This is a genomic window from Streptomyces sp. NPDC058751, from assembly GCF_042746485.1.
Taxonomy (GTDB): domain Bacteria; phylum Actinomycetota; class Actinomycetes; order Streptomycetales; family Streptomycetaceae; genus Streptomyces.
In genome coordinates this window covers 1-42,715 of record NZ_JBHYPZ010000067.1, presented here as the reverse complement: position 1 = coordinate 42,715, position 42,715 = coordinate 1, and the positions used below count along the sequence as shown (strand labels likewise).

Annotated in this window: 31 protein-coding genes; 17 read left to right on the top strand and 14 right to left on the bottom strand. The window is 72.0% G+C overall.

Annotated elements, in window-relative coordinates:
• Positions 1–91: 91 nt before the first annotated feature.
• Genes ACFW6B_RS38800 through ACFW6B_RS38790 form a run of 3 tightly spaced genes read right to left on the bottom strand, consistent with a single transcriptional unit; the run spans position 92 to position 4,121 of the window.
• Complete coding sequence (locus tag ACFW6B_RS38800) at positions 92–1,360, bottom strand: acyltransferase (protein ID WP_386604179.1); 1,269 nt, start codon at positions 1,358–1,360, stop codon at positions 92–94.
• A complete protein-coding gene (locus tag ACFW6B_RS38795; protein ID WP_386604177.1) occupies positions 1,357–3,531 on the bottom strand; it encodes a bifunctional polysaccharide deacetylase/glycosyltransferase family 2 protein in 2,175 nt (724 codons plus the stop codon). Before ACFW6B_RS38795 ends, ACFW6B_RS38800 begins: the two co-directional genes overlap by 4 nt.
• 26 nt (positions 3,532–3,557) lie before the next feature.
• Positions 3,558–4,121 carry a hypothetical protein gene (locus ACFW6B_RS38790; protein WP_386604174.1) on the bottom strand — a complete coding sequence of 188 codons (564 nt, stop codon included), beginning with the start codon at positions 4,119–4,121 and terminating at the stop codon, positions 3,558–3,560.
• 218 nt (positions 4,122–4,339) lie between these two features.
• Between ACFW6B_RS38790 and ACFW6B_RS38785 the strand changes: the two genes are divergently transcribed.
• Together ACFW6B_RS38785 and ACFW6B_RS38780 are read left to right on the top strand one after the other, a co-directional pair.
• On the top strand, positions 4,340–5,332 hold the full coding sequence (locus ACFW6B_RS38785; RefSeq protein WP_386604172.1) for a glycoside hydrolase family 26 protein: 993 nt from the start codon (positions 4,340–4,342) through the stop codon (positions 5,330–5,332).
• A 108-nt stretch (positions 5,333–5,440) separates the two neighbouring features.
• Complete coding sequence (locus ACFW6B_RS38780; protein ID WP_386604170.1) at positions 5,441–7,288, top strand: PQQ-binding-like beta-propeller repeat protein; 1,848 nt, start codon at positions 5,441–5,443, stop codon at positions 7,286–7,288.
• Between the two features lie 99 nt (positions 7,289–7,387).
• Here the strand turns inward: ACFW6B_RS38780 and ACFW6B_RS38775 are convergent, their stop codons facing one another.
• The 3 genes from ACFW6B_RS38775 to ACFW6B_RS38765 form a co-directional block, all read right to left on the bottom strand.
• Positions 7,388–7,687 (bottom strand): hypothetical protein, encoded by a 300-nt coding sequence (locus ACFW6B_RS38775; RefSeq protein ID WP_386604168.1) that lies wholly within the window; start codon positions 7,685–7,687, stop codon positions 7,388–7,390.
• Between the two features lie 235 nt (positions 7,688–7,922).
• Complete coding sequence (locus tag ACFW6B_RS38770; RefSeq protein ID WP_386604166.1) at positions 7,923–8,798, bottom strand: calcium-binding protein; 876 nt, start codon at positions 8,796–8,798, stop codon at positions 7,923–7,925.
• Positions 8,799–8,939: 141 nt separating this feature from the next.
• Entirely contained in the window at positions 8,940–10,172 is a 1,233-nt protein-coding gene (locus tag ACFW6B_RS38765) for an MFS transporter (RefSeq protein ID WP_386604163.1), read from the bottom strand.
• Positions 10,173–10,310: 138 nt separating this feature from the next.
• Between ACFW6B_RS38765 and ACFW6B_RS38760 the strand changes: the two genes are divergently transcribed.
• The 3 genes from ACFW6B_RS38760 to ACFW6B_RS38750 all read left to right on the top strand — a co-directional run bounded on the left by ACFW6B_RS38760 (position 10,311) and on the right by ACFW6B_RS38750 (position 13,015).
• Positions 10,311–11,288, top strand: coding sequence for a transcriptional regulator (locus ACFW6B_RS38760; protein ID WP_386604161.1), 978 nt, complete (start codon positions 10,311–10,313; stop codon positions 11,286–11,288).
• A 78-nt stretch (positions 11,289–11,366) separates the two neighbouring features.
• A complete protein-coding gene (locus tag ACFW6B_RS38755) occupies positions 11,367–11,873 on the top strand; it encodes a glutathione peroxidase (protein WP_386604159.1) in 507 nt (168 codons plus the stop codon).
• Positions 11,874–12,145: 272 nt separating this feature from the next.
• Positions 12,146–13,015, top strand: a complete 870-nt coding sequence (locus tag ACFW6B_RS38750; protein ID WP_386604157.1) for an alpha/beta fold hydrolase — start codon at positions 12,146–12,148, stop codon at positions 13,013–13,015.
• Between the two features lie 62 nt (positions 13,016–13,077).
• On the opposite strand, the gene ACFW6B_RS38745 is transcribed toward ACFW6B_RS38750, so the two are convergent.
• Together ACFW6B_RS38745 and ACFW6B_RS38740 are read right to left on the bottom strand one after the other, a co-directional pair.
• Entirely contained in the window at positions 13,078–15,105 is a 2,028-nt protein-coding gene (locus tag ACFW6B_RS38745; protein WP_386604155.1) for an MFS transporter, read from the bottom strand.
• 203 nt (positions 15,106–15,308) lie between these two features.
• Positions 15,309–17,897, bottom strand: coding sequence for a serine hydrolase (locus tag ACFW6B_RS38740; protein WP_386604153.1), 2,589 nt, complete (start codon positions 17,895–17,897; stop codon positions 15,309–15,311).
• A 393-nt stretch (positions 17,898–18,290) separates the two neighbouring features.
• Here ACFW6B_RS38740 and ACFW6B_RS38735 point away from each other — a divergent pair, with 393 nt between their 5' ends.
• From ACFW6B_RS38735 to ACFW6B_RS38725, 3 genes are all read left to right on the top strand, one after another.
• On the top strand, positions 18,291–19,046 hold the full coding sequence (locus tag ACFW6B_RS38735) for a GPP34 family phosphoprotein (protein WP_386604150.1): 756 nt from the start codon (positions 18,291–18,293) through the stop codon (positions 19,044–19,046).
• 408 nt (positions 19,047–19,454) lie between these two features.
• Positions 19,455–20,312 (top strand): helix-turn-helix domain-containing protein, encoded by an 858-nt coding sequence (locus ACFW6B_RS38730; protein WP_386604148.1) that lies wholly within the window; start codon positions 19,455–19,457, stop codon positions 20,310–20,312.
• A gap of 282 nt (positions 20,313–20,594) precedes the next feature.
• The gene (locus ACFW6B_RS38725; RefSeq protein ID WP_386604146.1) at positions 20,595–20,804 is read left to right on the top strand and encodes a DUF397 domain-containing protein; all 210 of its coding nucleotides are present in this window, start codon (positions 20,595–20,597) and stop codon (positions 20,802–20,804) included.
• 135 nt (positions 20,805–20,939) lie between these two features.
• Here the strand turns inward: ACFW6B_RS38725 and ACFW6B_RS38720 are convergent, their stop codons facing one another.
• Entirely contained in the window at positions 20,940–21,779 is an 840-nt protein-coding gene (locus ACFW6B_RS38720; protein WP_386604144.1) for a hypothetical protein, read from the bottom strand.
• Between the two features lie 160 nt (positions 21,780–21,939).
• On the opposite strand from ACFW6B_RS38720, the gene ACFW6B_RS38715 reads away from it, so the two are divergent.
• Positions 21,940–22,725, top strand: a complete 786-nt coding sequence (locus ACFW6B_RS38715; RefSeq protein WP_386604141.1) for an SDR family oxidoreductase — start codon at positions 21,940–21,942, stop codon at positions 22,723–22,725.
• Positions 22,726–23,060: 335 nt separating this feature from the next.
• Complete coding sequence (locus ACFW6B_RS38710) at positions 23,061–24,632, top strand: sodium:solute symporter family protein (RefSeq protein ID WP_386604139.1); 1,572 nt, start codon at positions 23,061–23,063, stop codon at positions 24,630–24,632.
• 22 nt (positions 24,633–24,654) lie between these two features.
• Here the strand turns inward: ACFW6B_RS38710 and ACFW6B_RS38705 are convergent, their stop codons facing one another.
• The 4 genes from ACFW6B_RS38705 to ACFW6B_RS38690 all read right to left on the bottom strand — a co-directional run bounded on the left by ACFW6B_RS38705 (position 24,655) and on the right by ACFW6B_RS38690 (position 34,285).
• The gene (locus tag ACFW6B_RS38705) at positions 24,655–25,770 is read right to left on the bottom strand and encodes an ADP-ribosylglycohydrolase family protein (RefSeq protein ID WP_386604136.1); all 1,116 of its coding nucleotides are present in this window, start codon (positions 25,768–25,770) and stop codon (positions 24,655–24,657) included.
• A gap of 121 nt (positions 25,771–25,891) precedes the next feature.
• On the bottom strand, positions 25,892–29,263 hold the full coding sequence (locus tag ACFW6B_RS38700) for a tetratricopeptide repeat protein (protein WP_386604135.1): 3,372 nt from the start codon (positions 29,261–29,263) through the stop codon (positions 25,892–25,894).
• A 155-nt stretch (positions 29,264–29,418) separates the two neighbouring features.
• Positions 29,419–31,020 carry a LamG domain-containing protein gene (locus tag ACFW6B_RS38695; RefSeq protein WP_386604181.1) on the bottom strand — a complete coding sequence of 534 codons (1,602 nt, stop codon included), beginning with the start codon at positions 31,018–31,020 and terminating at the stop codon, positions 29,419–29,421.
• Between the two features lie 670 nt (positions 31,021–31,690).
• Positions 31,691–34,285, bottom strand: a complete 2,595-nt coding sequence (locus ACFW6B_RS38690) for a bifunctional FO biosynthesis protein CofGH (protein ID WP_386604133.1) — start codon at positions 34,283–34,285, stop codon at positions 31,691–31,693.
• Between the two features lie 193 nt (positions 34,286–34,478).
• Between ACFW6B_RS38690 and ACFW6B_RS38685 the strand changes: the two genes are divergently transcribed.
• Complete coding sequence (locus ACFW6B_RS38685; RefSeq protein ID WP_386604131.1) at positions 34,479–35,993, top strand: CehA/McbA family metallohydrolase; 1,515 nt, start codon at positions 34,479–34,481, stop codon at positions 35,991–35,993.
• Between the two features lie 44 nt (positions 35,994–36,037).
• On the opposite strand, the gene ACFW6B_RS38680 is transcribed toward ACFW6B_RS38685, so the two are convergent.
• Positions 36,038–36,307: a hypothetical protein gene (locus tag ACFW6B_RS38680; RefSeq protein ID WP_386604129.1), complete on the bottom strand. Its 270-nt coding sequence runs from the start codon at positions 36,305–36,307 to the stop codon at positions 36,038–36,040.
• A gap of 508 nt (positions 36,308–36,815) precedes the next feature.
• Here ACFW6B_RS38680 and ACFW6B_RS38675 point away from each other — a divergent pair.
• The 6 genes from ACFW6B_RS38675 (at position 36,816) to ACFW6B_RS38650 (ending at position 42,591) form a co-directional block, all read left to right on the top strand.
• Positions 36,816–38,117, top strand: a complete 1,302-nt coding sequence (locus tag ACFW6B_RS38675; RefSeq protein ID WP_386604126.1) for an RNA-guided endonuclease InsQ/TnpB family protein — start codon at positions 36,816–36,818, stop codon at positions 38,115–38,117.
• A 135-nt stretch (positions 38,118–38,252) separates the two neighbouring features.
• Complete coding sequence (locus ACFW6B_RS38670) at positions 38,253–38,648, top strand: nitroreductase/quinone reductase family protein (protein ID WP_386604124.1); 396 nt, start codon at positions 38,253–38,255, stop codon at positions 38,646–38,648.
• A 335-nt stretch (positions 38,649–38,983) separates the two neighbouring features.
• Positions 38,984–39,826: a DUF4232 domain-containing protein gene (locus ACFW6B_RS38665; RefSeq protein ID WP_386604121.1), complete on the top strand. Its 843-nt coding sequence runs from the start codon at positions 38,984–38,986 to the stop codon at positions 39,824–39,826.
• A gap of 135 nt (positions 39,827–39,961) precedes the next feature.
• Positions 39,962–40,987, top strand: coding sequence for an AraC family transcriptional regulator (locus ACFW6B_RS38660; protein WP_386604119.1), 1,026 nt, complete (start codon positions 39,962–39,964; stop codon positions 40,985–40,987).
• A gap of 92 nt (positions 40,988–41,079) precedes the next feature.
• Entirely contained in the window at positions 41,080–41,478 is a 399-nt protein-coding gene (locus tag ACFW6B_RS38655) for a peptidase inhibitor family I36 protein (RefSeq protein WP_386604117.1), read from the top strand.
• A 51-nt stretch (positions 41,479–41,529) separates the two neighbouring features.
• Positions 41,530–42,591: a hypothetical protein gene (locus ACFW6B_RS38650; RefSeq protein ID WP_386604115.1), complete on the top strand. Its 1,062-nt coding sequence runs from the start codon at positions 41,530–41,532 to the stop codon at positions 42,589–42,591.
• Positions 42,592–42,715: the final 124 nt, after the last annotated feature.

Below are 42,715 nucleotides of genomic sequence, written 5' to 3'. Positions count from 1 at the left end.
CACCAGATATGACAAGACCGCCACCTCCTACGAGGCAGCGGTCAATCTCGCGTCATTCCTACTCTGGGCAAGATCCGTTTGAAGACGGACCCTAGTTGACGCGGCGGCGGCCCTTGGCGCGGCGGGGGTAGGGGAAGAGCCGTGGGCGGCGCTTGGCGGCCACGTCCTCGATCCAGCCGAAGAGCACGATCGCCAGGCAGATCAGCGGAACGGCGATCACCAGCTGGGTCCACCGGCTCCTCAGCAGCCACTGCGCGTGGTCGAAGAAGAAGTCGGTGTTCCACAGCACGTCCAGCAGCGGCTCCGTCAGCACCAGCGCGAAGCAGTGCCACAGGTAGACGGTGACCGCGCGGGAATTGAGCAGGCTGATCACGCCGTTGAACCGCTCCAGCGGCTTGGGCCACTGGTCCCAGGAGGGGCTCAGGTGGAGCAGCAGCATCACCGCGCCGAACGACCAGATCGCCTGGGCGACCGGTACCGCTTCCAGGTCGTGTCCGAGGCGCGGGTCGTCCACCGGCGACTGCATCAGCCACCAGTAGCCGAACATGAGGACCAGCGGCGCGACGGACGGCACGACGTACTGCGGGATCCTGCGGAGCAGTCCCTCGCCGTGGGCCATGCCGAGCAGCCAGCAGGCGCCGAAGGTGGTGAAGTCGGTGGTGGCCTCCATCAGCCGGCCGGACTGGTCCACCAGGCCGGAGTTGATGAGGAACGCGAGCGCCAGCGGCACCGTCAGGGTGACCCAGGGCAGCTTCCGCAGCGCCTTGAGCATGAGCGGCGACAGCAGCACGAACCAGAGGTAGGCGCGCAGGTACCACAACGGCACACAGATCTGTTCGGCCCAGGAGCTCTGCAGGTGCCCGCCGAAGGCGTCCAGCGGGTACCCGAACGGCGGCTGGCTGAGCGGCAGGATCCAGTAGGCCAGGTCGCCCCACCACCAGTTGGGGTGGCTGGGGTCGGGCCTCCAGCCCTCCAGGACCATCAGCGGCACCACGATCGCGCCGAACAGCCACATGGGGGGCAGCAGACGGCGCAGCCGGCCGCGGATCACGCTCAGCGCCGGCCGGTTGAGGGACCGCACCATCAGCGATCCCGCCAGCGCGAACATGACGCCCATGGAGGGGAAGACGATCGGCAGCCAGGTCCAGTTGAAGGTGTGGTACATCACCACGCGGACCAGGGCGAGCGCCCGCAGCAGGTCGAGGTAGCGGTCACGGCCGGGCTTCCGGGGGGACGCCGGGGCGGCCTCCTCGGGTTCCGGGGCGCGCTGCGCGGGAATCGCGGCGGGGTCCGTCACCCGCAGGGCGACGGTGTCGTGGGAGCCGTGGATGCCGAAGGCACCTCGTTCCGCGGTGTTCATGAAGAGATCGCCCCCGTCGTGACGTCGAGCCCCACCTCGCCGGTGCGCTTCAGCTTCTGCCAGCGCAGCCGTCCCCCGGTCAGAGCGGTGATGGCGGACTGCATCAGCACCATGTACATGAGCACCCGGTAGACCACCTGCTGGGCCGGCAGCGTGATCAGATGCCACGCCTTCTCCTTGTCCAGGTAGAAGGACCACCAGGCGCAGACGGCCTGGAGGGCCATCACCGCGAACCAGGCGGCCAGGGTCTTGTACGCGTCGACGAAGACCACGCCGTAGACCATGCCGATGTCGAAGGCGGGCGCGAGCAGCGGGGTGACCACCATGAACAGGGAGACGAACGGCAGGCCCACCCGGCCGAAGTGGCCGGCCGGTCCGCGCTCCAGCATCGCGTGCCGGTGCTTCCACATCGCCTGCATGGTGCCGTAGCTCCAGCGGTACCGCTGCGACCACAGCTGCTTCATGCTGACGGGCGCCTCGGTCCAGGCGCGGGCGTCCTCGGCGTAGACGACCTTCCAGCCGGCCCGGTGCAGGGCCATGGTCACGTCGGTGTCCTCGGCGAGCGTGTCGTCGCTCATGCCGCCCGCCTGCTGGAGCGCGGTGCGGCGGAAGGCTCCGATGGCGCCGGGGATGGTCGGCATGCAGTTGAGCACGTCGTACATCCGGCGGTCGAGGTTGAAGCCCATCACGTACTCGATGTGCTGCCAGGCGCCGATCAGCGTGTCGCGGTTGCCGACCTTGGCGTTGCCGGCCACCGCGCCGACGCGCTGGTTCGCGAAGGGCTGGACCAGCTCGCGGACGGTGGACGGTTCGAAGACCGTGTCGCCGTCCATCATGACGATCAGGTCGTACGAGGCGGCGGCCACACCGGTGTTGAGGGCGGTCGGCTTGCCGCTGTTCGGCTGCCGGATCAGCCGGACGTTCGGCAGGCCGAGTTCCTCCACGATGGCGGACGTGTCGTCGGTCGACCCGTCGTCGACCACGATCACCTCGATGGGGTGGTCGCTCGCGGCCAGGGAGAGCAGGGTGTTGGTGATGCACTCCTGCTCGTTGTACGCGGGGACCACCACCGTGACCGGTTCGGTGACGGGGTCGCCCCAGGAGAAGCCCTTCTTGCGGGTGCGCCGCACGTGGACGGCCGAGAGCAGCAGCATCAGCGCGAACCGGGCCATGACCAGCACGCCGACGACCGCGAGCAGGCCGACCAGCCACGGCATCAGCCCCACCGAGAAGGTGGCGCACCACACGAACGCCTTGCCGACCCACAGGTTGTAGCCGGTGACCTCGGTGTTGGCGGAGCCGGTGCCGAGCGCCTCGGCGGTGGTCCTGAAGGTGTAGCCCTGGTCCTTGAGCTTGTCGATGATGATCGGCAGCGCGGCCAGCGTCTGCGACCGGTTGCCGCCCGCGTCGTGCATCAGGACCATCTCGCCCTGGCCGGGGAGGTCGGGCATGGCGGCCTTGACGATGGAGTCGACGCCGGGGCGCTTCCAGTCGTCGGTGTCCTTGTCGATGAAGGCGGTCAGGTACCCCTCCTCCCCGGCCTGCTTGGTCACCGGCCACGACCAGTCGTCCAGCGCGTCCACGGTGGAGGAGTAGGGCGGGCGGAACAGGCTGGAGTGGATGCCCGCGACACCGGCCAGCGCGAGCTGGGTCTCGCCCAGTTCCCAGGTGAGCCGGGTGCCGGACTGCAGCGCGAGGTCGGGGTGGGTGAAGGTGTGCAGACCGATCTGATGGCCTTCGGCGACGATCCGACGGATGAGGGCCGGATTGCGGGTGACCATCGAGCCGGTGACGAAGAAGTCGGCGCGGACGTCCTTCTCCTTCAGCACCTCGAGGATCTTCGGCGTCCACTGGGGGGACGGCCCGTCGTCGAAGGAGAGGACGACGGTCTTGTCCGGGATCGTGTAGTTGACCGGCTTGTCGTTCTTGTCACCGCGTGCGTCGACGACCGGGCCGCCCTCCAGCACGCTGGTCGGGACGGTGACCTTGTCCACGGAGGTGGCGATCTTCTCGTCGTGGAAGACCTCGTTGTTCGCCATGCCCCGGAGCACCATCAGCGCCAGCAGGGTCGCCAGTACGGCCACCGGCAGGAAGAAGCGCAGGGGAGGCGCGGCGAGTCGGCGCGGGCGCGCGATGGACTGCCGGCGGCGTTGGTTGCGGGAGCGGGACATGGACTTCCTGGTCGATCGCGTCGGGTCTACTGCGCGATGCCGGTGGCGGAGCCCGACACCGCCGTACCGGTTGTCGTCGTCGTGACCGACGTGGTGGCCTCGGAGGTGGGCTCCTGCGCGGTGCCGGTACCGGTGCCCGTGCCCGTGCCCGTGCCGGTGCCGGTGTCGGCGCCCGTGCCGGTGTCAGTACCGGTTCCGCCGCCGGTGCCGGAAGCCGCGGTACCGGCCGCCGTCCCGGTGACCGGTGTGGTGGCGTCGGGCGCGGGCTCCTGCGCGGTGCCGGTCACGGGGTCCTGCGCCGTCGCACCGCCCGTCGCCGTCGCGGCGACGGGCACGGTGACGCTCTTTCCGGGAGCCGCGGGCAGGGGCGCGTTCAGGTACTGACTGGGCGGCGTGGTGTTCGCGGTGCCGGGGACGGTGAGCGCGGGCGCCTGCGACTGGGTTCCGATCAGGCCGGAGATCATCGCCACCACCGATGCCGCGCAGAGGATGCCCACCAACCAGCCGAACCCGCGCAGCCGTCGGCCGCGCACACCGGTCTGGTCCACGAAGACGGGAGCCGCCTCGACCTCCATGGAGGTACTGGTCATCGACAGCCCCGAGCCTTCCTTCGTCGTGTCGCTTCTGCTGGTTCGGCTCTGCCGCGAGCAGTGAGTGGTGCGGAAAAGTCATGCATGTGCAAGGAAAGGGAGATTATTCGACCGATCCTGATCACGTAACAAGATTAATATGAAGATTCGGTGAAGCTCACGAGGGTCTCGTAGAGTTCGGCGCGTCGCCCGCCCTCCATCTGATCGGACCTTCACCCATGGCCACAAACCGCAGCCGTCCGACGGTCGCCGCGGCCCTCGTGGCCGCCGTATCACTCCTGGTGGGCGCCTGCGGTGGCGCGGGAAGCGAGGGTGACGCCAAGACGGGCAAGGCCGCGCGCTTCGAGGTCTCCTCCATGCTCGAACCGTCCGGCCGCGCGCTGGGCGTCGTCGACGACAAGACCCCCTGGCAGTACGGCATCGTCGACACCTTCACCGAGGAGGCCGGGCGGACCCCCGACATTCGCGAGTACTACAGCTCCTGGGGCTACGATTTCGACCCGGAGGGCAACGCCTTCCTTTGGAAGCAAGGCCACCTGCCCATGATGGCGCTGGTACCCTCCGACACCTCGCTCGCCGACATCGCCAAGGGCGGGGAAGACGCGTTCATCCGCCGGCTGGCGGACCAGATCGCCTCCTACGACGGCCCCTTGGCCCTCTCCTTCGCGGGCGAGATGAACGGCCCGTGGAACTCCTGGGGCCCCGAGCACGCCAAGCCCGCCGACTTCGTCGCGGCGTGGAAGCGCGTGCACGACGTCTTCGCCGAACGGGACGTCACCAACGTGATCTGGGTGTGGACCCCGCATGTGGTCGACTCGGGCACGAAGGCCGAACTGCGCCCCTACTACCCGGGTGACGCCTACGTCGACTGGGTCGGGCTCATCGGCTACTACGGGCCGATCGACGGGGTCGCCTTCTCCAGCCTGTTCACCCCCACCATGCGTCGGATCTCGGACTTCTCCGACAAGCCGGTGCTGATCGCGGAGACCGGGGTGGCGCAGAGCGACCACAAGAGGGCGGACATCCAGGACCTGTTCCAGGGCGCCGCGAAAGCCGGTGTCATCGGGCTCGTCTGGTACGACCAGCGCAAGGACTGGCCGGGCGGCAAGCAGCTGATGGACTGGCGGGTCAACACCTCGATGGACGCGCTGGCCGCGTTCAAGGTGGAGTCGGCGCGGAACGGATTCGGGCATTCGTTCAAGAACGGCTGATCCAGGGACAGTGGGGAAGCCGGGCGCAAGCCCACAAGGAACGACCTTTATCGTGGCGCATCATCACGGCTGGCACATGCGGATGCCCGACCAGGGGAGATCACGGAGATGACGACGGAATCGTCGCCGGGCCAGGGGGCTCCGCGGGAGGACGACGGCTGGGCCTTCCAGCCCCGCAGGCCGGCCGCCGCCCCGCAGCGACACCGGGAACAGCAGGCGTACCAGCAGAAGGCGTTCCAGGGACAGCAGCCCCACCAGGGACAGCAGGCGCACCAGCAGCAGCCCCACCAGGAGCAGCAGGCGTTCCAGGAACGGCAGCCCCACCAGGAGCAGCAGGCGTTCCAGGAACGGCAGCCCCACCAGGAGCAGCAGGCGTTCCAGGAACGGCAGCCCCACCAGGGACAGCAGGCGTACCGGGAGCAGGAGCGGACGGCGCAGGCCGCGCCGTGGGACGACTGGCCGCCGGCCGAGTCGTACGGCGGCGGTTCCGCCGGTACGCGCTGGGACGCCACCATGCCGCTGCGGACCTCCGAGCCCGGTGCCGACGCCCATCGGGCCGTGCGTGATCAGGATCACCGGACACCCCCGCACGTCCGGCGCGGCGGCGAACCGGCGGACCTGGGGTCCGGGCACCCGTCTGCGGCGACCTCCGTCCTCGACCGGGCCGCCCTCCGCCGTCCCGAGCCCGCCGCCGCGCAGCCGGCGCACCGCACCGGCGCGGACGGCGGACAGGCGAAGAGGACCGGGCGGGCGGGCAGGATCGTGCTCACCCTCGCCGTCCTCGCCGCCGCCGTCGGGACCGCCGCCGTCGTGCTCAAGCAGGAGGAGGCCGCCGCCGTCGCCTCGGAGAACCTGACCCAGGCGTGGCAGACGCCGGTGTCCGCCGGCGACACGCTGATCGGCAGTTGGCTGACCGACAAGCTGCTCGTCCGGGCCGGCACCCGTGACGGCCTGCGGGCCTACGACCCCGCCGACGGCAGTCAGGTGTGGCGTGCCAAGCCCTCCGCCGCCGCGGCCGAGCGCGGCACCGTCCCCTGCGCGATGTCGCCGACGCTCAGCGCCCAGGGCATCGGCACGGTCGCCTTCGGCAAGGACGGCAGCACCTGCACCTGGCTGGCCGGGGTCAAGGCGTCCACCGGCAAGATCCTCTGGTCCGTGCCGCTGACCAGCAAGAAGCACCCCGCTTCGGCGACCGCCACGACCTATCTCCAGGGCGGTGTCGCCACCGTCGTCAGCGAGAACTTCCTCGGTGGTGTGGACGTCCGCACCGGCAGCCGCGTGTGGGGCTACAAGGCCCGCGGGCACTACTGCAACGCCTACGACTGGGGCACCGACGGCGTCGTGCTGGTGGCCGACTTCTGCCTCGACGAGAAGACCCGGTCCACGCTCACCGCGTACGACGGGAAGACGGGGAAGGTGATCTGGCGGAAGGCCGAGAAGGCCCACTCGGACGTGACGCACATCCTGTCCGGGTCTCCGCTGGTCGCCGCCGTCCACACGGCGCGCGAGGACGCCGTGCGGGTCTTCGACGCCGCGGGGAACGGCCGCAAACTGGCCGTCGGCAACGACGAGGTCACCCCCGGCAACGAGACCGGCGCCGACCGCTCCGCCCGGCTCTACGGCAAGGTCCTGGTCACCCCGGCCCTGGCCGCCGGCCACCCGGTGATCGACGGCTTCGACACCACGACCGGTGCCAAGCTCTGGACCTACCGCTCCGCCGCCCTCGCGATCCCCGCGTCCGGCACGGACGGCAAGGTGTACGCCGTCACCACGTCCGGCTCCCCGCAGCTCGTCGGCATCGACCCGCGCACCGGTCGCAGCACCCCGGTGGCGGGCCTGCCGGCGGGGACCGGCAAGGGGAACTTCACCGCCGGCACGGTGTACGTCACCGCGGACGGCGGCGTGCTGGAACTCGACGCCCTCGGGTCGAACGGCGGCATGCGGTTCTACCGCTAGGACCTCCCGCCGCGCGGTGCCGTTCCCGGTCAGGGGGCGGCACCGCGCCGCGTGTACCGCTCGGCGGCCTCCCGCGCGCGGGTGAGGGCGGTGCGGGTTCTACGCCGCGCCGCTGACGCCGGGGGCGATGTAGCGCCGGTGGAGCGGGCTGAAGGACGTGTCGGGTTCACCGGTCATGCCGGCCTTCTGGATCTCGGGCGCGAGGCGTTCGGTGAAGAAGGACTCGAAGGCCTCCTGGGACTCCCAGACATCGGTGACGTGCAGGCCGTCCGCGTCGAACCAGGCCACGTGCATCTGGCCGCCGGCCGCCGGGAGGTCCTCCCACCGGACCGCGTCCCGCACGGCGTCGTACTGCTCCGGTGTGGCTTCCGCCCAGTGCATCGACATCACGATTGCCATGTCCGGCCCCTTGCTGTTCGTAGTGGTGACGCCGTTCCCGGACCAGCAGACATCCCCTCGCCGCCGCTCACATCTCCACGGCGGCCGAACGCGTTCCCCTGCCGGTACCGGGCACCGGGATCGTTCCACCCGCGGGGCCGGGCCGGGCAGGGCGCGCGGAGGCGGACCGGGGTCCGCGGAAGGCTCCGTGCGCCCGGCCCGGACCCCTGGGGCGGGGTGCGGTCCCCGGGGCTCCTCAGTTCTGGGAGACCCGGTCGGTGCCCGGGCCTCCGGAGAGGGTGTCCGTGCCGGAGCCTCCGTGCAGGAGGTCGTTGCCGGAGTTGCCGTAGATCCTGTCCTTGCCGGAGTCGCCGTAGAGGCGGTCGTCGCCGCGGCCGCCCTGGATGAGGTCGTCGCCCGCGTTGCCGTGGATCGTGTCGTTGCCGTCGTCGCCGAACAGGCTGTTGTCGTGGTCGGGGTGGCTGTCGGCCTCGCTCACCCCGCCGCTCAGGACGTCGTTGCCCGTGCCGCCGTGGCAGGTGTGGTCGCAGGAGGTGAGGGTGTCGTCGCCCGCGCCGCCGAAGGAGCCCTCGCCGTAGACGCCGCCGCCCCCGGACAGACGGTCGTCGCCGTCCTGGCCGTAGAGGACGTCGCGGCCGTGACCGGTGACGGTGTCGTTGCCGGTCCCGCCGTAGATGCGGGAGTACCCGTTGTTGTCGGGGTCGACCGTCGCGGTGTCGTTGCCGTCCCCGAGGCTGACGATCAGGGTGTCGAGGTCGGAGCCCGAGGTGTTGGGCTCGGTGACCGTGCAGACCGCCTGGGTGGTGTCGCCCGAGGCGGGACGGACACAGCCGGCACCGAGGGAGATCTTCACGGTGTCGTCGAACGTGTAGATGAAGTCGACGAGTTGGGAGTCGGGATCGGTCGCGCCCAGCGCCCAGGAGATCTTCAGGTGGTTGGTCTGGCCGGCGGCCGCCGTGTAGAAGATCTTCTGGCCGGTGGAGGCCGCGGTGGCGCTCGCGGCGGGCGCGGCGCTCGCGGCCGGGGCCGCGACGACCGCCGCGGACACGGCGGCCGTCGCGACGGCCAGCGCCAGCGCTCTCGGCAGGACGGCGGTACGGCGACTGAACATGTTTCCCCCTCGGTGGGATCGTGCGGCCCGGCGGCTCGGCCGCGCCGGGACTCCGGATGCCCGGACCCACGCGTCCAGGCATCCCGTTCGACATCGGCGAAGGACGACGGGTTGCGATCACATCGCACAACTTTCTCCCGTTCAGGGAGAGTTCACCTCGGATTGTCGCCCTCTTGGCACGGAGGGCTCCGGGCGTTGGTCTTCCTCGGACGTGGCGCCGCGGCGCGGCAGGGCGGGGGCCAGGGCCAGGGTCACGGCGATCGAGGCGGCGGCCATCACCGTCATCGCCGTTGCGGGTGAGGCGAGTTGGGCGACGGCGCCCGCCAGTGCCGCGCCCAGTCCCTGCATCGTGAGCATGCCCGCCGCGTGGAGGCCGAGGGCGTGGCCGCCGAGTTCGCCGGGGACGAGCTCCACCAGCCGTTCCTGCTGGACCAGGCTCGCCCCGAAACCGATCGAGGCGAGGGCGACGAGGACGGCCGCCACGGCCACGCCCGGGCGCAGGACGAAGAAGAGGTACGGCGCCGCGAGGAGCAGCAGGAACGGGACGCCCAGACGGGCCCGGACGCGCGGCGGCAGCAGACGTCCGGTCGTCAGGTCCCCGGCGAACATGCCGAGGGCCGCGCAGGCGAACAGCGCGCCCGCCCGGCCCGGCGCGTACGACACGTACAGCGATTCGCAGCCGACGACCAGGCCGTTCGGCACCCAGAGCAGGAGGTAGAGGGTGCGGCGCTCCGGTGAGGAGAGGAGGCGGGCGTTGGCGTGCCGGGTCCGGGCGACGGACGGGCGGCCCTGGGCGCGCGGCGCCCGGGCCGTCAGGCCGAGCCGCGCGGTCAGGGCGGCGGCCAGGTACAGCCCGGCCGCCAGGAGGAGCGTGACGCGCGGGGACAGCAGGGCCACGAGGACGCCGCCGGTGGCGTATCCGGCGACCTGGGCGACCCCGCTCATCATGTTGAACGCCGAACGCCCCAGCAGATAGCCCTCCTTGGCGAGGATCTCGGCCAGCAGGCCCCACAGGACCCCGCCGCCGAGGGACTGGACCAGACCGAGGAGCAGGAGCAGGGCGAAGACCGTCCAAATCGGCAGACCGGGGATCGCCGTCGCCGCCGTGCCGAGCCCGAAGAGGAGCGCGATGCCCGTCACCGTCGCGCGCGGCGGCAGCCGGTCCGCGGCCGAGAGCAGGGTGACCGCGCCGATCACCTGGACGAGCGAGGGTCCGAACATGCTCAGCGCGGTGAGCAGCGGCGAGCCGGTGGCCCGGTGCACGAGGGTGCCGAGGGCCAGACCGCTCACCGTCGAGGCGGCGATCCGCAGACAGGAGGACAGGAAGAGCGGGGTGAACTCCCGCGTGCGGAAGAGCTCCGAGTAGCTGCGCATCCGCGGAGTCTGCGGGGTCGTACGGGCGGTCGATATTCTTTCGCGCGGGTGCGAAACGTCCGCCGTCGCGAAACACCGGGGCCGGAAGGGGCGGGTCGGAAGGAGCGGGTCGGAAGGAGCGGGTCGGAAGGAGCGGGGATGGGCTGGTGGCAGGTGAACGCCGACACCCTCGCCGGGAGCCGTTTCGTGCTGTCTCCGCTCGCCGAGACGTTCGCCTCCTTGAAACTGCTGCACGCGGCGACCGCCGCGCACCCCGGTGAACGCGCCTGGCTCGACGCCCGTCTGCCCGCGTACCGCGCCCGGCTGGCCGCCGACCCCGTCACCGCGCTGCTCGTGCGCTGCGGGCTCGGGCAGGCGTGGATCGCCGACTTCCTCACCCCGACCCCGTACGGCGACGAGACCTTCGAGACCGAGGTCGCCCGGGTGCGGGACGCGTCGCCCGCGGACGCCCGCGGACATCTGGTCCGCTCGGTGGGCGGTCCGCTGCCCGCCGCCCTCGCGGACCGTGACGACCTGCCCGAGCGGGCCGCCGCGCTGCTCACCGCCGTGTGGGAGGAGTCCGTACGGCCCGACTGGGACCGGCGGCGGCGCGTCCTGGAGGCCGACGTGGCGGCGCGGGCCGCGCGTCTCGGCCGGGGCGGCTGGGCGGCGGCGCTGGACGGGCTGCGGCCCGGGACGCGCTGGCTCGGCGACAACCGGCTCCAGGTCAACCTCCACGAGTACCCGCCGCGCGAGATCTCCGGAGCCCGGCTCGTCCTCGTCCCCGTCACGCCGAAGGCCGGCTGGGTGTCCTGGGAGGGCCACGAGCGCTACGCGCTGGTCTACCCGTGCGCGGGGGCCCTGGCCGACGCGGGCTCCGCGGTCGTGCCGGAGAGCCTGGGGGCGCTGCTCGGGACGGCCCGGGCCGGTGTCCTGGTCCGTCTCGACTCGCCCCTGTCCACCAGCCAGCTCGTCGCCGTGACCGGGCAGGGGCTGGGATCCGTCGGCCGCCATCTGCGGGTGCTGCTGGACGCGCGGCTCGTGCGGCGGCGGCGGGCGGGCCGGTCGGTGCTGTATTCGCGCACGGCCGCCGGTGAGGTGCTCGTCACGGCGCAGCGCCGGGACCGGGCCGGCTGACGGGAATCAGCGGGCGGGCCCCGGGAACGGGCCGGAGGGGCTGGAGGGACCGCCGGCTACCGGAGCTAGCATCCGCTTATGACTACTGACAACACCGGTACCTCCGTGCTCGACGTCGAGATCGGGGCCCTCCAGGGCGGCTCCGCCGACCTGTCCCAGTACGCGGGCAAGGCCGTCCTCATCGTGAACGTGGCCTCCAAGTGCGGCCTGACCCCGCAGTACGCCGGCCTGGAGCGGCTGCACGAGCGCTACGCCGGCCAGGGCTTCACCGTCCTCGGCGTGCCCTGCAACCAGTTCCTCGGCCAGGAGCCCGGCAGCTCCGAGGAGATCGCCGAGTTCTGCTCCGCGACCTACGGCGTGACCTTCCCGATGACCGAGAAGGTCGAGGTGAACGGTGACGCCCGGCACGGGCTGTACGAGCGTCTGGTGGGCACCGCCGACGCCGAGGGGCACTCCGGCGACGTCCGATGGAACTTCGAGAAGTTCCTGATCGGCCGGGACGGCACGGTCGTCGGCCGCTTCTCCCCGCAGACCGAGCCGGAATCCGCCGAACTGGTCTCCGCGGTCGAGAAGGCCGTCGGCTGAAACGGCCCGGCGCGAGGCACGGGCGTGGCGTGGCACGGCTGCCGCGCCACGCCCGCCTTCGTGCGGTGCGCCGCCCGCCTTCGTGCGGTGCGGCGCCCACTTCGCGCAGTGCAGCGCCCACCTTCGTGTGACATTGCGGGCACCGCGCCCGGGGGCCGTGTACGAGTGGGGAGTTTCGGTGGTCTCGTCCCTCCCGGGAGTTCGCTGTGCCTTCTGTCGCTTCATCGGTCCATGTCCCCGCCCCCGCACCGGGAGGCGGGGCGTCCGCAGAAGTGGCGGAGCACCGGCTCTCGTGGGAGGGCTACGGGTACACCGCCCGGATCGCCCGGTACGGCCCCCCCGTCACGGAACCGCTGCTCGTGCTCGGCGGGTCGGACCAGACGCGGTACTCGTGGACGCGGCACGAGCGCCGGCTCGGGGAACTCGGGACCGTCGTCACGGTGGACCTGCCCGGGTTCGGGGACGCGGACTTCCTGCCCGTGGAGCACGGGATCGACTTCCTGGCCGAGTGCGCGGGCCACATGCTGCGCGCGCTCGGGCTCGGCCCGGTGAACCTGTACGCGGGCTGCTACGGAGCGGCGGTCGGGCTCCGGCTCGCCCAGCGGTGTCCGGAGCTGCTGCGCCGGGTCGCCGTGCAGGGGATGTCGGACCACATCCCGGACTGGTTCACCGAGGCGCTCGGGGGATGGATCCGGCTCCTGGAGCAGGGACGCGTCGAGGAGACCGCCGAGGAGTTCGTCCGGTGCTTCGTGCCGCCGCCCGGCGAGCGCACCGTGCGCAAGCACGCCGCGCTGACCCGGCTGATGTACCGGCAGTTCGCGTCGCAGACCCCGCGCGACGTCGCCGTGACGGTGGAACGGAACCGGCGGCTGCTGGCCCACGAGTGGTACCGGCGGGCGCCCGTCCCCGCCGTCCCGTACCTCGTGTTCACCGGCGAGCACGACACGCTGACCACGCCCGACATGGCCCGCTCGGTGGCGGCGGACCTGCCGGGCGCGTGGTTCACCACGCTCACGGAGTGCGGCCATCTGGCCCATCTCCAGCGGCCCCAGGACTTCTGCGACCTGCTCGTACGGTTCTTCCGCGACGGACGGCCCGAGGAGGCGGGCCTGCCGTACTGCGGGCCGTTCGAGCGGCTCTAGTGCCGTGACCGGAAAGGTTCACCGGCTCGCGACGCCCGGCACGGCACCAGCCGCGCCGGGGCTCAGCGCAGTTCCTCCGGGCACGGCGTTCCCCGGGGGAGCTGGTACGGCGCCGCGAGCCGGTAGGTGCCCGGCTTCGGGGCGAGCAGCTGCGTCCACGTGTCGCCCGCGGCGGTCTCCTCCGTCGGCGTCAGACAGCCGTTGAGGTTCTCGTACGTCTTCGGGGCTCCGTCCGCGCGGCGCTTCGACTCCGCCGTCTCCTCGGGTGCCTCCAGGCTCCTGCCGTCCTCGTCGACGATGCTCAGCCACGGCGAGTACGGGATGCGGACGAGGATGCGGCCCGCCCGCTTCACCTCGATGGTCATCTCGCCCTGCTCGGCCAGGTCGACGACGGCGTGCGGCTCGGCGAGCGGGGTGGGGTCGGTGACGGTGAAGAGCTGCCAGTTGGCGTCGCCCCAGATCTGCCGCAGATAGGGCATGCCCCGCTGGACGAGCTCGCGCTCGCGCTGGCCGCCGTCGCCGTCCGGTTCGCCCTTGGGCAGCACGACGTAGTGGATGGCCCAGCGCTGGAGCCACTCGTGGTAGTTCGCGGAGTTGAGCGTGTCGTCGTAGAAGAGCGGGTTGCGCTCCATGTCCGCCTGGCGGTTCCAGCCGCGGGCGAGGTTCACGTACGGGGCGAGGGCGGAGGCCTCGCGGTGCGAGCGGGCGGGGACGACCTCGACGCGGCCCTTCTCGGCGTCCACGAGCTGGAGCTGGTGGACGAGCGGGGCCAGCTCGCGCGCCCAGGAGGCCGCCGGGGTCGTGTGGATGATGTCGTCGACCGTCTTGAAGCCGATCCATCCGGTGAACACGGCGAAGGAGACGACGACGGTGTACCACTTCCGTGACTTCGGCACGGTGAAGGGCAGCGCGGCGATCAGGACGACCCCCGCGAACAGCATGGCCAGGCGCGTGATGTTCGAGCCGATCTGGGAGCTGATCAGCCAGACGAGGAGCACCGCGAGGCCGTACACCGCCGCCGTGATCCGCACCGTCGTCCACTCCTTGGGCACCACGTACCAGACCGAGGCCGCGGACGCGAACGGCAGGATAACCGAGAAGAACGTCATCGGCTGGGTGCCCGAGAAGGGGAACAGCAGGGCCGAGAGCCCGACCACGACCGTCGGGGCGATGCCGAGGGCGTAGGCCCCGGGACGGCGCTTCTGGAGGAACATGGCCGCGGCCAGCAGGCCCACGAACAGTCCGGCGACCGGCGAGGCGGCCGTCGCGAGCGCGGCCAGCGGCGCCGCGCTCAGGGCCTTGGCCCAGCGCTTGTAGCGCCAGCGGTGGGGCCAGCAGAAGACGACGGCGACCGCGCCGAGCGCGAACGCCGTGCCGAGGCCGTACGTCACCCGGCCCGAGATCGCGTTGCACAGCAGCGCGAAGACGCCCGCGAACGACGTGGCGACCGGGTTGCGGACGACGCGGCTGCGGACGAGGACCAGCGTCAGCAGGCCGGCCGAGAGCGTTCCGGCGATCATCATCGTGGTCCGGACGCCGAGCACCGACATCAGGTACGGCGACACCACGCTGTAGGAGACCGGGTGCATTCCGCCGTACCAGGCGAGGTTGTACGCCGAGTCCGGGTGCCGTCCGACGAACTCCGCCCACGCGTCCTGCGCCGCGAGGTCGCCACCGCTGTTCGCGAACGTGAAGAACCACACGATGTGGAGCACGCCGGCGAAGGCGGTGAAGAGGAGGGCGGGGTAGCGGTGGAAGCAGCGGCGGAAGAGGTCGAGGGGCACCGCGAACGCGGAACCGGCCGACCCGGCCGACGCCGCTCCGGCGGGCTCTCCGGGTTCCGCGGGCTCCCGGTGCTTCCCGGCGGCGATGCCGTCGGCCGGTTGCGTGTCCGTGGCGGGGCGCGCTTCCGCGTCCGCGTCAGGGTTTGCGTCCGTGTCCGCTTCCGCGGCAGGGCCCGCGTCCGTTTCCGGGCCGCTGTCCGCGACTACGTCACGGACCGCCTCCCGGGTGACGGTGCGTGGTATTCGCGGGCCCGTTCCCCGGCCCGCCTCGGCGTCGTCGGCGTGTGTCGGCTCCACTGTCGCCACTGCAAGGTTCTCCCGCTGTCCCGTCGGTCCGTTCTGGGCCGGGACCCGCGGCTCGCGAGCAGCCCCGATTAGCGCGACGCTAGCACGCGCTCCGCCGGACGGTCCCCGGTCGGGGCACCGTCCGGCGGAGCGCGGTGCGGGGACCGCTCCCCGCCGTACGTCACCGGTGCGTGCGCGCGTACGTCACCGGCGCGCGGGTCCGCTCAGCCGACCCGGGTCACCTTCGCGCCGAAGCCGGGCTCGGCCAGGTCCGACTTGAGCGCGACGGGGATCCGCACGGCCTCGCTGGAACCGTCGCCGACCCTCAGCTCGCCGACGACCGTGCCGGCCGCGCCGGTGTGCGGGACGGCCTCCTCGCCCTCGGCGATGCTCAGCTCGGTCTTCAGGCCGGGCCAGCCGACCGCGGTCATGTTCTTGGTGGCGACGACCGGGGTCCGGCCGCCGAGCTGGTCGTCCACGTACCCGACGACCTGCCCCTTCTTCACCACCGTGGCGGTGATCAGGCTCTCCCGGACCTTTTCGATCAGCGTCCGGCTGTTGGCGATCGCCAGCTCGAGGCTGTCCCAGACCTTGCCGGTGCCGGCGTCCTGGTTCATGACCGCGCCGTAGATCGTCCGCGTCTTGCCGTCCACGACCTTGGTCGCGGCCCACACCAGGTTGCCGCCCGCGGGCGTCGACGAACCGGTCTTCAGGCCGATCACGCCGATACGCTTCACCAGCAGAGCGTTGTTGTTGTAGATCGTGCCGGGCAGCCCCGGGATGTCCGCCTTGCCCATGCCGACGACGCTGCGGAACACGTCGTTCTTCATGACCTCCTTGGCCAGCTTGATCTGGTCGGTGGCCGTGCTGACCGTCGTCTTCTGCAGACCGCTCGGGTCCGTGTACGTGGTGTTCGTCATGCCGAGCTTCTTGGCCGCGGCGTTCATCTTGGTGACGAAGCTCTCGGGGTCGGAGTCCCAGCGGGCCAGCAGCCGCGCCGCGTTGTTGCCCGAGGGGATCATCAGCATCTGGAGCATCTGGCGCTCGGTGAACTGCTGGCCCTTCGACACCTGCGCCGTCGACTCGTCCGGCAGCTTCGACTCGTCCTCGGCCTGCTGGTCGACGGTGATCTTCTCGCCCTCCTCGTTCCCCTTCAGCGGGTGCTCCTGAAGGATCACGTACGCCGTCATGATCTTGGCGACGCTCGCCGTGGGCGCGGGGACCTGCTTGCCGTCGGTCCCGAGGCTGCCCACGCCGTCGACCTCGATCGCGGACTGGCCCTGACCGGGCCAGGGCAGGTCGAGGGTGCCGCCGTCGAAGGTGTACGTGCTGTCGGCGCTGAGCGCGAGGGTCGGGGCCGGCAGCGGCCGGAAGGCCTGCGCGACCGCGAAGATCACCACGAGCAGCAGGGCCAGCGGCGTCCAGATCTTGACCCGCCGCACGAGGGTGCGGACCGGGGTCTGCGGGGGCGGCGGAGTGTTCGTCAGCTCGGCGAGCAGGTCCAGCGGGGGCTTCGGCGGAAGCGGGAGCTGGGTGGTGCGCTCGGGACCGACCTGCGGGATGGCCGCGGTGGCCGCCGCGGGCCGGTCGACGGGCTTGGGGGTGGGCTTGGGGGCGGGGGCGGGCGCGGCGGGCCGTCCGGGCGACGCGGGCCAGCTCGGCTTGGCGGCGGGCTCGGGCGCGGCGGGCCGGTCGGGCTTCGCGACGGGCTCGGGCGCGGCAGGCCGGTCGGGCTTCGCCGTGGGCTCGGGCGCGGCGGCCCGGTCGGGCTTGGCGGCGGGCTCGAGAGTGGGCTTCGAGCGCGCCGGAAGGGGGAAGTCGTCGAGCCGGTTGAGGGGGACGAACTTGCTGGTGCGGACGGGTGCACCGGTGGGCTCGCCGGAGGACTGCTCGGCTGACTTGTCGGAGGGCTCGTCCGTGGCCTTGTCGGAGGGCTTGTCCGCGGGGGCGTCTTCCGGCCCGTCGGCCGGCTTCGCGCCGGCCGGCTTCCGGGTGGCGCCGCCCAGCTTGAGCATGGTGGTGGGCTGGTCCACGGCCGGGCGCCGCTGGGTCTTGAAGACCGCGGTGGGCTGGTCGACGGGGGGCTCGGGAGCGGAGCCGTCCTCGGCGTCCGTGTCCGGGGTGTCGTCGGACACCGTGTCCGAGGGCTCGTCGGAGGAGTCGCCGTCGCGCTCGTCCTCGGGTCCGGCGTCGCGCTCGGCCTCGGACGCGGGCTCGTCGTCCTCGTCCTCGCCGTCCGCGGGAGTCCCGTCGGAAGCCGCCTCCGGCTCCTCGCCGGAAGCGGGCTCCCGGTCGGTGGCGATATCGATGTCGGGACCGGCGGCGGGCCCGGCGGCCTCCTCGTCCGTGCCGGACGTCACGTCGGACGCGTCGGACGTGCTCGCGGCCGTCGCGGAGTCCCCGGGCTCGTCCTGCTCCCCGGCGGGCTCCGTCCCGGCGTCGGCCGTGTCCGTTTCCGCGCCGGTCTCGTCGCCGTCGGCGGCCTCGGCCGCGTCGGTTTCCTCGGCGTCCTCGTCGTCCGCGGAACCCGTGCCGCCCTCGGAACCGTCCTCGGCCGCGTCCGCCGGGGCGGGCTCGCCCGCACCCGCCATCCACGCGGCCACGGCCGCGCGCAGCCGGGTGTCGCCCTCGGCTTTCCCGCCCCCGGCCGCGCCGTCGCCGTCGGCGTCGGCGGACTCGGAGACGCGCTCCGGCTCCGCCGTGCGGGAGGCGTCCGCCGTACGGCCGCCCTCGCCCGAGAGCGCCTTCGTGGAGAACACCGCCGTCGCCTGATCCACCCGTACCGTGGCGGCCCTCTCACGGGCCATCGCCATCCGGGGATCGGCCGAAGCCGAGCTCTGGCTCGACGTCGACGCCGACGCGCCCGACCGCGCCGGACCCGGAACCGACGCCGGGGTCGCCGGCGTCGCCTCTGCCGACGACGCCGGCGACTCGTGCTGCTTCGACCTGTCGGGGGACTCGCCCGCCACCGATGCCTCCTCCATGCGGCGCGCGCCCTCCGCGCGCCGAAAACGAACCGTCAAACCCTTGAACCGCCGCCCGGACACCGCTGCCCGAACCATGTACCAGTGTCCTGTGCGAGGGCTCGACTCCTGCGATAGACGAGAACGACATACCTGCCGGTTCCCTCTTATTACGGTCACGCGCTCTCGACAGACCAATGTGAGAGGGGTCACCCTGTCATTCATCCACGCGGGGAGGCATGGATGGGCAAGAGCCGCAGAACAATTCCGGAGGAGCTTCTGCTGCTGGCGTTGGACCCGGCCACGGGTACCACCGCGCAGCCGCAGTCGCTCGACCTCGGTCTGGCCGGAGCACAGCTAGTGGAGCTGGCGCTGGCCGGACGGATAGCCCCAGACGGGGATCGTATCGCCGTGGTGGTGCCACGGCCGACCGGAGATCCGACACTGGACTGTGCGTTGGAACTCCTTCGCCGACGCGGAGCACCCGTACGCGCGGTCAACTGGATCGGCGGACCCCGCCTGGGGCTCCGCCAGACCTACCTCTCGCATCTGGAGAGGTGCGGCATGGTCCATGCCGTGGCCGGCCAGATGTGCGGGGTGCTTCCGACGACTCGCTACCAAGCGACGGACACGGACATCAGCCGGGAGATCCGAGCCCGGCTGGACAACGCGATCCGCACCGGCGTACCGCCGGACCCGCGGACCGCGGCGCTCGCCGCGCTGGCCCACGCGGTCGGTCTCGGCAAGCACCTGTACCCGGGGAACGAGGGACGATCGTCCCGCTCCCGGCTGCGGGACCTGATCAGGCACGACCCCATGGGCGGCCTCGTGGCGCACGCCGTGATGGACGTTCAGAGCGGTGTGGCCGCACAGCCCCGCCGCAGCCCGGCACCGGCAGGCCGTCCGGCCACCGCCGGAGTCAGGTCCGCACCGGAGCCCGCACGCGGTGTTCCGGCGCAACCGCGCCACGGTTCGATGGCGCGCGCCGTGGCGCACTGAGCCGCGGGCCCCCGACGGCCCGCGTCACGCACCGCCGGCAGGAGCCGCGGCACGCAGCACCCGCACCGACAGCGCCTGCACCCGCACCGCCCGCACCGCCGCAAGACACCAGCGCCGTACCGCAGTCCCCACGATCCGGTTCGGGAGCCGCATGCTCGCGCGGGGTGGCTGGGACCGTACGTCCGGACGACGACACGGCCCCGGCCGCCCCGCGCGAGCGCATTCGGGAGGAACCGGTCCAACGGCCGCGCACACCTGGCCCAACGGCCGCGCATACACGTCGAATCTGCGAACTTGCGTCCACCCGGCGCATATACGCCGTTTCCCAGCGGTAGAAAGCACCTTGGTGGCAATCTGCTCAACAGCAGATACGCAAAGTACAGGCCCGTAGCCGGAGGTGCACGTCCCGTGGCGTCAAGTGTCAATCCCACCGTCCGGCGGCGCCGGCTGGGCCAGGAGCTTCGGCGGCTCCGCGAACTCAAGGGTATGACGGCCGAAGAGGTCGCCGAGCGCCTTCTCGTCTCCCAGTCGAAGATCAGCCGGCTGGAGAACGGCAGGCGCAGTATCAGCCAGCGCGACGTCCGAGACCTCTGCGGGGTCTACGAGGTCGAGGACCACCGGATCGTCGACTCGCTGATGCAGATGGCCAAGGACTCGCGCCAGCAGGGCTGGTGGCACTCCTTCGGCGACATCCCGTACAGCGTCTACATCGGTCTGGAGACCGACGCCGCGAGCCTGCGCGTGTACGACCCGCAGGTCGTCCCCGGTCTGCTGCAGACCCGGCAGTACGCCGAGGCGCTGATCGCCGGGGCGCTTCCGGAGACCGCGCCCGCCGACATCGACAAGCGCGTCCAGGTCCGGATGAAGCGGCAGGAACGAATCTCCGCCCCCGACAACCCGCTGCGCCTGTGGACCGTCCTCGACGAGTCCGCCCTGCGCCGCGCCGTCGGCAACCGCGCGCTGATGCGCGAGCAGCTGGAGTACCTCGTCGAGCAGTCCCAGCTGCCGCACGTCACCGTGCAGGTGATCCCCTTCGACATGGGCGCGCACCCGGGCCTGAACGGCCAGTACGCGATCCTGGAGTTCCCCGACGCGGCCGACTCCAGCGTCGTCTACATCGAGGGCGTGACCAGCGACCTGTACCTGGAGAAGGCGAACGACGTCCAGAAGTACAGCGTGATGTACGAACACCTGCGGGCCCAGGCCCTGAACGTGGAGCAGTCGCGCCAGTTCATCGCGGACATCGCGAAGGACTACGCGCGCTGACCGGACACGGGGCGGCCTGGTGAGGGCGTCCCCGCCGATGAGCGGCCGGACCCTACACCGTCGCCGCCTTCAGGCGGAAGACCCCCATGGAATATGCCATCCAGTCGAGTGAATAGTCGCTTCGCCAGCCGATGTTGGCGAGTAGCGTCGATCACGCCATCGGGCAATGACGTTGGCGCAATCCGGACTGCGGGACTCCTGACGGATCCGCGGTCCGGTGACAGCGCGCCGACGGCCCGGTGGTGGCAACTCATCGACGAACGACAGCTTTCTGGAGCGATCATGGCAATTCAGCAGGGCGCCCTCGACACCTGGACCAAGTCTTCCTACTCCACCGGCAACGGCGCCTGCGTCGAGGTCAAGTCCCCTGTTCTCGCGACGCTGGCCGTCCGGGACTCCAAGGTTCCCGCCGGCCCCACCCTGGCCTTTCCCGCGGGCGCCTGGAACGCCTTCGTCGCCGATGTGAGCCGCGAGGCGTCCAGCCTCGTCTGACCCCTGTGGGGCCGGGACAGCTTCATACGCTCCACCGACAGAGCCCTCTCGTCCGGTCCGCCGTCCTGGCCGAGAGGGCTGGGGTGCTTCCCGTGCCCCGGCCCGCCTCCGGGGCACCGCGGGACGCCCCACTCCTCAGCGCAGCCGGTCCACGTAGGTGTCCGTCCCCGGGATCGTGGGGATGAACGGGGCCACCAGCTCCACCCGTCCCAGGCCCGATTCGGCCACGGCCTCGTCCAGGCCCGTGAAACGCGCCTCCCAGCAGTCGCGCGGATCGGCCTCCAGGAACCAGAGCAGGGTCAGCCGGGTGTCCACGCCCTCGACCTGCTTGACATAGGTCATGCGGTCGCCGGGGAGCGGGGTCGGCCGGAAGACGGTGACGAGGGCGGCGGGTGAGCCCGCCAGCCGCCCGGGCAGGTGGCGGGAGCGCAGCCATTCCAGCAACTCGGCTCGCTGCTCCGGTGATTCGGCGTCGATGACCTCGACCACGAGACCGGCGTAGGGGTGGTCGAGGGCGTGGAAGTCGCGGGGGCCCGCGGCGCCGTCGCGGTAGACGGTGGCCTCGTGGTCCTGGAAGGCCGTGAAGACGTGGGTGCGGTCCCGGTAGACGCGGCCGTCGCGGTTCAGCCGCCTGTTGATGCCGACGGTCCACTTCATGTGGTCGTCGTAGCGGCCCTCGGTGACCCAGTAGGTGGAGATGTAGCAGCCCGCGGTGACCGGCTGGGCGACCGCCGACTTCTCCGGGTAGCGCAGCAGTTGGAGGTCACGGGTGGCCACCCAGCGGCGCCCGGCGTACATCCACGGCATGGCCATCGCGCCGGCGTAGTAATGATCATCCTCGTACCAGCGGTTGTAGGCGTACTCGTGGCCCGGGTGCGGTTCGACCAGGGTGATCAGGGCGTGGCCCGGACGGACGCCGTACGGGCCGAGGGCGGCCAGCTCCGCGTAGGCCTCGCTGCGGGTCTCCTCCGACATGACGAACCCCTTCCTCGTTGGAACGTGCGCGGGACTTCCTTCCTCCGGCGGACGCCCATACTCTGACGCCCCGTCAGACAATGCGCCAGAGTCGCGTCGGGGCCGGCGCTCCGGAGGGACGCGCCGCGGGCGGACCGGGTCACGGGAAGGGGAGGTCTCCATGTCGCTGCTCACCGGCAGGACCGTGGTGGTGTCGGGTGTCGGCGCCGGGCTCGGCCATCAGGTCGCGGCGGCCGTGGTGCGCGACGGGGGCAACGCCGTGCTCGGGGCGCGCACGGAGGCGAACCTCGCCAAGGCGGCGGCCGAACTGGACCCGGACGGCACGCACACCGCGTTCCGTGCGACGGACATCACCGACGAGGGGCAGTGCGAGGCGCTGGCGGAACTCGCGGCCGAACGCTTCGGGCGGATCGACGCGGTGGTCCACGTCGCCGCCTGGGACAGCTACTTCGGCGGTCTGGAGGACGCCGACTTCGCGACCTGGCAGTCGGTCATCGACGTGAACCTGCTCGGTACGCTACGGATGACCCGCGCCTGTCTGCCCGCACTGAAGGAGCGCGGCGGTTCGGTCGTCGTCATCGGGACGCAGTCGTCGGTCGCCGCGCCGAGCCAGGTGCGGCAGGCGGCGTACGCGGCCTCGAAGGGCGCGCTGACGAGCGCGATGTACTCCCTGGCGCGCGAGCTCGGTCCGCACCGGATACGGGTCAACACCGTGCTGCCCGGCTGGATGTGGGGCCCTCCGGTCGAGGCGTACGTGCGGTTCACCGCCCACACCGAGCAGGTGCCCGAGGCGGACGTCCTGAAGCGGCTCACCGAACGGATGGCCCTGCCGGAGCTGACCACGGACGGGGACGTGGCGGACGCGGCGGTGTTCCTGGCGTCCGACCGGGCGCGGGCGATCACGGGGCAGTCGCTGCTCGTGAACGCGGGCGAACTCATGCGGTAGTCGACGCGGCCGGCGGCTCCTCTCCCAGGCGTACGGGACCCGCATCCCGTACGGCTGTCGGCTTCTCCTCGCTGCTGTGGGTCTGGCGAAGTGCCCGCCCATGGTGTGGCCCGCATCACGGGCACGACAACCGCCCGGTGGGTAAAGTGGAGGCAAAATCGTTCTGCTTTCTGACCTGCGTTCATATCTGTGACCGCGTGAGGTCTTGACCGGCCGGTCGGACCGGCGGTTCAATCCCCGAAGTCCCCGCTCCCGCACGGGGCCGCCCGACTGCCTACTGGCGAAGTGCCGTCCGGTATCTGCAGGTTCACAAGGCGGACCCCTGGAGGGGGCACATGAACGGTCTCGACTGGGCCGTCCTGATCGCGTACTTCGGCGTGATGACCGCGATCGGCGTCTGGTCCCACAAGCGGGTGGGCGATGTCAGCGACTTCTTCACCGCGGGCGGGAAGATGCCGTGGTGGCTGTCCGGCATCTCGCACCACATGTCGGGCTACAGCGCGGTGATGTTCACCGGCTACGCCGGCATCGCCTACACCTACGGCATCACCTCGTACGTCACCTGGGCGCTGCCCATCGCCATCGGCATCGCGATCGGCGCCAAGGCCTTCGCTCCCCGGCTCAACCGGCTGCGCTCACGGCTGCACGTCGCCTCGCCCCTCGAATACCTCAAGGACCGCTACAACGTGCCGACGCAGCAGGCGCTGGCGTGGTCCGGCATCCTGCTGAAGATCGTGGACGTCGGCGCGAAGTGGGCGGCCATCGCCACCCTGCTCAGCGTCTTCACCGGCGTCACGCTCACCCAGGGCATCATCATCACCGGCGGCATCACGGCCGTGTACTGCACGATCGGCGGTCTGTGGGCCGACGCGCTGACCGAACTCGGCCAGTTCGTCATCCAGTTGCTGGCCGGCCTGTCGATGCTGGTCATCGTGCTGAACAAGATCTCCGACCAGGGCGGGCTGTCCAAGGCGCTGGACTCGCCGAAGCTGCACGGTCACGGGGACGGGTTCGCGGGCCCCTACCTGACGGTGTTCTTCATCGCGTACCTGTTCATCAAGCTCTTCGAGTACAACGGCGGCATGTGGAACCAGGCCCAGCGCTACATGGCCACCCGCGACGCCAAGGAGGCCACGCGCTCGGCGCTGCTGTCCGCGGGGCTGTGGTTCGTGTGGCCGGTCATCCTGTTCATTCCGATGTGGCTCTCGCCGCTCGTCGTCACGGCGCAGAAGCCGGACGGCTCCGACTCGTACGGCCTGATGACCGAACAGCTGCTGCCGCACGGGCTGTTGGGCCTGGTCGTCGTCGGGTTCTTCTCGCACACGATGGCCATGTGCTCCTCGGACGCGAACGCCATCGCCGCCGTGTTCACCCGGGACGTCGCGCCGGTGCTCTCCAAGGCCGCGCGCGCCTGGGACACCCGGGCGGGGCTCATCGCGGGACGCGTCACCACCGTCGCCTTCCTCGGCTTCTCCATGGCGGTGGCGACCCAGGTCAACTCCCCCGCCTTCAAGGACATCATCACCGTCGTCATCAAGTGGGTGGCGGGTCTGATGGGGCCGATCGCGATCCCGTTCATCCTCGGTCTGCTCCGGCCGTTCCGCAGGTCGGGGCCGACGGCGGCGCTGACGAGCTGGGCCTGCGGTCTGCTCGCCTTCTTCCTCGTCAACTACCACCTGGACTTCTCGCAGCGCACGGACGTGAAGCTGGAGTACCAGGTCGCCGTCCCGATGGCCATCTCCCTCGTCCTGTACGTCCTCATCGGCTTCCTGAAGCCGGAGGACACCCCGGAGCGGGACGCCGTCATCGAACTGATCAACACGGACGACGACGGCTCGGCCGCCGCCGCGGTCCCCGCCCCGGCGGGAGCGGCCGACGACACGGTGGGCGCGCCCTCGAAGGACTAGGGCCTGCCGGGCCCGTCTCCCCTCAGGCGCGCGGGTAGCGGGCGAGCCAGCCCGGGGACGAGCCCGCGGGCCCGTGCAGCGCGGGCCCCTGGGTCATCTCCATCGCGAAGTCGTCCGCGAGGACCAGCATCGTGGGCCGGCCCTCCAGTTCGGCCAGCCAGGCCGGCGGGAGGGCCGTCTCGCCGTGCAGGGAGCCCAGCAGGCCCCCGGTCAGGGCGCCGGTGACGGCGGAGGGCCCGCCGTGGTTCACCGAGAGGCACAGGCCGTGCCGGACGTCCTCACCGACCAGCGCGCAGTACACCGCGCCGGCGAGCGGCCCCTCGGGGGTGCCGCTCGCGGCGAGCTCCGCGACCCGCTCGGGCGAGGGCGCGCCCTGCCGTGCGGCGCCCAGCGCGTACTGGAGCGCTCCCGCGACCTGCTGGTGCCCGGGACGGGCCGCGAGCAGCGCCAGGGCCTGCTGCACGGCCGCGTCGACGTTCTCGCCGCGGGCGAGCGCGTGCACGAGCACGGCGTACGCCCCCGCCGACAGGTACGCCGAGGGGTGGCCGTGCGTCTGCGCGGCGCACTCGACGGCGAGCTGCATCACGAGCTGCGGCTCCCAGCCGACGAGCAGCCCGAAGGGTGCGGAACGGCCGGCCGCCTCGGGGCCCCGCTCGCCGGGGTTCTTGGGTGCGTCCAGCGTCCCCATGATCTCGTCGGCGAGGCCGAGCAGACACGCCCCGGCCGGGTCGCGGCGGGCGTAGAGCCACTCCTCGCGGGCCAGCCAGCCGTCGTCCTTGCGGCGTTCGTCGGGCCCCCAGTCGCTCTGGGTGGCCGCCCAGCGGCGGTAGGCGCGGTGGACGTCGGAGGGCGGGTGCCAGGCGCCGGTGTCGCGGCGCACCTGGGCGCGGATGAGTCCGTCGACGCCGAACAGGGAGAGCTGGGTGAGGTGGGTGACGGCGCCGCGCCGCCCGTACGCGGGGACGGGACCGACGAGGCCCTCCGCCCCGTAGGCCTCCCGGATCCCCTCCAGGGAGAGCCCGTCGACCGGGGCGCCCAGCGCGTCGCCGACGGCCGCGCCCAGAAGCGTCCCGCGGACCCGGCTCCGGAAGTCCTGCTGCTCCCCACGGCCCCAGACGGCACCGGCTGTCGCACCCACCGAGACCTCCTGCGGCACGCTGTCCGTACGTACGTCCGACAGGTCGGCACTGTAGTCGAACGGGAACGGCCGTTTGAGGCCACGGATCATAAAGATCCGACCGGATCCACCAGGGGTGCGATCAGTCGGTGTGGCGCTCCCGGACGGCGTCGCGGGCCGCCGTGACCGTCGCGAGGCGCGGGGCCAGCCGGGCGCTCTCGCCGCCGGGACAGCGCAGGAGTTCGGCGAGGACGTCCACGAGGTCCGCCAGCTCGTCCCAGTCGGGGTCCATGGACAGCAGGTCTTCCAGGTCCCGGTCGGCGGCGGCCCACTCCGCGAGGGCCCAGCCGACGATGCACCGGCCGGACGCACGGACCCGTTCCTCCGGTTCGGCGTCCAGCAGCCGTGCCAGCTCCCGCCACCAGGGCTCCGCGGCCGTCCGGCCCCGGGACCGCTGCTCGCTCATCGCCAGCTGGAAGGTGCCCGACAGCGGGTCCGCGGCGCGCAGCCGCTCGGCGAGGTGCCGGGCCCGCTCCCACCGGCCGGTGTGCCGGAGGACCTCGACGCGCAGGCGGTCGCGGTTCGGGACGAGGTCGTCGTCCGGGCCCGGCGCCGGATCGGCTTCGGCCAGCCGGGCCGTCGCCTCGTCCCACCGGCCGCAGTGGATCAGCAGCTCCACGATCTCCAGGCGTGCCGTGTCCGTGGCCCCGCCCAGGGCGATCCGCCTCTCCCAGTCGGCCAGCGCCCGCTCGGTCCGCCCGGTCGCCAGGAAGACACGGGCGCGCTGGTCGCGGGCGTAGGCGTGGTCCGGGTCGGCCGCGAGGGCCCGGTCCAGCCAGACCAGCGCCTCCGCGTGCTCCCTGAGGTCGTGGTGGACCGCTCCCAGGCAGCCCATCGCCGAGACGTTGCCGGGGTCCCGTTCCAGGAGGCGCCGGAAGACGGCGACCGCCTCCTCGTGCCGGTCCTCCAGCCGGTGGGTGTCGCCCAGTTCGAGCTCGATCCAGTCGGCGTCCGGGTCCACCGCGAGCGCGCGCCGCAGGTCCTCGTACGCGCCGGGCAGGTCGCCGAGGCGGCGCCTCGCCCTCGCCCGCATCACCAGCGCCCAGGAGTACTCCGGAGCCAGTTCGAGGGCACGGTCGAGGTCGGCCAGCGCCAGCGCGTCCTGGCCCAGTCCGTGGTGCGAGGCGCCGCGGCTCGCCAGGGCGGAGGGATGGCCGGGTGCGAGGGCGACGGCCCGGCCGAGTTCGGCGACCGCCTCCTCGAAGCGGCCCGCGAGCCGGTAGGCGTCGCCCCGTTCCGACGCGATCCAGGCGGAGTCGGGTTCCAGGCGTGCCGCCCGGTCCAGATCGGCGAACGCCTTCTCCCACTCGTCGGTGTCCCGGCGCAGCCGGGCCCTGCGCACGAGCGGCCACAGGAGGTCCCCGTCGATGCTCAGCGCCCGGTCGAAGTCCGCGGCCGCCTCCTCGAACCGGCCGAGGGCGTGCCGGCACACCGCCCGCGAGGCCAGCGCGTCGGCGTTCGTCGGGTCCAGGGCCACGGCCCGGTCGAAGTCGGCCGCCGCCTCCTCCGTGCGGCCGGCCATGCGGTGCGTCTCCGCCCGCTCGGCGATGATCCAGCCCGTCGCGGGCCGCAGTTCGTCCGCGCGGTCGAAGGCGGCGAGCGCCGCGGGGTGGTCGCCCAGCAGCTGGTGGGTGAGACCGCGGCCGTAGTGCACCCGGGCGTCGTCGGGATCGATCTCCAGCGCCCTGGCGTACTCGGCCAGGGCCCGCGTGTACTCGCCGGCGATCCGCAGCTCCCTGGCCCGCACCCCGTGCGCCAGGGCCCGTCCCGGACCCCGCAGCACGGGGCGGGCCAGCAGCAGCTCCATCGCCCGGCCGACCCCGTCCCCGTCGTCGGCCAGGGCCTCGGCCAGCGAACCGCCCAGCTCGCCCAGGGCCGGGGCTCCCGCCGCGTCCCCGGCCTCCTGGAGCATCCTGGCCCAGGTACGGCCGGCCACCCGGTCGGCGCGGCAGGCCTCGACCACGGCGTGCAGCACGTCGCCCAGTGCCGCGACGGGGCGCGCGCACAGCCGGTGGTAGGACTCCTCCAGTCGCAGCCGCAGCCACGGTTCGTGACGCCACACCTCGTCGGGATCCCGCAGTCCGCTCCCCGCCTCCTCCCGCCAGCGGCGGAAGACCTCCGCGAGCCGTTCGTGGCGCTCGGTCCAGCCGCGCGGGGAACGGCGCCGCTGGAGCCGGAGCATCGCCTCGCGGACCAGGTCGTGGTAGCGGACCCGGTCGCCGCGGCCGTCCACGAAGGACAGCCCGCGCAGCCAGTCGAACAGTGCGCCGTGCTCCTCGTCCGCGTGCCCCTCGTCCGCGTGCCCCTCGTCCGCGTGCCCCTCGTCCGCGCGCTCCGGCTCCACGGCCGCCCGGAACACGTCCAGGTCCAGGCTCCGGGGCAGGGCGCACGCGAGCGCCACGGCCCGGTGGAGCGGGTCCGGCTCCCATTTCAGGAAGCGCTCGACGGCCGTGGCGGAAGGGTCTCCGACGTCCTCGGGGTCCGTGGGGCGCTGCTCGGCCAGGGTCGAGACCAGCAGGGGCAGCCCGCCGGTGATCCGCAGGACCTCCGCGACCACCGGCTCCGAGACGACCCCCTTGCCGGCGAGGAGTCCCCGCGCCTCGGTCTCCGTGAACGGTCCGAGGGGCAGATCGGTGACGAAGTCGCCGAAGCCGCCCCAGCGGGCGGTGTCGAGGGGGCGCTGTCCCGCGGTCACCACGACGACCGTGGCGGGCAGCGCCCCGTACGCGCGGGTGGTCATCATCGTGTGGAGCCAGCCGTCGAGGAACGGGCCCGTCCGCTCGTAGGTGTCGAAGAACAGGACGATCCACGGCACGGCCCCGGCCGCCTCGGAGAGCTCGGCGACGAGGACCGGGGTGAGCACGGCCTGCGGCGCGAGGAGCAGCCGTACGTCCTCCTGGCTGCGCAGCCGGGCGCCGGCCCTGGCGTACAGCCGCTCGGCTCCCTGGGCCAGCTGGGCGGGGTCCACGACCCCGGCGAGGGCGCCGACGCCCGGCACCGTCCCGAGCCCCAGCAGGCCCGCCCGCGCCACCGCCAGGCCGGTCGCCGAGGGGCCCGGCCGCTCCGCTTCCGGCGCGTCGAGGACGGCGGTCCGCGCCTCGTGGCGCCGCTCGCGGTACGCCGTCAGCAGGCGGTCGAGTTCCTTGAACCGGTGCCCCCGCACGGCGAACTGACGGCTCATCGCCTCCATGGTCTCGGGAAGGCCGGTGACGTTCTCGTCGACGTGGACGGTCAGCGCGTCGCGTTCCAGAGCCAGTTGTTCCATCTCGCGGACGAGGAACGTCTTGCCGACGCCCGCGGTGCCGTGCACGTGGAACAGGAAGCGGTGCCGTTCGTCCTCCGGGGGCAGCTCGAAGTTGGCGCGGAACACGGCCCGTTCGGTGCCGCGTCCGACGAACCCGTTCCGCCGCCGCCCTTCGATCAGCTCCTGCATCGACGGCCGCTCCCGCACCATCGGCCCGCTCCCTCCCCCGTGGTCCGACCGGTCCGTCCCCCAGTCTGGCGCACCCCGCCCCGGACCGGGCGGTGGCGGCCGGACACGCACGGGCGGCCGGAACGCGCTTCCGGCCGCCCGTTTCGGCGGTGGTCGGTCCCCGGGGACCGGCGGGGTCAGGGGTTGATGTCGGCCCCCCAGCCCAGCTGGGCGATCTGGGTCTCGCTCAGGGCTCCCTGGTAGGCCTGCACCTCGTCCACGTCGCCGCGCAGGTATTCGGTCCAGCCGTCACCGGCCCCGGCCCGGCCGACCTGGAGGGCGCCGGTGCTGTGCCAGCCGTTCGGGAAGTCGGCCGTGTCCCCGCCACCGAGCTGGCCGTCGACGTACAACTTGATCGTGTCGGCGGCGTCGTCGTAGACCACGGCAAGACGGTGGCCGAGGCCCTCGCCGCCGTCCGTAAACCCGGCCTCGGACACGACCTTCTCCGGGGCTCCGGCCTCGTCCCTCTCCGGCATCACCAGCTGCCAGGCGTGCGAGGACGGCTCGTAGCGCACCTTGAAGGCGTCGGTGTGCTCGCCCGCCTGGGAGAGCACGGTCATCGGGTGGTCGGGCTCGGAATCGGCGAGCCGCACGACCACGCCGACGGTGAAGCTGTCCCCGGTGTCCACGGCCGGCCCCTCGGTGGCCGCGTACGCGCTCTCGCCGTCGAGGTGCAGATGCCCGGCGTCGACCAGCGTCGGCGGCACGTGGGGGCAGTCGGGGTCGAGTTCCGGGAGGCAGGAGCTGTCGGGGACCCGGTAGATCGTCGCGCCCCCGCCGAGCCGCAGCGGCGAGCCGCCCGCCCCTTCGGGGCTCGCGCCGTCCGTCGCGGTCTCCAGCGACCAGTGACCGAGCCGCTTCGGCGTGCGGTGCGCGAGTTCGGAGACCTCGCCCGGTACGACGACCCGGTCGTGGACCCGTACGTCGGCGATGTCGCCGCGCCAGTGGTCGCGGTGGCCCGAGGCGTCACGCTCACGGCCGATCTGGAAGGCTCCGGCCGCCTCGGCGGGTGTCGCGGCCGCCGCGGTGCCGGTCTCGCGGCCGTTGACGTACAGCCGCGCCTTGCCGGTCTCCGCGTCGTACAGCCCCAGGACGTGGGCCCACTCGCCGGTCTCGGGCGCGCCGCCGGAGACCCGCGCGCCGCCGATCGCGAACGACCAGGCCGGGCCGGAGTCCCCGGCGCGCAGGCCGAGCGAGAAGCCGGTCGCGCCGTCCGCGTCCTGGGAGGCGGCCGTCATGGTCCGGCCGGTCCCGTCGGGCCGCACCCAGGCGCTGACCGCGAAGGACTTGCGGATGTCGGTGGCGGGGGCGTCCGGGGTGAGGAAGCCGTCGCCGCTGCCGTCCAGCGCGACGGAGGAGGTGATGGAGGTGCCCGCGGGCGCGGGACCGCCGAAGGTCACGCCGGTGCCCGCGCGGGCGGCGGTGCCCGCGCGGGCGGCGGTGCCCGCGCGGGCGGCGGTGCCCGTCTCGGCGGCTGCCGACCCGGACCCCGCGGGGTCTGTCAGCTTCCAGCGGGCGACGGGGGCGCGGCCGGACTTGACCCGGATCCAGTACGTGGTGGTGCCGCTGACACGGCCGGCCCGGTCGATCGCCTCGACACTGAGGTAGTTCGTCCCTGACCGCACCGGCAGGAAGCGGATGGTCGCGGGACCGCCCATCTCGGCAGGGCGTGCGGTGTCGTACGGGCCGCCGATGAAGTTGTAGCGGTAGCCGACCACGTCCGGGGAGGGGGAGTCCATCGTGAACGAGCCGTAGACGCCGACGCCGTCCTGGATCTCGTCCTCCGGATAGTCCGGCGAGGTGACGGCGGGCCTGTCCGGGCTCGCGTCGTCGACCACGAACGAGCAGACCGATCCACTGCCCTCGTCGCTCCACGCCGAAGTGGCCTGGCCGTCGTTCGCGCGGACGTGCCAGGAGACGACCGTGTTCGCCGGGATGTCGGAGGGCAATTGCCAGCTCCGCCGGCTCCCCGACAGACTGTCGACGGTGGTGAACGTGCGGCGCTGCTCGGCTCCGGACGAGTCCGTCCACCACGCCTCGAAGTCACCCTTGACCCGGTTGGCCTCGTAGGGCTGGTTGTCCTCCTCCGGGTCGTAGAGCACCGCGTCGAGCACCGGTGCCCCGGCGACGTACACGGTGTCTTCACCCGTCGCGCACGCCTTCCTCTCGGTCGTCAGATCCGCGACGAGCGGCTGCTTCGGCGGCAGATTGTCGAGCGCGTACGCGGTACCGGCCGCGGTGGTCAGCAGCGCCACCGCGCAGCACCCCACCGCCAGTCCCCCGCGTCCGACCGCCCTTCCGAGATCCTTCAAGTCGCCCTCCCCTATTGGCACTTGGGCTCGTTGATCAAGCGAGCCGCATGAACCTAGCAGGGGCCGCCGACAGAGGGGAAAGGGATTTCCCCGGGCCTCAGTCGAGCACCGGCAGCAGTTCCGGCAGGTGGCCGTCCGAGGCCGCCGCCGTGCGCTGCCGCTCTTCCGGGACCTCGCCGTACACGGTCGTACGGGGCTTGGCCGGGCGTCCCGCCGCCTCGGCCACCGCGATCAGCTCCTTGACCGACATGTAGGAGCCGTAACGGGAGCCCGCCATACGGGAGATGGTCTCCTCCATCAGCGTGCCGCCCAGGTCGTTGGCGCCGGAGCGGAGCATCTCGGCGGCCCCCTCGGCACCCAGTTTGACCCAGCTCGTCTGGATGTTGGGGATGTGCGGGTGCAGCAGGAGGCGGGCCATCGCCATGACCGCGCGGTTGTCGCGGGTCGTCGGGCCGGGGCGGGCGATGCCGGCCAGGTAGACGGGGGCGTTGGTGTGGATGAAGGGGAGGGTCACGAACTCCGTGAAGCCGCCGGTCTCCTGCTGGATGCGGGAGAGCGTGCGGAAGTGGCCGAGCCAGTGCCGGGGCTGGTCGACATGGCCGTACATCATGGTGGAGGAGGAGCGGATGCCGAGTTCGTGGGCCGTGGTGATCACCTCGATCCAGGTGGCGGCGGGCAGCTTGCCCTTCGTCAGGACCCAGCGCACCTCGTCGTCCAGGATCTCCGCGGCGGTGCCGGGGATGGTGTCCAGGCCCGCTTCCTTCGCGGCGATCAGCCATTCGCGGATCGACAGGCCGGTGCGCGTCGCGCCGTTCACCACCTCCATCGGGGAGAAGGCGTGGACGTGCATGCCCGGGACCCGTTCCTTCACCGCCTTCGCGATGTCGAAGTAGGCCGTGCCGGGCAGGTCCGGGTGGATGCCGCCCTGCATGCACACCTCGACCGCGCCGACGTCCCACGCCTGGGCGGCGCGGTCCGCGACCTGTTCCAGGGAGAGCGTGTAGGCGTCGGCGTCCGTGCGGCGCTGGGCGAAGGCACAGAAACGGCAGCCGGTGTAGCAGACGTTGGTGAAGTTGATGTTGCGGGTGACGATGTACGTGACGTCGTCGCCGACGGCCGCTCTGCGCACGTCGTCGGCGATCCGGCACAGGGCGTCGAGGGCCGGGCCGTCGGCGTGCAGCAGGGCGAGGGCCTCGTCGTCGGTCAGCCTCGTCGGGTCGTCGGCCGCGGTCGCGAGGGCGGAGCGGACGTCCGTGTCGATGCGGGACGGCACCATCCCGGGGACCGCGGCCTCCTTCAGTGCCGCCCAGTCGCCGTACACGGTGTCGAAGTCCTCGCGGCGGTCGCCGGTGCGGCCCTCGGTGTCGACGGTGTGGTGCAGATCGGTGCGCCCCGAGGCCGTGAAGACCTCCTCCGGCTCCTGCCAGGGCCGGCCCTCGACGACCGCGTCCGGCAGCGCGAGGCCGGTCTCCGGGTCCGCGAGCGCCCGTACGTGCGGCAGCAGCCGCGGGTCCAGCCAGGGTTCACCGCGCCGGACGAACTCCGGGTAGACGCAGAGGCGTTCGCGCAGCTCGAAGCCCGCCTCGGCCGACCGCTCGCGCAGCAGCTCGATCTGCGGCCAGGGCCGCTCCGGGTTGACGTGGTCGATGGTCAGCGGCGAGACCCCGCCCCAGTCGTCGATCCCGGCGCCGATGAGCCGCCCGTACTCGCCGGCGACCAGGTTGGGCGGCGCCTGGAGGCAGGCGGCCGGGCCCATGACGTGCCGGGCGACGGCGACCGTGGCGATCAGCTCGTCCAGTTCCGCGTCCGGCATCCCGCGCATCGCGGTGTCCGGCTTGGCGCGAAAGTTCTGGATGATCAGTTCCTGGATGCCGTGGTGGGCCCGGGAGACCCGGCGCAGCGCGAACAGGGAGTCGGCGCGCTCCTCGTAGGTCTCGCCGATGCCGATCAGCAGCCCGCTGGTGAAGGGGACGGAGGAGCGGCCCGCGTCCTCCAGGACCCGCAGCCGGACGGCGGGCTCCTTGTCCGGGGAGCCGAAGTGGGGGCCGCCGGGCTCGGACCACAGCCGGGTCGCGGTGGTCTCCAGCATCATGCCCATCGACGGGGCGACGGGCTTGAGCCGCTGGAAGTCGGTCCACGACATCACACCCGGGTTCAGGTGCGGCAGCAGGCCCGTCTCCTCCAGGATGCGGATCGAGATCGCCCGTACGTAGGCGATCGTGTCGTCGTAGCCGTGCGCGTCCAGCCACTCGCGGGCCTCGGGCCAGCGGTCCTCCGGCTTGTCGCCAAGGGTGATCAGGGCTTCCTTGCAGCCGAGTTCGGCGCCCCGGCGGGCGATGTCGAGGACCTCGTCCGGGGACATGAACATCCCGTGGCCGGCCCGGCGCAGCTTGCCGGGGACGGTGACGAACGTGCAGTAGTGGCACTTGTCCCGGCACAGCCGGGTCAGCGGGACGAAGACGCTCTTGGAGTACGTGATGACACCGGGTCGGCCGGCCTCCTCCAGGCCCGCGTCACGCACCCGCGCGGCGGAGGCGGCCAGGTCGTCCAGGTCGTCGCCGCGGGCCTGGAGCAGCACCGCGGCCTCGCTCACGTCGAGCGCGACCCCGTCCCGCGCGCGCTTCAGCGCTCGCCGCATGGAGTTCGCCGTCGGCCCGGATCCGGGAGTCGTGCCCGTAACGGAGGTCGTCATCCTTCGAGCATACGGTCGAGGTGATCAGGTATCGCCGGGCGTGCCCGATTCGAGCCGCACGGCGTCTGTCGGTCTTCCCGACAGCCGTCGATCCTCCTGGTGTGCGCCTGCGTTCACGGGCCGCCCCCACAGTGGTCCGTGGCACTTCGCAGCACTCATGTCACCGTCACACCCGACCCCTGGGAGCAGCAGTATGTGCGAGGACGACCACGGCATCTGCAGACGCGCGCTGTTCGTGACGGGAGCGGCGGCCGCGCTTACGTTGGGAGGCGTGACCTTCCCCAGCGGTGCGCACGCGGACGCGGCGGACGACCGGGAGACGCGGACGGTGCGCGGCACCCTCCCCGCCGGCTCCCCCGACTTCGTGTACCTGCCGGTCGAGGTACCGGCCGGGGTCGCGGAGATCAAGGTCTCCTACACCTACGAGAGGCCGTCGGTCCCTGCCGGTACCGCGGGCAACGCCCTGGACATCGGCATCTTCGACGAGCACGGCACGGAACTGGGCGGCCGTGGTTTCCGGGGCTGGTCGGGCGGCGCGCGCACGGAGTTCTTCGTCCGCTCGGACGACGCGACCCCCGGGTACGTCCCCGGGCCGGTCCGCCCCGGCACCTGGCACATCGCGCTCGGCCCGTACACGGTGGCGCCGCAGGGGCTGGCGTACGAGGTGACGGTCACCCTGACGTACGGGGAGCCGGCTCCGGCGCCGGAGCCGGTGTATCCGCCCTCCCGGGCCAAGGGCCGCGGCCGTGCCTGGTACCGCGGCGACTGCCACCTGCACTCCTGGCACTCGGACGGGCGCCGCACGCCCGCCGAGATCGCGGCGCTGGCTCGGGCGGCGGGCCTGGACTTCATCAACTCCTCGGACCACAACACGCATTCCTCGCACGCGCACTGGGCGGACCAGGCGGGCGACGATCTGCTGATCATGCTGGGCGAGGAGGTCACCACGCGCAACGGGCACGTGCTGGCGCTCGGCACGGACCCGGGCACCTTCGTCGACTGGCGCTACCGGGCCCGTGACAACCGGTTCGGCCGGTTCGCGCGCCTGATCCGCGGTGCCGGCGGGCTCGTGGTGCCCGCGCACCCGCACGCCACCTGCATCGGTTGCGGCTGGAAGTTCGGCTTCGGCGAGGCGGACGCGGTCGAGGTGTGGAACGGCCCGTACACCCCCGCCGACGAGGCCGCCCTCGCCGACTGGGACAGCATGCTGGCCGCCTCCGTGCGCGGGGGCCACGACTGGCTCCCGGCGATGGGCAACAGCGACGCGCACCGCGACCCCGACCGGGTCGGCTCCCCGCAGACGGTCGTCCTCGCCGACGACCTGACCCGCGAGGCGATCCTGGAGGGCATCCGCGCGGGCCGTTCCTACGTCGCCGAGTCGAAGCTGGTCTCCCTCTCCTTCACGGCCTCCGGCGCCAAGGGCGAACACGCCGGGATCGGGGGCCGGTTGAGGGTCGCCCCGGACACTCCGGTCACCGTCCGCCTGGAAGCCTCCGGCGCCCCGCGCTGCACGGTCCGCTTCGTCACCGACCAGGGCGTGCTGTTCACCAGCGCCCCACTGCCGGTCTCGGGTTCCGGAACGGTGGAGTGGCGTACGACGGCGTCCTACGCGGCGTACGTCCGCGCGGAGCTGCGCCACGAGACGGCGGCGGGCCCGGTCCCGGGGGCGCTGGCGGCGTTCACGAATCCGATCTTCCTGGGGGCGTAGGCGGGCTGCCGCCCGTGAGGGCGTCCGCGCCGGTCAGTCCGCGATCAGCTGCCTCCCGCACGCGCCTCTTCGAGGGCGGCCATGATCTCCGGGGAGTTCCTGATCCGGACCCTGTGACGGTAGGCCCTGACCACAGCGGCGGCGCCTTCGAGATCGTTGACCGGCGAGGCTCCTACGGCGGCGGCCAGTTCCTTCTCGAACCTCTCCCTGTCGCCGGGAAACCCGTAGCGGCTGAGCACCCCGCGCAGGTCGTCCACGGTCCGGATCTCCGGCAGGGGCGTCGTTCCTCGGCCGTGCTCAGGCTGTGCGCTCATGGTCTGCTCCTGATGAACGGGCATGGCTGCACCTGTCAGTATGGCGCCGCCCGAGGGGGACGGACATCGCACGCAATGCCGGGAAAGCGGGACCGGCGCGGTCACCGGGGGCCCGCCCCGCCCCAGCACTCCGCCCACAGCGACCCTGCCCGCTCCAACTCTCGACCACCCCCGCCGCTTTCGGCGCCCTTCTTCGGGCGCTCAAGGGCGACGGCCGCGGCTGAACCACCTTGCTTTCGGGCGGGGTGCCCGGTCCTTCAGGGCCGGGGTGAATGCCCGCTCCCGCGGAGCGGGGCAGGGGAAGCCGAATCGCCTCCAGGGCGATTCGGCTTCTCGGAAGAGACGGCGGCGAGGCGGACCTCGAGCAGGTGCGGCAAATCGGAGTCGACGGTGGTCGCTCGGCGGCGGCCGATGGTCGGGCGAGTCGGTGGCCGGGGTGGTCACTCGCACGGGTGATGTCGATCGATGCTGTGGGCGGTCGGGGAACGTGTTGGCTAGGTTCACGGCCATGGCACGGTTTCGGATGTACCCGACGGACGGGCAGGCGGGCGTCATGCTCGGCCACTGCGCGCACGCCCGGTACGTCTGGAACCTGGCCGTCGAGCAGCACGCGCACTGGTACAAGGGTCGCAGGGCGGCGCCCGGTTTTGCCGAGCAGTGCCGTCAGCTCACCGAGGCCCGGCGGGAGAACGCATGGCTGGCTGCGGGCAACGCGGATGTGCAGCAGCAGGCGCTGAAGGACTTCGCCACGGCGAAGAAAGCCCGCTTCACCTCCGGGTTCGGTGAGCCGACCTGGCGCAGGAAGCACGTGCACGAGGGCTTTCGCGTCATCGGCACCGACCGGGTTCCGGAATTCGGGGCGGATGGTTCGCCGAAGCTCAACGCGAAGACCGGTAAGCAGGTCATGGGCCGCTCGGTCGTGGTGCAGAAGCTCAACCGCAGGTGGGCGCGGGTGAAGGTGCCCGGCTGTGGCTGGGTCCGCTTCCGGCTCAGCCGCAACGGCAAGGGCTCTGAGCTGCCGGAGGCGAAGACGTTCCGTGTCACCTTCCGTAACGGACAGTGGCATGTGGCGTTCGCCGTCATCCCTGCGTCGATCGACGGGCCCGGCACGGGTGAGGTCATCGGCGTCGACCGGGGCGTGGCCATCACCGCCGCCCTCTCCGACGGGCGGAAACTGAACTGCCCGCAGCTGACCGTCAGGGAACGCGCCCGGATCCGCAAGCATCAGCGCCGGGCCGCCCGCGCGTCCAAGGGAAGTGAGCGCAAGGCCGCCGAGTACGCGAAGGTGGCCCGTATCAGGGCCCGTGAGGTGGACCGGCGCAGGGACTGGTGCGAGAAGACCAGCACGATGCTCGCCCGCGGCTATGACCTGGTGCGGTTCGAGAAACTGAACATCAAGAACATGACCGCCTCCGCGAAGGGGACGGTCGAACAGCCCGGCAGGAGGGTCGCCCAGAAGGCCGGGCTGAACCGAGTCATCCTCGCCCAGGGCTGGGGCCTGCTCCGGCAACGCACCGGGCACAAGGCCCCCGGACGGGTCGAGGACGTGCCCGCCCCCTACACCAGTCTGCGCTGCAGTGCCTGTGGCTGGATCGACAAGGACTCGCGCAAGAGCCAAGCCGGGTTCGTCTGCTCCTCCTGCGGCTTCACCTGCAACGCCGACACCAACGCAGCAGTCAACGTCGCGGCAGGACAGGGCGGGATCCCCCGCCCCCGGCGAACAGCCGGTGCCGGAGGGGTGACAACGGCCACCAGCCGCTCGAACACCCGTGAACCCCAACCCACACGGGCTGGAATCCCCCTCTTTTAAGAGGGGGAGGATGTCAACAGAGGTTCCAGGTCACGACCCGCATCCCCAGCCTCCTGCTCCTGCCGCGCGACATCGGGGACCATTGAATCAACTCCCTTGTGTCACACACCAGTCCGGACAGGAGCCCCATCGATCATGGCCCGCCTCACCGACCTCAGGTTCCGCGCCACGACCGCCTTGCAGCGGCACGTCGTCAACCCGGTCTCGCGCCGGATGCCGTTCCAGACGCTCCTGGAGACCACCGGCCGGGTCTCCGGCCTGCCCCGGCGCACCCCGCTCGGCGGCCGCCGCGTCGGCGACACGTTCTGGCTGGTCTCGGAGTTCGGGGAGCGGTCGCAGTACATACGCAACATCCAGGCGGACCCGAGGGTGCGGGTGCGGCTCCGGGGCCGCTGGCACGAGGGCACGGCGCACCTCCTCCCGGACGACGACCCGGTGGCCCGGCTGCGCACCCTGCCCCGGGGCAACAGCACGGCGGTACGGCTGATCGGGACGGGACTGCTGACGGTGCGGGTGGATCTGCGGGGGTGAGGCCGCCGGCGTCCTGTCCCCGACGCCGGGGGCAGGACGCCGGGGACAGAGGGTCGGCGCGTCCCGGTCAGGCATCCCAGACTTCCGCGTTCGTGCTGGTCATCGGGGGTGGGATGTATCGCCGTCCCGGGTTGGCGGGCTTCTGTTGTCCCAGGCCGACGGGCGATCCCATGCTGTGGATGTCGCACCGGCCGGGCAACGGCCGAACGGGCAGTCCGCCCGGCAGCGCCACGACACCCCGGCCCGCCGTCCGCATGGAACGCCCATGCCCCCAGGCACCCGGGACCGCCGGCGAGTGCGACCTCACGTACTGACCGAAAAGGAAACGGGACACCATGAACACGTCTGCCCGCAGCACCCGCAGGAACGCCAAGAACTGGAAGTCCTACGCCCTCGGGGCCGTGGCGGCCGCGGCGCTGCTCACGACCACGGCGTGCGACCCGGGCGCGGCCGAGGGTGCGGACGGCTCCAAGTCCTCGGCCGAGCCGAGCGCGACGGCTTCGGCGAAGCCGGGCGGCGGCTCTTCGGGCGACGCGGGCGGCACGGACGGTACGAGCAGCACGGGCGGTACGGGCGGTACGAGCAGCGCGGGCAAGACGGGCGGCGGTACCGGCGGCACCGGTAAAACGGGCGGCGCGGTCACCGGCGGCAAGACGGGCGGCACGGGCAACGGCGGCGGCACCGGCGGCAAGGCGGGCACCGGTGTCACCGGTGGCACCGGCGGCGGCACCAGCGCGGGGACGATCCCCGCCTGCACCCAGAAGGAGCTCGGGGTGTCCGCCGTGAAGGAGAGGGACTTCCGGCACCTCCTGCTCACCGTGCAGAACGCGAGCGACAAGAAGTGCAACCTCTACGGCTACCCCACCGTGACGCTCGGTGCCGACGCCCAGTTCACGACCCCGGTGATCGAGGACAGCAACGGGACCCCGGGCGAGCCCGTCACCCTCGACCCGGGCCGGGAGGCGTACGCCGCTCTGCTCGTCAGCAGCGGCAACACGGGCGAGTACGAGGCGAAGAGCATCACCCTCAACCTCCAGGGCGGCAAGCCCGGCAGCAGCGTGGGCAGCCCGATCGACGTCCCCATGCCCACCAGCACCCTGTACGCGGACAACAAGCAGCTCGTCACCTACTGGACGACCGCTTCCGGCTTCGCCCTGCGCTGCATCATGTCGAAGTGACGGCCCCGACCGTGCCGGGCACCAGCGCCTCCGGAATCCGCCGGAGGCGCTGGTGGCGTGATCCATCTCGCGTCCATCTGGGCTCGGAGAGACTGAAAAGACCTATGAGGTCATTTCAGCTGAGAGCGGGGCGACATGATCGGGACCGTGTTCCGGAGCGAGGAAATACCGGCACAGGACAGGTTCGGCCGATGGCAGGAGCTGATCGGCCGGACGCGCTACGGCGGCTCCGTCAGAGTCGCCGACGCCGATGCCGCGGACTTCTGGGCAGAGGGCAAAGTGATGGAGCTGGGCGCGGTGACCATGCTGTCGATGGCGTTCCTGCCGAGCCGGTATCTGCGGAACCACAGAATGATCCGGCAGTCCGACCCCGAGTTGTACCACCTGTCGCTGCTGCTCGACGGGGAACTCGCCCTCGACCACGCCGGGCGCAGCGCGACGTTCGCCGCGCACGACCTGCACATGGTCGACAGCTCGCAGCCCTACGACCTGCGTCCCGTCGACGCGTACAGGAACCGGGTCGTCAGAGGGGTGGGGGTGGACATCCCCAAGGAACTGCTGCCGTTGCCGCCGCGGAGGATCCAGGAGTTACTGGGCCGTGCGATGCCGGGCCGGGACGGCGTCGGCGCCCTGCTCAGCGACTTCCTCGTCGGTGTGGTCCGGCAGGCCGACACGCTCCGGCCCTCCGACGCGCCACGTCTCGGTGAGGCTCTGCTCGACCTGCTCTCCGTCTGGTCCGCCCAGTTGCTGGACGCGAAGACCGATGTGCCGCCGGAGGCCCGCCGCCGGGCCATGACCGAAAGCATCCGGGCATTCATCCGGCGCAACCTGCACGACCCCGAACTGACGCCCCCCGTGATAGCCGCCGCGCACCACATCTCCCTGAGCTATCTGCACCGCGTCTTCCAGCAGGAGTTCCAGGGCGACACGGTCGCCGCACACATCCGGGCCCTGCGGATGGAAGGCGCCCGCCGCGATCTGGCCGACCCCGCGCTGCACGGCACTCCCATCCACGCCGTCGCAGCCCGCTGGGGCTTCCCGCGCGCCTCCGACTTCACCCGCGCCTTCCGCGCCGCCCACGGGTGCTCTCCGAGGGAGTTCCGGTTCCGGCCGACGGCCGAGTGGACGCAGAGGCAAGAACCGGGGCGGACGGTGCACTGAGCGCCAACGACATCCGTGCAGCTGCGCGGCACTCTTGATCGCGATCGCATCGCATCGCATCGCATCGCATCGCATCGCATCAGGAGGAAATCATGAACTGGAAGCGCCTTTTCTCCACAGCCGCAGCCACGGTGACGCTCGTCGGCGGCGGCATGCTGGCGACCGCCGCGCCCGCCCAGGCCGACGGTAACTGCCCGTCGAACGCCGCCTGCCTGTGGGACGCCACCGGCTTCCACGGCCAGAGGATCCTGACGCGCAGCACCAACACCTGTTTCGCAATGGGCCAGTTCAACTTCGGCGACATCCGGTCCTACGACAACAACCTGTCCGTCGACGGCCACCTCTGGTCGTTCGACGACAACGGGGAATGGGGGCATCACCGTACGTTCGTGGCCGGTGGCTTCAGCAGCAACATCGGCGTCCCTGGGCTCGGCGGCCAGGACCCGGCCTGGATCTGCATGGGTTCGGCGAACATCTACGACTACATCTGAGGCATCTGAACCGGAAAGCGGACGGAAACACGAGAAATGACGGTGGGTACGGTGCGGGAAACACGGGGACGGAAGAGGCTGCGGCACGCCCTGGCGGGTCTGGTGCTCGGCGCGGCGGTGTCGTGGTGGTGCCAGCCCGCGGCCCTCGCGGACCACGGGACGGTCACCCGCACCGTACTCACCGCCGACGCGGAATTCACCGGCGGGGGCGCCGTCGAGCTGATCGGCCGGACGGTCACGCTGAACGCCGGTGAGTCGCGCCATGTGCGGGCCCGGCTGGAGGCGACGAGTTCGACGACCGCGATCGTCGGAATGACGAACGCCGTTCGCTGCGTGAACTCGTCGGGCGCGACCGTGGGGGTGAAGGCGGCCTCCGCGCGCAATCACGAGGGCTACGACACGACGACCTACGCGACACCGGGACACCTGCCCCTCTACGCGGACCTCCTGTTCACCGCTCCGTCGGCGGGCACGTACCGGTGCGGCCTCCTTGCGTCGGCCTACACGACGTCCAGCGCCGAGTACCACCTCACCGCGGTCGCGGGAAGCACCTGGATCGAGATCAGCGACACCGGCCAGGCCGGCGCGGGATGGTGGCAGAACCCTGCGTGCGAGAGCGCCGACGCCGACGGCGCCTGCACGTACGTCGGCGGCGGGGCGGCGGATCCCGACGCGTGGGTCTTCTACGGCGACGGCACACCGCTGAACAAGTGGCAGGCGCACCCCTTGGCGAGCGCCGTCGACGCCCAGGCCAATCTCGAACTGACCACGTGCCCCACCGGCACCAAGTCCTGCGCGGCCGGCATGCAGGAACACCCGCGCGGTACGAACGCGGTGGTGGACCTGCGCTTCGAGTTCGTCCAGCTCGACGCCACCGGGCACGCCTGCCGCACGCACCAGCAGGCCGCGCGCAGGACCGTCACGGACGACGCGCACCACTCCGTGAGCTATTTCGCGGTCTCCGGGATCCCGGTCGACTCCGCCTGCGGAACCCGGACGTTCGTCATGCGCGTCTACGTCAAGCACGTCGAGGGACAGACCGTGAAGATCGACGGCGTGCAGAGCGGGGTCACGTCGCTGACGAACGGGATAGCGATCAACCGCTTCTCCTGAGCCCGGTTCCCGGCCGGGGGGGGGGGGGGGGGGCGCCGCCCCCCCCCCCCCCCCCCCCGCCCACGGGGTGGGTTGGGTTAAAAAAAACAAACCCTCCCCCCACACAGAGGGGGTTGATGAAAGG

Bases quoted from the DNA above. Each gene is read 5' to 3' on its own strand.
- ACFW6B_RS38800 (WP_386604179.1), bottom strand. From the start codon at position 1,360: ATGAACACCGCGGAACGAGGTGCCTTCGGCATCCACGGCTCCCACGAC.
- ACFW6B_RS38795 (WP_386604177.1), bottom strand. From the start codon at position 3,531: ATGTCCCGCTCCCGCAACCAACGCCGCCGGCAGTCCATCGCGCGCCCG.
- ACFW6B_RS38790 (WP_386604174.1), bottom strand. From the start codon at position 4,121: ATGACCAGTACCTCCATGGAGGTCGAGGCGGCTCCCGTCTTCGTGGAC.
- ACFW6B_RS38785 (WP_386604172.1), top strand. From the start codon at position 4,340: ATGGCCACAAACCGCAGCCGTCCGACGGTCGCCGCGGCCCTCGTGGCC.
- ACFW6B_RS38780 (WP_386604170.1), top strand. From the start codon at position 5,441: ATGACGACGGAATCGTCGCCGGGCCAGGGGGCTCCGCGGGAGGACGAC.
- ACFW6B_RS38775 (WP_386604168.1), bottom strand. From the start codon at position 7,687: ATGGCAATCGTGATGTCGATGCACTGGGCGGAAGCCACACCGGAGCAG.
- ACFW6B_RS38770 (WP_386604166.1), bottom strand. From the start codon at position 8,798: ATGTTCAGTCGCCGTACCGCCGTCCTGCCGAGAGCGCTGGCGCTGGCC.
- ACFW6B_RS38765 (WP_386604163.1), bottom strand. From the start codon at position 10,172: ATGCGCAGCTACTCGGAGCTCTTCCGCACGCGGGAGTTCACCCCGCTC.
- ACFW6B_RS38760 (WP_386604161.1), top strand. From the start codon at position 10,311: ATGGGCTGGTGGCAGGTGAACGCCGACACCCTCGCCGGGAGCCGTTTC.
- ACFW6B_RS38755 (WP_386604159.1), top strand. From the start codon at position 11,367: ATGACTACTGACAACACCGGTACCTCCGTGCTCGACGTCGAGATCGGG.
- ACFW6B_RS38740 (WP_386604153.1), bottom strand. From the start codon at position 17,897: ATGGCGATGGCCCGTGAGAGGGCCGCCACGGTACGGGTGGATCAGGCG.
- ACFW6B_RS38735 (WP_386604150.1), top strand. From the start codon at position 18,291: ATGGGCAAGAGCCGCAGAACAATTCCGGAGGAGCTTCTGCTGCTGGCG.
- ACFW6B_RS38725 (WP_386604146.1), top strand. From the start codon at position 20,595: ATGGCAATTCAGCAGGGCGCCCTCGACACCTGGACCAAGTCTTCCTAC.
- ACFW6B_RS38720 (WP_386604144.1), bottom strand. From the start codon at position 21,779: ATGTCGGAGGAGACCCGCAGCGAGGCCTACGCGGAGCTGGCCGCCCTC.
- ACFW6B_RS38715 (WP_386604141.1), top strand. From the start codon at position 21,940: ATGTCGCTGCTCACCGGCAGGACCGTGGTGGTGTCGGGTGTCGGCGCC.
- ACFW6B_RS38710 (WP_386604139.1), top strand. From the start codon at position 23,061: ATGAACGGTCTCGACTGGGCCGTCCTGATCGCGTACTTCGGCGTGATG.
- ACFW6B_RS38700 (WP_386604135.1), bottom strand. From the start codon at position 29,263: ATGGTGCGGGAGCGGCCGTCGATGCAGGAGCTGATCGAAGGGCGGCGG.
- ACFW6B_RS38695 (WP_386604181.1), bottom strand. From the start codon at position 31,020: ATGGACTCCCCCTCCCCGGACGTGGTCGGCTACCGCTACAACTTCATC.
- ACFW6B_RS38690 (WP_386604133.1), bottom strand. From the start codon at position 34,285: ATGACGACCTCCGTTACGGGCACGACTCCCGGATCCGGGCCGACGGCG.
- ACFW6B_RS38685 (WP_386604131.1), top strand. From the start codon at position 34,479: ATGTGCGAGGACGACCACGGCATCTGCAGACGCGCGCTGTTCGTGACG.
- ACFW6B_RS38680 (WP_386604129.1), bottom strand. From the start codon at position 36,307: ATGAGCGCACAGCCTGAGCACGGCCGAGGAACGACGCCCCTGCCGGAG.
- ACFW6B_RS38675 (WP_386604126.1), top strand. From the start codon at position 36,816: ATGGCACGGTTTCGGATGTACCCGACGGACGGGCAGGCGGGCGTCATG.
- ACFW6B_RS38670 (WP_386604124.1), top strand. From the start codon at position 38,253: ATGGCCCGCCTCACCGACCTCAGGTTCCGCGCCACGACCGCCTTGCAG.
- ACFW6B_RS38665 (WP_386604121.1), top strand. From the start codon at position 38,984: ATGAACACGTCTGCCCGCAGCACCCGCAGGAACGCCAAGAACTGGAAG.
- ACFW6B_RS38660 (WP_386604119.1), top strand. From the start codon at position 39,962: ATGATCGGGACCGTGTTCCGGAGCGAGGAAATACCGGCACAGGACAGG.
- ACFW6B_RS38655 (WP_386604117.1), top strand. From the start codon at position 41,080: ATGAACTGGAAGCGCCTTTTCTCCACAGCCGCAGCCACGGTGACGCTC.